General features: G+C 43.7%; 55 protein-coding genes (2 of these 55 only partly in view). 37 read left to right on the top strand and 18 right to left on the bottom strand.

The features are described from left to right. On the top strand, positions 1-473 hold the 3' portion of the coding sequence (locus BM528_RS10070) for a motility associated factor glycosyltransferase family protein (RefSeq protein ID WP_071979686.1). 2,890 nt of this gene lie to the left of the window's left edge; 473 of the gene's 3,363 nt are visible here — the last part of the coding sequence; the start codon falls outside the window, past its left edge; its stop codon occupies positions 471-473. Positions 474-797: 324 nt separating this feature from the next. On the opposite strand, the gene BM528_RS10065 is transcribed toward BM528_RS10070, so the two are convergent. From BM528_RS10065 to BM528_RS10030, 8 genes are read right to left on the bottom strand one after another with little or no spacing between them, the layout of a single operon-like run. Further along, on the bottom strand, positions 798-1,916 hold the full coding sequence (locus BM528_RS10065; RefSeq protein ID WP_071979685.1) for a radical SAM protein: 1,119 nt from the start codon (positions 1,914-1,916) through the stop codon (positions 798-800). Further along, positions 1,894-2,484: a hypothetical protein gene (locus BM528_RS10060; protein ID WP_071979684.1), complete on the bottom strand. Its 591-nt coding sequence runs from the start codon at positions 2,482-2,484 to the stop codon at positions 1,894-1,896. Before BM528_RS10060 ends, BM528_RS10065 begins: the two co-directional genes overlap by 23 nt. Positions 2,485-2,494: 10 nt before the next feature. Further along, on the bottom strand, positions 2,495-2,983 hold the full coding sequence (locus tag BM528_RS10055) for a hypothetical protein (RefSeq protein WP_071979683.1): 489 nt from the start codon (positions 2,981-2,983) through the stop codon (positions 2,495-2,497). Continuing rightward, complete coding sequence (locus BM528_RS10050; protein WP_071979682.1) at positions 2,980-3,777, bottom strand: transketolase; 798 nt, start codon at positions 3,775-3,777, stop codon at positions 2,980-2,982. The genes BM528_RS10055 and BM528_RS10050 overlap by 4 nt, the downstream gene beginning before the upstream one ends. Positions 3,778-3,781: 4 nt before the next feature. Next, positions 3,782-4,765 carry an SDR family oxidoreductase gene (locus tag BM528_RS10045; protein WP_071979681.1) on the bottom strand — a complete coding sequence of 328 codons (984 nt, stop codon included), beginning with the start codon at positions 4,763-4,765 and terminating at the stop codon, positions 3,782-3,784. 10 nt (positions 4,766-4,775) lie between these two features. Then, positions 4,776-5,885, bottom strand: coding sequence for a radical SAM protein (locus BM528_RS10040; RefSeq protein ID WP_071979680.1), 1,110 nt, complete (start codon positions 5,883-5,885; stop codon positions 4,776-4,778). Between the two features lie 2 nt (positions 5,886-5,887). Beyond that, complete coding sequence (locus tag BM528_RS10035; RefSeq protein WP_071979679.1) at positions 5,888-7,324, bottom strand: glycosyltransferase family protein; 1,437 nt, start codon at positions 7,322-7,324, stop codon at positions 5,888-5,890. Between the two features lie 8 nt (positions 7,325-7,332). Continuing rightward, the gene (locus BM528_RS10030) at positions 7,333-7,959 is read right to left on the bottom strand and encodes an SIS domain-containing protein (protein ID WP_071979678.1); all 627 of its coding nucleotides are present in this window, start codon (positions 7,957-7,959) and stop codon (positions 7,333-7,335) included. A gap of 279 nt (positions 7,960-8,238) precedes the next feature. Between BM528_RS10030 and BM528_RS10025 the strand changes: the two genes are divergently transcribed. Together BM528_RS10025 and BM528_RS10020 are read left to right on the top strand one after the other, a co-directional pair. After that, complete coding sequence (locus BM528_RS10025) at positions 8,239-9,684, top strand: PfkB family carbohydrate kinase (RefSeq protein WP_071979677.1); 1,446 nt, start codon at positions 8,239-8,241, stop codon at positions 9,682-9,684. A gap of 1 nt (position 9,685) precedes the next feature. Next, positions 9,686-10,408, top strand: a complete 723-nt coding sequence (locus BM528_RS10020; RefSeq protein ID WP_071979676.1) for a nucleotidyltransferase family protein — start codon at positions 9,686-9,688, stop codon at positions 10,406-10,408. A 69-nt stretch (positions 10,409-10,477) separates the two neighbouring features. Here BM528_RS10020 and BM528_RS10015 read toward each other — a convergent pair whose 3' ends face one another. The 10 genes from BM528_RS10015 to pseB all read right to left on the bottom strand — a co-directional run bounded on the left by BM528_RS10015 (position 10,478) and on the right by pseB (position 21,252). After that, complete coding sequence (locus tag BM528_RS10015; protein WP_071979675.1) at positions 10,478-11,530, bottom strand: putative sugar O-methyltransferase; 1,053 nt, start codon at positions 11,528-11,530, stop codon at positions 10,478-10,480. Positions 11,531-11,621: 91 nt separating this feature from the next. Next, a complete protein-coding gene (locus tag BM528_RS10010) occupies positions 11,622-12,677 on the bottom strand; it encodes an FkbM family methyltransferase (RefSeq protein ID WP_071979674.1) in 1,056 nt (351 codons plus the stop codon). Beyond that, entirely contained in the window at positions 12,674-14,197 is a 1,524-nt protein-coding gene (locus BM528_RS10005) for a class I adenylate-forming enzyme family protein (RefSeq protein ID WP_071979673.1), read from the bottom strand. The genes BM528_RS10010 and BM528_RS10005 overlap by 4 nt, the downstream gene beginning before the upstream one ends. Beyond that, the gene (locus BM528_RS10000; RefSeq protein ID WP_071979672.1) at positions 14,197-14,451 is read right to left on the bottom strand and encodes an acyl carrier protein; all 255 of its coding nucleotides are present in this window, start codon (positions 14,449-14,451) and stop codon (positions 14,197-14,199) included. The genes BM528_RS10005 and BM528_RS10000 overlap by 1 nt, the downstream gene beginning before the upstream one ends. Before the next feature lie 9 nt (positions 14,452-14,460). Then, on the bottom strand, positions 14,461-15,513 hold the full coding sequence (gene pseI / locus BM528_RS09995; protein ID WP_071979671.1) for a pseudaminic acid synthase: 1,053 nt from the start codon (positions 15,511-15,513) through the stop codon (positions 14,461-14,463). A 1-nt stretch (position 15,514) separates the two neighbouring features. Continuing rightward, positions 15,515-16,654, bottom strand: coding sequence for a Gfo/Idh/MocA family protein (locus BM528_RS09990; RefSeq protein ID WP_083595256.1), 1,140 nt, complete (start codon positions 16,652-16,654; stop codon positions 15,515-15,517). Beyond that, positions 16,651-18,213, bottom strand: coding sequence for a hypothetical protein (locus BM528_RS09985; RefSeq protein WP_071979670.1), 1,563 nt, complete (start codon positions 18,211-18,213; stop codon positions 16,651-16,653). The genes BM528_RS09990 and BM528_RS09985 overlap by 4 nt, the downstream gene beginning before the upstream one ends. A 1-nt stretch (position 18,214) precedes the next feature. Then, positions 18,215-18,904: a pseudaminic acid cytidylyltransferase gene (gene pseF, locus BM528_RS09980; RefSeq protein ID WP_332249014.1), complete on the bottom strand. Its 690-nt coding sequence runs from the start codon at positions 18,902-18,904 to the stop codon at positions 18,215-18,217. A gap of 186 nt (positions 18,905-19,090) precedes the next feature. After that, on the bottom strand, positions 19,091-20,254 hold the full coding sequence (gene pseC / locus BM528_RS09975; protein ID WP_071979668.1) for a UDP-4-amino-4,6-dideoxy-N-acetyl-beta-L-altrosamine transaminase: 1,164 nt from the start codon (positions 20,252-20,254) through the stop codon (positions 19,091-19,093). Next, positions 20,251-21,252: a UDP-N-acetylglucosamine 4,6-dehydratase (inverting) gene (gene pseB, locus BM528_RS09970; RefSeq protein WP_071979667.1), complete on the bottom strand. Its 1,002-nt coding sequence runs from the start codon at positions 21,250-21,252 to the stop codon at positions 20,251-20,253. The genes pseC and pseB overlap by 4 nt, the downstream gene beginning before the upstream one ends. Before the next feature lie 331 nt (positions 21,253-21,583). On the opposite strand from pseB, the gene BM528_RS09965 reads away from it, so the two are divergent. From BM528_RS09965 to metH, 34 genes are all read left to right on the top strand, one after another. Beyond that, positions 21,584-22,381: a flagellin gene (locus tag BM528_RS09965; protein WP_083595255.1), complete on the top strand. Its 798-nt coding sequence runs from the start codon at positions 21,584-21,586 to the stop codon at positions 22,379-22,381. Between the two features lie 196 nt (positions 22,382-22,577). Continuing rightward, positions 22,578-24,050: a sigma-54 dependent transcriptional regulator gene (locus BM528_RS09960; RefSeq protein ID WP_071979666.1), complete on the top strand. Its 1,473-nt coding sequence runs from the start codon at positions 22,578-22,580 to the stop codon at positions 24,048-24,050. Positions 24,051-24,186: 136 nt separating this feature from the next. Beyond that, on the top strand, positions 24,187-25,389 hold the full coding sequence (locus BM528_RS09955) for a sensor histidine kinase (protein ID WP_083595254.1): 1,203 nt from the start codon (positions 24,187-24,189) through the stop codon (positions 25,387-25,389). 18 nt (positions 25,390-25,407) lie between these two features. Beyond that, the gene (locus tag BM528_RS09950; protein ID WP_071979665.1) at positions 25,408-26,751 is read left to right on the top strand and encodes a sigma-54-dependent transcriptional regulator; all 1,344 of its coding nucleotides are present in this window, start codon (positions 25,408-25,410) and stop codon (positions 26,749-26,751) included. A 300-nt stretch (positions 26,752-27,051) separates the two neighbouring features. After that, positions 27,052-27,381: a flagellar hook-basal body complex protein FliE gene (gene fliE, locus BM528_RS09945; RefSeq protein ID WP_071979664.1), complete on the top strand. Its 330-nt coding sequence runs from the start codon at positions 27,052-27,054 to the stop codon at positions 27,379-27,381. Between the two features lie 12 nt (positions 27,382-27,393). After that, a complete protein-coding gene (gene fliF, locus BM528_RS09940; RefSeq protein ID WP_071979663.1) occupies positions 27,394-29,091 on the top strand; it encodes a flagellar basal-body MS-ring/collar protein FliF in 1,698 nt (565 codons plus the stop codon). Positions 29,092-29,103: 12 nt separating this feature from the next. After that, complete coding sequence (fliG, locus tag BM528_RS09935; RefSeq protein WP_071979662.1) at positions 29,104-30,144, top strand: flagellar motor switch protein FliG; 1,041 nt, start codon at positions 29,104-29,106, stop codon at positions 30,142-30,144. Positions 30,145-30,205: 61 nt separating this feature from the next. Then, the gene (fliH, locus tag BM528_RS09930) at positions 30,206-30,988 is read left to right on the top strand and encodes a flagellar assembly protein FliH (RefSeq protein ID WP_071979661.1); all 783 of its coding nucleotides are present in this window, start codon (positions 30,206-30,208) and stop codon (positions 30,986-30,988) included. After that, positions 30,981-32,318: a flagellar protein export ATPase FliI gene (gene fliI, locus BM528_RS09925; protein WP_071979660.1), complete on the top strand. Its 1,338-nt coding sequence runs from the start codon at positions 30,981-30,983 to the stop codon at positions 32,316-32,318. Before fliH ends, fliI begins: the two co-directional genes overlap by 8 nt. A 32-nt stretch (positions 32,319-32,350) precedes the next feature. Continuing rightward, positions 32,351-32,797, top strand: a complete 447-nt coding sequence (gene fliJ / locus BM528_RS09920; protein ID WP_071979659.1) for a flagellar export protein FliJ — start codon at positions 32,351-32,353, stop codon at positions 32,795-32,797. A 344-nt stretch (positions 32,798-33,141) separates the two neighbouring features. Then, the gene (locus tag BM528_RS09915) at positions 33,142-35,268 is read left to right on the top strand and encodes a flagellar hook-length control protein FliK (protein WP_071979658.1); all 2,127 of its coding nucleotides are present in this window, start codon (positions 33,142-33,144) and stop codon (positions 35,266-35,268) included. Positions 35,269-35,417: 149 nt separating this feature from the next. Beyond that, positions 35,418-35,954, top strand: coding sequence for a flagellar basal body-associated protein FliL (gene fliL / locus BM528_RS09910; protein ID WP_071979657.1), 537 nt, complete (start codon positions 35,418-35,420; stop codon positions 35,952-35,954). A gap of 75 nt (positions 35,955-36,029) precedes the next feature. Then, a complete protein-coding gene (fliM, locus tag BM528_RS09905; protein ID WP_071979656.1) occupies positions 36,030-37,094 on the top strand; it encodes a flagellar motor switch protein FliM in 1,065 nt (354 codons plus the stop codon). A 16-nt stretch (positions 37,095-37,110) separates the two neighbouring features. Next, positions 37,111-37,518: a flagellar motor switch protein FliN gene (fliN, locus tag BM528_RS09900; protein WP_071979655.1), complete on the top strand. Its 408-nt coding sequence runs from the start codon at positions 37,111-37,113 to the stop codon at positions 37,516-37,518. A 28-nt stretch (positions 37,519-37,546) separates the two neighbouring features. Then, positions 37,547-37,981, top strand: a complete 435-nt coding sequence (gene fliO / locus BM528_RS09895; protein WP_071979654.1) for a flagellar biosynthetic protein FliO — start codon at positions 37,547-37,549, stop codon at positions 37,979-37,981. Next, positions 37,974-38,732: a flagellar type III secretion system pore protein FliP gene (gene fliP, locus BM528_RS09890; RefSeq protein ID WP_071979653.1), complete on the top strand. Its 759-nt coding sequence runs from the start codon at positions 37,974-37,976 to the stop codon at positions 38,730-38,732. Before fliO ends, fliP begins: the two co-directional genes overlap by 8 nt. Positions 38,733-38,740: 8 nt before the next feature. Continuing rightward, positions 38,741-39,010 (top strand): flagellar biosynthesis protein FliQ, encoded by a 270-nt coding sequence (gene fliQ / locus BM528_RS09885; protein WP_071979652.1) that lies wholly within the window; start codon positions 38,741-38,743, stop codon positions 39,008-39,010. 33 nt (positions 39,011-39,043) lie between these two features. After that, on the top strand, positions 39,044-39,823 hold the full coding sequence (gene fliR, locus BM528_RS09880; protein WP_071979651.1) for a flagellar biosynthetic protein FliR: 780 nt from the start codon (positions 39,044-39,046) through the stop codon (positions 39,821-39,823). Positions 39,824-39,886: 63 nt separating this feature from the next. Beyond that, entirely contained in the window at positions 39,887-41,011 is a 1,125-nt protein-coding gene (gene flhB / locus BM528_RS09875) for a flagellar biosynthesis protein FlhB (protein WP_071979650.1), read from the top strand. A 222-nt stretch (positions 41,012-41,233) separates the two neighbouring features. Next, positions 41,234-43,333: a flagellar biosynthesis protein FlhA gene (gene flhA, locus BM528_RS09870; RefSeq protein WP_071979649.1), complete on the top strand. Its 2,100-nt coding sequence runs from the start codon at positions 41,234-41,236 to the stop codon at positions 43,331-43,333. A gap of 30 nt (positions 43,334-43,363) precedes the next feature. Continuing rightward, a complete protein-coding gene (gene flhF, locus BM528_RS09865; RefSeq protein ID WP_071979648.1) occupies positions 43,364-44,869 on the top strand; it encodes a flagellar biosynthesis protein FlhF in 1,506 nt (501 codons plus the stop codon). 5 nt (positions 44,870-44,874) lie between these two features. Further along, entirely contained in the window at positions 44,875-45,741 is an 867-nt protein-coding gene (locus BM528_RS09860) for a MinD/ParA family protein (RefSeq protein ID WP_071979647.1), read from the top strand. Continuing rightward, entirely contained in the window at positions 45,738-46,469 is a 732-nt protein-coding gene (locus tag BM528_RS09855; RefSeq protein WP_071979646.1) for an RNA polymerase sigma factor FliA, read from the top strand. The genes BM528_RS09860 and BM528_RS09855 overlap by 4 nt, the downstream gene beginning before the upstream one ends. A 35-nt stretch (positions 46,470-46,504) precedes the next feature. Further along, positions 46,505-46,888 carry a chemotaxis response regulator CheY gene (gene cheY, locus BM528_RS09850; RefSeq protein WP_025254383.1) on the top strand — a complete coding sequence of 128 codons (384 nt, stop codon included), beginning with the start codon at positions 46,505-46,507 and terminating at the stop codon, positions 46,886-46,888. 34 nt (positions 46,889-46,922) lie between these two features. Beyond that, the gene (locus tag BM528_RS09845; protein WP_071979645.1) at positions 46,923-47,678 is read left to right on the top strand and encodes a protein phosphatase CheZ; all 756 of its coding nucleotides are present in this window, start codon (positions 46,923-46,925) and stop codon (positions 47,676-47,678) included. Positions 47,679-47,690: 12 nt separating this feature from the next. Next, positions 47,691-49,934, top strand: a complete 2,244-nt coding sequence (locus BM528_RS09840) for a chemotaxis protein CheA (protein WP_071979644.1) — start codon at positions 47,691-47,693, stop codon at positions 49,932-49,934. Between the two features lie 47 nt (positions 49,935-49,981). Further along, positions 49,982-51,112 carry a protein-glutamate methylesterase/protein-glutamine glutaminase gene (locus BM528_RS09835; protein WP_071979643.1) on the top strand — a complete coding sequence of 377 codons (1,131 nt, stop codon included), beginning with the start codon at positions 49,982-49,984 and terminating at the stop codon, positions 51,110-51,112. Positions 51,113-51,141: 29 nt separating this feature from the next. Beyond that, complete coding sequence (locus tag BM528_RS09830) at positions 51,142-51,906, top strand: ParA family protein (RefSeq protein WP_071979642.1); 765 nt, start codon at positions 51,142-51,144, stop codon at positions 51,904-51,906. Positions 51,907-51,912: 6 nt separating this feature from the next. Further along, positions 51,913-52,758: a chemotaxis protein CheW gene (locus tag BM528_RS09825; RefSeq protein WP_071979641.1), complete on the top strand. Its 846-nt coding sequence runs from the start codon at positions 51,913-51,915 to the stop codon at positions 52,756-52,758. Between the two features lie 16 nt (positions 52,759-52,774). Next, the gene (locus tag BM528_RS09820; protein ID WP_071979640.1) at positions 52,775-53,266 is read left to right on the top strand and encodes a chemotaxis protein CheW; all 492 of its coding nucleotides are present in this window, start codon (positions 52,775-52,777) and stop codon (positions 53,264-53,266) included. 71 nt (positions 53,267-53,337) lie between these two features. Next, on the top strand, positions 53,338-53,772 hold the full coding sequence (locus BM528_RS09815; protein ID WP_071979639.1) for a DUF2802 domain-containing protein: 435 nt from the start codon (positions 53,338-53,340) through the stop codon (positions 53,770-53,772). A gap of 180 nt (positions 53,773-53,952) precedes the next feature. After that, complete coding sequence (metA, locus tag BM528_RS09810) at positions 53,953-54,891, top strand: homoserine O-acetyltransferase MetA (RefSeq protein WP_071979638.1); 939 nt, start codon at positions 53,953-53,955, stop codon at positions 54,889-54,891. Positions 54,892-54,894: 3 nt separating this feature from the next. After that, positions 54,895-55,962, top strand: a complete 1,068-nt coding sequence (locus tag BM528_RS18385; protein ID WP_083595253.1) for a homocysteine S-methyltransferase family protein — start codon at positions 54,895-54,897, stop codon at positions 55,960-55,962. 9 nt (positions 55,963-55,971) lie between these two features. Beyond that, positions 55,972-57,671, top strand: the 5' portion of a protein-coding gene (gene metH / locus BM528_RS09805) for a methionine synthase (protein ID WP_083595252.1). Its footprint extends 925 nt past the window's final position; only the first 1,700 of its 2,625 coding nucleotides appear in the window; it begins with the start codon at positions 55,972-55,974; the stop codon falls past the right edge of the window.

Raw genomic sequence — 57,671 nt, 5'->3', positions numbered from 1 at the left:
CCAGTAAAAAGCTTCGCATAGAATTTTATCAGGACAACCTTGCGCTTACCCCGCGAAGTGGAGAAAAGCTGTGCTTGATTGTAACGAATCAAGAGGATTTAGATAGGTTGCTAAGAGAAGACGTTGACGCCTTACTCGTTTACTTTCCTCAGTACTTCAGCAACAAGAACTATCTTTTCGAGGGTTTTGGCACTAAAGAAAACTACGCGTTTTTTATTGCATTAAATGCCGCGACATGTACTCCGTCAATCAAAGTGGTGGTGCCTAAACTCACTGAAAGAGAGTCACTTGATGTCTTGTCTGAGTACCTAGCGGAGCTTACTTTCTTGTCGCCCTTTATGTGTTATGAGTCTTATTATTATAAAGCATTCACGCGTGAGTACTTGAGTGAAGAAGAGATGGTGAGCGGGGTAGATGAACGATTTAGATTCTTACCTGCTGTTAGGGAAGAGAATCTCTTTTTAGTGCTTTGAATATACTGGGTGTTGCTCATCAGGAAACATTGGAGTATTGAAAAAAGCATTGTGTATTATTGTTTGTAAGCATCCGGTGTATTCGTCTGGTAACCCCCACATTCAACTCATAGATTAGCTACGGCATGGGGTTCTCTTTGATGAGGAGAACACCATACAGCAACATCAACGGAGAGACATACAAGACTGGCTCAATTTATTTGAACAACAAAAATGAAGCGGTCCCACTGCGTTACAGTTTTGTCGCCAGCAGCAGATTAACGTTCAGACTTACCATATCCGGCGCCGTGATTGTCGGCTTCAACTAACCGTTACTAACGCTAGTTAGATAAAGTTTAAGTGTGCTGGTGGCTGGCCAGTTGGCTTTTCTAGCTGCACTTGACCTTTAACAATTTTATCTAAATATTCGTTTGGCTTGTGTTGTAAACACAAAGAGCCGCACATGGTTTGCGCATCAAAATTCATCGAGCCAAGATGTTTCATCACTTCCCAATATTTGTCGCCTAATACTATATCTTTAAAACGTTGAGTCGTAATATTGCCGACATGAAAACGTTTGTATTTTTCATTAAACAACATGCCACAAGGAGCTACTAAGCCTGAACCTGAGATTTGTAATTGGAAAGCTGCTCCATAGCAACACTGGTAACTGCGCTTGCCCTCAGCGTTAATTTTTGACCACTTGACAGACACTTGATATTCGTCATCACTGTAGGATTCAGCCTCTTCAAGAATATGATTTAATTCTGCGTATTTTGAGTAATCAACACCAAGCTGCCCATCTTCACTGTCACTGGTGTGTTTAACAACAACGTAATCTGGACGAATTTGTTTACCAAGTTTTGCTAATGGAACGACTTGATCTGCATCTTCGGGCATTAGCACCATTTGAAGACCGATAGTAACGTCTAACCCAAGGCGCTTTTTTATCTCAACCATGTCTTTTACATTATCGACAACACGATGAAAATGTTTTTCTTTCACACCCATGATCTCGGCGTAACGTTTAGGTTCACCCGCTGAAAAGTTCAGACGTAAATACGTTAAATGAGGGAGGATTCGCTCTAACATGTCGTACTTAAAGTTGTAGCCATGTGAGGCTACTGCCATTGAAATACCCAGCTGTGAACCACGAATAATGGTGTGTTCAAAGTGGGGTGATAAAGTGCTTTCACCGTCACTGACAAGAGAAATAGCCTTAACGCCTAACTCCTGACAATCCTCAAGAAAGTTATCAATGTGCTCTCGAGTAATATCGAACCTATCATTTTCTTGTAATCGAGCGTAACAGAAGTGACAGCCGTAGTTACAGGCTCTTGTCAACGCCATATCAATTGTGATAGGTGCAATTCTATTGCCCTTACGCCAATGCTCGATTCTATCTTGGTGCCACGCTAGTTTTGTTGCGTCGAGTATAAACTTATCTTCGTTTTGTGTTGGCATCGGCTAACTCCTCGATAGTTAGAATAATTGGTGCGCCGTTTAAAGCAGTTCTAATGTGTTTTTCTATTCGAACCAAAAGTGTTTGAAACTGGTTTTTAGGTGAAATACTGGTTAAATCTAAAATAATTGTAGCGTCTTTATTTTGAACGAATACTTTTTCGAATTGGTATAAAGAGTTCCCTTCAAAAAACTCATTAAGCGACTTGTTAATGATATCTTTCTGGCTTTGTTTGTCTTTGCTTAACCATTGTTTTAACTCTTTTGGCACATAACGTCCATTGTCTGGCTCGTCTGATTCAGCAAAGATTTGTTTGATAAGCAAGTCCAGAACACTTAGGTCCTCATGATGGTGAACGAAGGCAATACCCTGTGCTGCGTTAGGTAACGACTCAATTACTTTTTTGGCGCCATAATATGCTGCATCAGCTAGTTTCATGCCTAACAGAGTTTGGCAAAAACTGGTGGCTTCCTGGCTGTCCAAATTACATTGAGCGGATAAGATTAAGCCTTCTTTTAACTCGACGACTAACGAGTAATTTTCATTTCGTGCTTCGTAAGTAGTTGTCATTGTTGTATACCTATAAAGAGCGCATGTAAGCTGGACCGTCTAGTGCCATCATATCTGCGACATCGTCAATCAGCGATTCCGCTGTAGGTGAATATATTTTTACGTTTTTTAAGATTGAGATAAGCGAAACGTCATCATCGTCCATACAATGGCTTCGACCTAATGGGGCAAAGTAATTATCTGCACCGACCCCAACTATTTTTACGTTTAAATTATGTTCATTAATGTCATAACGAAATTGTTCAAAAGCTCGCATGGTGATAAAAGGGATTTGCGAATAAATGATGGGCGACATACCTGTAATCGCCATACCAGCAGCCATGCTCATGGTCGCCTGTTCATTAATACCAGTGTTAAATGCTCGATGTGAGTGATTGTTAAAATAGTCATCTAAAACTGCAAAGCCCATATCGCCCGCTAGTAGTACTGACTTCTCATTCTTTTGGAAATAAGGATAGATGGCTTTCATCACATCTTTCTTTGATGCAACTTGGCTCATTTTGATTCTCCTGTATAAACATAGCCATCTTCAGTAGGGCAGCGGTAATGGTGTTTGACTGAAGCTTCTAACATTTCGATGCCCTTGCCCTTAACTGTTCTTGCAAAAACTACAGAAAAATTTTTATTCTCTTGATTGAAAAATTGCTGGTAGGCGTGAGTAATCTCTGGTTCTGAATGTCCATTGATATCAGCAAAAACGCCATCGGTAAACGAGCGCATGATATGTGCAAGCTTATCGTTACTTACTGTTATTTCTTCTACTTTTCCCATCGCTTGCAAGTTATTGGCGTCAACGATGATTAATAGGTTGTCTAGCTTGAAGCGGTGAGCTAGTAACATGGCCTCATAATTACTACCTTCTTGCATTTCCCCATCACCCACCATGCAAACAATCTTGTTCGACCTATTTTGTAACTTCATAGACAATGCCATGCCGACAGCGAGAGGTAACCCATGACCCAGAGAGCCAGTAGATGCTTCTATCATATAGTCTGGGTTTTCGGTTAAACAACCTTTGATAGTTGAATCGTCGGTATTGAACTTATCTAGCTCCCAGTCCGGTAAAAAGCCGAGCTCGTTTAAGATCACATAGTAAGCATAAGCGCCATGACCTTTGCTCAAAATAAAACGATCCCGGGTTTCATCTTTTGGATCGTTAGGGGTGAAAGCTAAAAAATCGTTAAACAACACCGTCAATAATTCGACAGTGGAGAGTGCAGGAGCTAAATGTCCTGCGCGCGTATTGCATGAGAATGCGATGGTCTTATCGCGAATGACGTTTGAATTCATCATAATCCTAACTTAAATACTCAAACCACTCTTTAGTAGCTTCTTTTATGCTATTTTCATTCCAAACCGGAGCTCCGCGCCATTGCTCTATGTTTTCTAGCATGATTTTTACGCCATCTTCAAAACTCACTTTGGGAGACCAGTCGAGCTTTTGCTTGACTTTGGTTATATCTGCGAAAGTACAATCCGGTTCACCTGGCCGTCTAGGGATATACTTGACATCACCGCCAAGGAGCTTTGTTAAATAATTGATACTGTATGTGCCGTCACTACCTAAATTAAATATTTCATTCTTGTATTTACTTTGGCTTGCGGTGTAACAAGCATCAACGATATCGGTTACAAAGGTGAAGTCGCGAGTTTGCTCTCCATCGCCAACGACAGTCAAAGGCTGCTTGTTAAGTAATTGAGCTAGAAATACGCCAAAAACAGCACCATAAGCACCTGATGTGCGATGGCGGGGACCAAATACATTAAAGAAACGTGTTGATAAAACGGGTAAGTCATAAACTTGGCCCCAATGCATGACGTATTGTTCACCCACTGTTTTAGTTAATGCGTATGGGTATTCTGGCTGAATTTTGCTGCTCTCTGGCGTCGGGTAAGTATCTGGAATGCCATAACACGAACTTGAAGCTGCATAGATAAACTTTTTTAAGTTTTTTGCATGTTGACTGGCTTCTAAAACTCTTAATGTACCTTCAACATTGGCTTGATGATATTTGTTTGGTTGTTTGATTGAAGGGACGATGTCGGCCAGCGCAGCGAAATGAAATACATAGTGGACATCGGTAAAGAGGGAAGACATATCAAACGATTTATCTGAAATATCAGCGCGAATGAATTCTATTTTCTCTTTGTGATGCGCTATGTTATCTAATCGACCGTTGGCTAAATTATCAATTACGACAACTTTTAAGCCTTTTTCAACAAGTAAATCAACCATATGTGAGCCGATAAAGCCAGCCCCGCCTGTTACTACTGCTTTCATAATTAATTCTCTAAATAAAGTTGTCGTGAGGTTGGGGATTGGCTAGTCGGTCTAGATAACGATTGACTTCGTCCATACGACAATTAATTCGGCAGTTTTTAATATCCAATTTTTCTTTTATAAATTGATAGGATTCTTTGCGTTTTTCGCCTTCCCAAATTTCTTCGAAACTGTTGTCGTACAAACTGCCGTAACAAAATTCTTCTTTACCTAGATAGGCACTACAGCCAAACACCTTGCCGTCCGTTGCCACATAAGCCCAAAAGAAAGGTGTAGCGTGACATTTTTTATATGACTGTTTGTTAGTCATAAACTTTTGCATGGTATTCACTCGGAATACGACATTAAAATTATCGTCGTTATATGATTCTAACTCTTTCTCTAAATCATACATTTTGGTGTAGTCAATAAATTTATAGTCGGTTGTTTCGTTTGTGTGGCTTGATAAGTGTTGAGAATAAGGTTTTATTACAAGGTAGTCTAAGCCGATGTCTTTACAAATTTTCGCTAGGGTTGTGGCTTCGTTTTGATTTTCAGGGAGTAGGACCATCTGGGCGCCTAACGTACAGCTTAAGTTTTTTTCTTTCCGGTGAGCGACAGCTATCTCTAGATTTTCAATAACGGTCTGAAAGTCTCTTTCTTTGGCTTGGTGGATTTTACTGTAACTTTCTGCTGTACCCGCATTAAAACTGACCTTTATCCAAGAGCAGTTTTCCATCAAAGTTTCAATGTTCTGTTTTTTTAGAGGAACAAAGTTAGTGGTTAATGCGGTATCTATTCCAACGTCACTCGCATGCTGACAAATCTTATCTAGGTTTTTGAATAATAACGGTTCACCTTCGCCAGCAAACATAACGCTTTTTACGCCTTTTTTAGCCATGTTTGTGAGGCTGTTTTTTAGTAAATCGTAGTCGAGGCTGATGTTTTTATAGCCCATGTAATCAAGCGCACAGAAAGTACACCGGTGATTACAGCCACCAAATGGCGAAATTTCAACATACAGAGGGTACACTTTTTTTAATTGTTCCCAATCATTTTTTTCTTCTCCTTCATACCAGTTCGCAACGCGGGTGGGGTGAAGAATAAGTTTATGGGAGTCGATTGAGTATTTGTCCGACATATTCACATAACCTTTAGTTTGTTTATATTGTTGTTTAGACCATCGTTTACGTGCTCTTGGATACTTCTAATGAGTTGCTCATAAGAGTTATCCCTAGCAATTTGTTGAACGTCTAATCTGGGCTGTTTATCTTGGATGTTGTTCAACTCAGCTTGATTTGTAAATGTCAGTATGTTGTCTAGGTGATCGCATTGTTCTAAATTAGTCACGTCTTTATAAACAACCGGAACAGCCCCGCAAGCGGATGCTTCCATCAAACGTTGTTGATAGAAATATTGAGGGTGTGCAAGAAGGCAATATTTAGATGCATTGTATGCCCTTCTGACATCGTCATCTGTTTCTAAAATACCCTTATAAAATGGTACAAATTCTTGGTAGTTTTCCCACCCTTCACCATATATTTCTAATTCGATATTACTGTTAACTGCCCACTTCAGAACTTCTAACCTGACAATCGCTGTGAAAATGAACATTTCAACATGCTCTTGACTTCTTATCGTCCCTTTTTCTTTATACTTCCGAGCTAAGTTATTGATGGTGACCAAGTCTAATTTTTGTTCATTAAACAATGCAGACAGTTCATCTATCATCTCAGCTTGATGGCGGTATTCACTTGTTGGGTCACCAACGTGAAAGTAATCATTACCAATAAAAACCATTTTATTTTTCCGCTCTTGCTCCTTATTTTCGAGATAGAACGAATCTGAATTGGTTGCGAATTTTTGTTTTGTCATCCTGTCGCGAGTCACGCCTTTCGCGAGAAGTGGTGATATGAAATTGTCTATCAAATAGAAATAGTGGTCTCTTTCTCGATACTCAAATTTTGAATTGTCGTAAAGGCAAAGCGTCGGGTCCATGAACCAAATAAAATTGAATGTGGAATCATTAATTAAGTCATTTCGAATACGATTAATGTTTATCGTTATATGCGGTTGGAACTCCGCTATTGACTGAAGCCGTCTTAAATCATTCATATCGGAGAATTTATCATTAATATCGAACTTAACTTTGTAACCAGCTTTTATGAAGGCTTCTTTTAGGAGTTCTGTTATCTTTAAAACGACTCGCCCCATGTATTCCCCATTTAAATATACCCGATGGGGCTTATGAAAGTTGATGGCTTGAGATCGAATTAGCTTTTTAAGAGCCTCACTTTTTGCGGCTATTCTTTGATGTAACAGGCTTAATTTGTCTTTAACAAACTGAGCTTGTTGATGAACTATGAATGTAGGTTGTCGAGTTTGCAGCGTTAAAAGAGTTTCTTCAAAGTTTTCTAAGGGAAGATTGATTAGATTTGGAAGAGAGCTAGTTTGCGCTTTTCCATCGTAGTAACATAGTTGAAGCTTACTTTTGGATCGGTTTAGGTAAACAGATTTCTCGGCTTGCTTCAATGCATCACTGTAAGACTCAAAATAACAATCTTCGGTTTGTAAACTCATGGGCTATCTCACAAATCTGCTACATTAGTACGTTTTGCTCGTAGCAAATATTCCTTTAAGCCTTTCATTAGGATGTGTCCTATGATGACCTGAGTGTCTTCGGCAATTTGCATATCGTCAATCTCAAAGTGAAAACTCAAATCAACTAAAGATTTTGCTGAACCACCTTGATATCCAAGAATACCGACTGTTGTCATACCCAGCATTTGTGCTTGGTTAACCGCGTTGATTATATTTTTGGAATTGCCACTACCAGATAGGATTAAAAGAACATCATTTCGGTGAGCTTTAACTTTCAGCTGATGAGAAAAAATGTTTTCGTAGCCTATATCGTTACCCAAGCAAGTTAACACTGAACTGTTTGCGGAAAGCGCCTCAACCTTGATGGCATCGCCTGCTGGGCTAATACCAAATGTGAAATCGTTGGCTAGGTGGATGGCGTTGGCAGCACTGCCACCATTGCCACAGATATAAAGTGTTCCACTCTGCTCTTTCATACTTAACAGAATATCGATAAAACGCTCTATTTTTTCTGACTCTAAATCATTTAAAACTTCTGTTAACCGTGTTGTATAACTGGCAACTAGTTGTTCAACAGGTTTTAATTTTTTCGCCCTAGCTAGTTTAATTGACATACTATGTGTACCTTAGATCCAATAAGGAAATTCTTTGATTAAGTGACGTTAGAAATTTGAGTTGATAATAATTGATTAGAGTAGCAATATTAATGCCATATGCATTACGAATCCAAAGCCTCCTCCCACTACCAGGACGCGTTAATAGACAATAAATTAAGTCAGGTAAGGTAATCAAGGTTTAGTGTGTAGTTGAAAAACTTGTATGGCTTCAACGTTAGCACATTTGAATATGTCGTGGACGACTATTTATTAATGACAATTTTCATAGGTAATTAAATGGCAAAGAACATTCTCGTGACGGGAAACTTTGATCTATTACACCCAGGCCATATTCGCCTTTTAAAGTTCGCAAAAGAGTGCGGTGACCATTTGCTCGTTGCTGTAAATAGTGACAAAGCAATGGCGGTTGAAAGTAAAATTGATGAGCAGCATCGATTGGAAATGGTACGTTCTATACAGTATGTTGACGAAGCTTTTTTAACTGACTTGTCGCCCGCTGATCTCATTTCTCTTCATCGACCGTTCGCGGTTGTTAAAGGTAAAGAGTTTGAAGACAAAGAGAATCCAGAACGCCAGGCATTGCGTGCATATGGTGGCAAGCTAATTTTTGGCTCTGGTGAATTTGATTTCAGCTCTGAGCATTTCATCAAGCCCATTCAAAATATTGGCTCTAACTTTGATTTTTCAGAGTTAAAGCGGTATGCAAAGCGTCACCAAATAAAACTCCATGACCTATTAACAACATTTAAGAAGATGGATAAATTAAATGTCGCCGTAGTGGGTGAAGTGATCGTAGATGAATACGTGCAGGGTAAGGCAGTGGGGCTATCACAAGAAGACCCGACCATTGTAATGACGCCTAATCAAACCGACACATTTTTAGGTGGTGCTGCTATAACTGCTGGACATATAAAATCCATCGGCGCTAATAGGGTCACCCTTTTTTCTGTATTGGGCGCCGATACTAAATCGGAATACGTCAAATCGAGAGTCCACGATTATGATATTTCTTCATTTTTAATTGAGGATTCTAGTCGCCCAACACCGCTTAAAACTCGTTATAGAGCAGACACGAAAACGCTGCTTAGAGTCAATCAAGTGCGGCATCACAAAATATCGGAAGAGTTACAAGCTTCATTGTTAGCGGGAATAATGGGCATTTTAGATGATATCAACGTACTTGTTTTTTCGGATTTCAACTATGGTCTTCTCCCTCAAAGCTTAGTCAATCAAATTTCAAAGGCATGTGAAGAAAAGGGAGTAAGGTATGTTGCTGATAGCCAAACATCTTCTCAAGTTGGCGATATTTCACGCTACCGCGACACGTTCTTGATGACGCCAACGGAAAAAGAAGTAAGGGTCGCACTGAATAACGCAGATGATGGTTTGGTTATTTTAGCCAAAAAGCTTTGCGAAAAATCTAATCCTCAAAATCTTGTGATTACTCTTGCTGCTGATGGAGTCCTTATTCATATTCCTGGAATTGGTCCAAATGAATGGCAAAACGACAGAATTCCTGCAATAAACAAAAATGCAGCAGACCCAGCTGGCGCAGGTGACTGCTTCTTAGCGGCCAGTTCGTTGGCGATGATTGCAGGGGCTTCAGCATGGGAGGCGTTTTACATCGCAAGTATCGCATCTGCCTGCCAGGTTGGGACCATTGGAAATAAGCCACTTCAACAGTCTTTGTTACTACGCTTACTAAGGGAGTCATTCGAATAATATGAAGGCAATTCTATTGGCTGCGGGAATGGGGTCAAGACTTAAGCCCATCACCGAGCATGTACCCAAATGTCTGGTCCCCATTTGCGGCATTCCATTGCTTGAGCTCTGGTTAGAAAAGCTCATTAACTTGGAGGTCGAAGAAATATTGATTAATACGCATTACCTTGCTGAACAAGTCGAACGCTTCGTCAACCAGTGTGATTATAAAACCAACATTACTCTGGTTAACGAGCCTAAACTCTTAGGTACGGCCGGAACATTAATCGCACAGAAAGATTTTTGGCAAGGGCATGAAACCATCGTGATCCATGCCGATAATTTCTGCTGTAGCGATTTACATGGATTGGTAAAGCAACACCACAAGCGTCCCGACGATACAAACATCACCGCATTGTTGTTCGAAACAGATTCACCACAGTCATGCGGCATTGTTGAACTGGATGAACAGAATGTCATAACGAATTTTCACGAGAAGGTTTCTAATCCACCAGGAAACCTTGCAAGCGGTGCGCTGTTTGTTTTTAATGAAAATGTATTCGATAAGTACTTCTCTACGCTTCCTGCTAATACATCTATGGATCTTAGCAAAGATGTTATTGCCGGACTGAGAAGTAAGATCTTTGGTTGGAAAACTGACGCTCCTTACATCGATATTGGAACCGTTCCAGCCTATCTAAAGGCACAATACGTAGCGAGGCAATACCTGCGTGAAATGGCCTAGTGATGACCGGCTTGTCACGCTCAATACCTTGTTGCAAGCCGACTACTAACCGCAATTTGACGGCGCTACCTAGCACTTCCTTTTAAACAAAAGCAGCTCTGAATGAAAACCATCTAAGGTTTTTAATCCAAAGGGCCTGACATTGCTTGAAACGGATTCATAATTGGGCAACATTTTTTTGTAGTCTTCGGTGTAAATGGGTTCGTTAACGCCAAACCCATGCTCTTTAATGGTTTGTTTACCCTCGCGTATATTGCGCAGCAATACCCATTTTGTTTTAACTCTATCTACATGATTTAGATAATTTTGTACAACCTCAGGCTCCATTTCTTGAAATGAAATGAAGTTGACGAATAAGTCGACGGGGTCGTCGAGCGCCTCTATCTGCCAGGCGCCAAAGACATTCAGTGGGCGAGTAGTTTCACCTACATCCACAGGTGTTTCCTGTTGAAAGTAGCCACCGACTTTGTCTCGGCCAAACACGTTCGATAAATAGTAGTCTGCGACGTTGAGCGTTGGCGCGATATCGAAGTTCATGTACTTCACGTTGTTATTCGTTTTAGCCAAGATTTCTCCAAGCGTGCCAAACCCACCACCAATTTCTACAACGGTACGCAGGTTTTTAAGCGGAGTAAACTGATTTAAAAAGGCGAGTCCAAGCAGGTAGTTAAGCGCTGAGCGGCTGAATTTTTTTCCATCAAATTCAAAGTGCTCTATGGGATTTCCCACTTCACTTTCGGAAAAGTTAAGCAGGCTTGTGTCGGCTTTAGACAAAACACTGGCCACTAAAACGCGATAATCAGCCTCTGCTTGCTGTCTACCAATGAACATAGCGTTCAGCGTTTGCTTTTGTTTTTCAGATAGATGGATGTGTTTTGTCAGTAACTGTATTAACGCTTCACTGGTTTGACCCAAACCATTGCCAGGCTGGCCATAGGTAGGAACGAAAAAGGAAAGCGGCAGTGAAGCGCGGCGAAAGTTAGCAATACCCTCGCTGTCTAAATTTTTAAAAATTTTTTCTGACGCTTCGGCCCAAAACTCTGTGGGTTGATATAATGCTGACTGTGCTTTCATGTCGTCGAAAGCTCGTTCACATGCTTGTTTGAAAATATCCGGACTCATAATTTTCTTCTATAAATTCTTGTTAGTGAAGCGCTTAGTTTGTTAGCAACTGTTCATCGCTGTCTTCAAACCTCTTTGAACGCCTATGTCCTCATTTTTTTGGAATACAGTACAACACGGTTTCAAGCAACATATCACCATATACTCTGATGTACATATCATAGTTATCGCAATACTCCCTAATGAGTAATGGAATTTCCCAAAGGTCTTGGGGTTTATGGTAAAGACTAATTGCCAGTACCGGCGTGAAGTCCTTGATTATCCTTTTAGCCCCTTTGAGCGCATTACACTCGGAGCCCTCAATGTCCATCTTAACGAAATTGGGTGCCATGTGGTAAACACTATCATCAAGGCTCACTACCGGTATGGTTGTATTTCCACCCGACTCTGTTATTGCGCTAGACGAGCCTACGCAGCTATCGAACGATAACAACGCCATCGTTGACCACAATCCAGCAGGATAGATGTAAAGATTGCGCGAGATGTCGAGTCTTTTAGCCGCCTCTTGCAGTTTTTTTATATTGTGAATATCCGGTTCGAAACACGCAATGCCGCTAACACACCTGTTCTTTTTTTTGTTCCAAAGAGCTTTGAGTGTATCGCCCGTGAAGGCCCCTGCATCTACAAAGCGGATGTCGTCTAGCGCACTAAAGACATCGACATCAGATGGAAAATACTGAGTTTCTTCAAGTTGAGGTATCACATAATCTTCGGGTTTGAATGCGGTGCGAAAGCGAACTATCTGTTCTAATAACTCAATGCTTTTCGTGTCAGACAACAATGATTTAAATTTACTTATCCGTTTCAGATTTAAACGTTCTTCAACATTATCATGCCACCACATACTTTTTGTTTTGAGTTCATGAATAATGCCTGGATAGGCCAATACACTTTGCGTGAAGTCTAGGCATCGCGTAAACCCTTCGCTCATCATCCTTTTTTTAATCACATGGCTTATAAGGCCTACTGAAATAAGGATCTCGAAGTGCTTATCGCTGAGCTCTTCAGGCTTTACAATGGGAAGTCCAAGGCAAGTGCTAGCGCTTGAAAAATTATCTACAAACCCGTCAACGTTGACATCACTTTTTGATAAAGCACTTAAAAAGGCCTTTCCTTGGATCCCTGCACCAAATATATATCGTTTCATTTCTTGCTCTCTGCGTACATTAACGCTCTTAGAGGGAGGGTCCAATCTGTATTCAGCGGCGCGTATTCTTCTCTAAGTACGTTTTTCTGTATTTTTCCAGTGGGCCCAAGAGGAAGAGAGGAAACAAAGAAGTACTTCAACGGCCTTTGAAATGGTGCAAGCTGACTATTGGCTATTTTTCTTAATGCACGTTCAGCGGAATTACTTGCCACACAAACCGCCACGACGACTTCACCTAAAAAGTCATCTGGGACACCAATAACGCTGACTTCGTCAATCGCATCACAGGTGGCCAATATGTCTTCAATGTCCTTTGGATAAATATTAATACCGCCCGAAATGATAATATCTTTCTTCCTCGATACGTAACTTAAAAAGCCTTCGTCATCCACTTTTCCAACGTCGCCAGTTCGAAAGAAACCGTCTACAAGATTTTGTGAATAAACATCGTCTTTGCCATAGTATCCATTGAATGAAAGTGGTGTTTTGACCATGATTTCGCCAATCTCTCCTTGAGCGCAATCGCTTAAATCATCGCGAAGAATTTTGACCTCGACACCTTCACAAATAGTGCCCACGGTTGCAGTTTTCTTATCAGCATCTGAAGGATAGAGGTTCGATACTATAGCCACTTCCGTTGTACCGTAAATCTCATGGAAGTTGCAGCCAAGATACTTAAACAAATCACTTTTCAACTCATTGGAAATGGGCGCTGAAGACGTAACAATGGTGTTTAGAGACTGAAGTTTATCTGAATAAGACACCAAATCATCCTTAAGCGCTTGAAGGTGAGACGACACGGCAATCACGAAACTAACTTGGTATTTGTGCACGGCCGCGAGCCAGTCTGCAGGTGTAAAACGTCGCATATAAACGAGCGTTGCACCCGCCGCCAATGCAACAAAAACGTGCCGTTGTCCTAATGAGTGGAAAAAAGGCGATGCACACAAAACGACATCGTCAGCCGTTAAACCGTACAGTTGTATCGTCTGCTGTGCGCGTGCGAGTTTTGTGGCTTGATCCACCATAATGGGTTTCGGATCACCCGTAGATCCAGATGAAAACGTGATTAAAAAATCATCGATATCAGCGCCGCTCATGTCGACATAGGCTTCTGTGGTGGTTGAGCGCTCGGCGTCAAGTTCGTCGCTCGTCAACAGCACTTTTGCATCTATCGTTCGGCAAGTTTTGACGAACTTTTCATCGCAAAAAACAGCATTCGCGTCGGCTGCGTTTATCACGGTTTTCAACTGTTCGCGCGTTAACTGGCAGTTGACCGGTATGAGTGTACTGTTGGTCTTGGCAAGACAAAGGGCCCACGCGATAAGGCAGGGAGCACTTTCTGACATCACCACCATACGGACGGGGTGTGAAATGTTAGCTTGTAGGAGTAATGATTCACATTTTAAGGTCAGTTCAAAAAGCTTGTGATAGGTGTAACTTCGTCCATCAAAATAAAGCGCTACCTTATTTGGTTGGAGATTTTTTATTGACTGTATATGTGAATATAACGCCCTCATTAGCTATCACCCCGTTTCGCATGGACTAACTTAGCTAATGGCCCGACAGTGCGAATTGACTCATCTGAAAGCTCATCGATAGAAAACTTGATTTCAAACTCACTTTCTAACGTGATAATGAGGTTTAATATAGCGAAAGAATCTAAAATGCCGCTCGTTGCGAACTCAGTAGTAGCGTCAATTGATGGCGCAGCCTCGCTCGTGTTCTCTTCTATGTATTCAACAATAAACTGAGTAATGTGACTTAGTGACATAACCTTTCCTTAATCAATGACATCCCAGTTAAGGCGGTCGCCTACCGTGAGCTTTGTCTTTGCTCTCCTTCCTAAGACTTGATTTTTGAACTTAGGATCAAGGCCAAAGCCTGGTCGCACTGATTTGATGTTTTTTTCTGTAAACACCTCACCTTTTTCCATGTCGCCGGAGACGTAGAGAGAGCGTTTACCGTTTTTGTTTTTGAGTGCTTCAGGTGTCAAATCGTAGTTAACGGCTCCGATAGCTTTCTCTGCGGCTCTTATTTCATTGACCATTTGTTGAAACTCAGAAATGGTTAACGAGAAGAAGCTGTCTACGGTTTCTTCTGAATTGTCGAGCTTGATGTGTTTTTCGATTACACACGCCCCTAACGCAACGCCAGCAATGCTTACCCCAATGCCTACCGTATGGTCAGAAAGTCCAGCAAGGCAGCTAAAGGTGTCCTTTAAATTAGGTATAGTTTTTAAATTCACTTCCTCTGGAGGGGTAGGGTAAGCGGTAGTGCACTTGAGTAAAACGATATCGTCACAACCGTGCAGTCTTAAATGGCTTACCGCGTTAGCGACCTCACTTAAATTGGCCAGCCCAGTCGAGACAATGACGGGCTTACCCGTTTTCGCAACCTTTTCAAGAAGAGCAAGGTCGACGATTTCAGGTGATGCAATTTTATAGACCTTACAGGGGTACTGCTCAAGTTCATCGACTGAACTTTCATCGAAAACTGAACCGAATAATTCCACACCCAATTTTTGCGCTTCTTCAAACAGCGTGGGGAGCCATTCCCACGGCGTATGGGCGTACTCGTAAAGTTCGTATAACGAATTGTACTTTTCCCACGCATTGGCACTAGGAATAAGAAAGTCCTCTTTTGAAGACTTAAGCGTTATTGTATCCGGCCGATAAACTTGAATTTTTATCGCGTCGGCGCCTGCGCTGTGCGCCGCTTTTAAAAGCTTGATGGCGTTGCTAATATCGCCACCATGATTTCCTGAAAGTTCAGCGATGATATAGGCCTGCTGCCCTTCTCCAATGTGTCTGTCTCCAATAGCTATGTGTTGCATTTTACTGTTCTGCCTCTAGTGATACCCACTGCTTGCTCTCATTAGCCTTACTTGCTGCATCTAATACTGCTAACCCTTCATGAGCATGCGTCCAGCCAAAAACATAGGGTGATGAAAAGACGTTAGTTTCTTTGAATTGCGTTAAACAATCGGCGAGGTCGTTGTATAGGTTGGCAAACGCTTCGATAAAGCCAGAAGGGTGACCCGGTTTAAATCGTTCTCTAATCTCTTCTTTGTGCTCGCAGTTTCCTCTGTCGACAATGACGCGACGGCTGTCAGAGTGCGCAATATGAAGGTGTTCGGGATCTTCCTGAACCCAAGTTGCGCTTGCTTTGTCACCGTACAAGGTAAACTTTAAACCATTGCGATGCCCTAGCGCCGTCTTACTTACCCAATAGTCTGCTTTAAGTCCTTCTTTATACTCCACCCAAAAATGTGCGTCATCGACGATGCTGTCAAAGATAGAGAAGTTATTAAAATCGCCTAAAACAGAAGCGGGGGTTTGCCCGGTAAGAAAGCCGCAAAGGTGATGGACGTGGACACCGAGATCGAGTAAAAGCGTTGGGATCTCACCATCTTGCAGACGCCAAGGCTGTGGATGCATTTTTTCAGGTGGTTGAATAAAGCCATCCGACGGCATTTCGATGCGCATTTTTAATAGCTTTCCAAGATCACCATCGTCGATCATTTTCTTTAGCACTCGGACCATGGGATAACCACTGTAATTAAACGTGACCCCTAAGAAGCCACCATGTTTCTCTAAAGCCTGTTTTATTTTTAGTGACTGAGACAGGCTAGCAGCCATGGCTTTTTCGCAAATTACCGGGATATTATTCTCAAGCAAGCGGCAAACGATATCCACATGGTCTGGTGTAGGCGTTAGTACGCACATGGCATCGACTTCGCGTTTTTTTTCATCGATGTAGCGTTGCCAGTCACTGTAACATGCGCTTTGTTTTAATCCCCAAACGCTTCCTGTTTCTACGGAACGGTCGAGATCCCGGCTAAAACAACCCGATGTAACTTGCCAGCGATTATCGAGTTGGCTGGCGCACCAGTGTGTGTAGCCCACCGCTGAAGTGTGTGCGCCGCCAATAAAACCTAGTTTCAACGGTTTGTAATTCATACTATTTGTTGTCATGACGATTGAACCTTTTTCGTGCAAGGCACTTTCATTACGCGCTGAAATTCATCACTATTCGCGTGGGGGAATAAGCTTTGACAAACACTATCATAAGCATGTGTCGCGGGTATTTCTTCAAACCCAAGATACTTGTTGAGCAATTGTACAAATTTATTGTCTTTGTGAATGACTGCAATCCACGGGGTGTCGGCAAGATGTTCTTCACAGTGTTTTAACTGCCATTGCAGCGCGACCAACGCACTTTGGAAGTTGGTTTCCTTTTCTACGACAAACCACCCCCCAACAAGAAACGTTTTGTCGTCAACCACTACGCTCTCATGCCAGATATAAAGCTGTGGCACTTTGCTTTCGTACAGTAAATACGAGTGGCGCTTCGTGTTAAACCACCACGTGTAATGGTCAAGCTTTGAAATTTCGCTGTGATCAATCATGCGGATTTGATTTTTGGGGTGGTTTCTCGCCGCCAAATAGCAGTTGATGTGAGTGTCGTCAACCGGTTCGAGTTCATACCCATTGCACAATGGAATAAAGGTTTTACTTGTGACGTTGGTGGTAGCTTTGTCAATCTTATTATTATAAATAGCATTGTAAATTCTTTCACAGCCTAAGGTATCTACGTTTACCACGGCATTGTCGCCAAGCGCTTTAACTCTTTTATGCTGTTGCATAAATACGCGCACGCAATCTGCTAATTTTGGTAGCATTTCATTATTAAAACTCGGCAAATGAAAATAGTGACCAATATCCTCAAGATCGGGTATGTCTGAATTTTGGTTCTCTGCTGTAGAAAAGGACAACATGGGTATGCTGAGGGCGCGAAGTTGATAAAGAATACCGCCGGCTGCACCTATATACAATCTGACGTCTTTAAGCTGTGAGAAAAGTTCAGTTTTCCCTTGAAGCACTTCTACGTTAGCGCACGACTGCAGTTTCGGAATAGATATGTTGTCGTGAGGCCCTACCACTAACGTCAGCATGACGTTGTCTGGCAACTGTCCAGCTAAAGTAATCACCTGCGATGTGGTTAGAAAGTGCTGACCTACCATGATACGGCTATGCTTCTGGAGGGAAGGTGCAACTTTTGTTCGACAAGGTAGGTGTTCTGTCCGTGCAGGCATTAATGCAAACGACGGTCCTAACAAATGAACGGCATTTCGGTTCGTGAGCCCTTTGTATGCCAAAGCAGTATTACTACCCCGCCATTTAAAATCAATTAAAACGTCGCAATAGTGCCGGCGCCTTAGATCATCAATGACCACAAGCTTTGTAACGAACTCTGATACCAGCTTCTCCCACGCTTCACCAACGCCGTAATGATCAACGAATAGTGTAGAAATGTTTTCTGCTCGGATTAACGAAATGATATCAACGGGCGCTATCGTCGTGGCTAAACACTGAAAATCGTCTAAGAAAGAAGCGATGTTTTGCGAGTACCAGTCAACTGCGAACAAACATTCAATGTTTTTGTCGGCCAGAAAACGCGCTAGATCTCTGCAACGCACGAGATGACCTAACCCTTTCTCAGGTAACGTTGAAACCACAAAAAGGCATCGCATATCAAGTGGCTCCTTTTATGCTGTTATTAGCGTTAAACATCGCTTCTGCTCTAATCCAGTCGGCTAACGTATCGATGTCTTGCACCAAGTGTTGTGGTAAGACAATGGGCAAACTGTGACTTTCAAACATTTTAAGGCCATGTGAAAAGGCATCAGCTTTACCCCAATAAAACTGACCTGCGTCGAAAAATGCCTCTTCTAGATCTTGAGAGCGAGTATTGAAATACTCCGGGTTAAACATTTCAACGCCTTGGTTTTCTGTTTTTTTAAACGCTCGTTGAATTGATGAAGGGAAGGCGCAAACACCAAACGCATACTCTTTTTGGGGTAGTCCGACAAGTTGTTTATATGCTGAGGTAAGGATCTGTGAGGTCACGAAGGGAGCGGTGGCATAAAGCGTACATACATAGTCTAGGTTTCCCAAACTTTCTCGTGCCCAATCGATGGCGTGTTGGATGACAGGCAAAGTGGCGCAATGATCATCTGACAATGAAGCTGGTCGAATAAAAGGCGTTTGTGCGCCCATTGCACATGCTACTTCTGCAATCTCATCATCATCAGTTGATACCAGCACGTGTTCAAACAAGTTACTTTCTAACGCAGCTTTTATTGAATATCCAATAATAGGGGTACCGCAAAAAGTCTTTATATTCTTTTTCGGTATACGTTTGCTTCCACCGCGTGCCGGTATAATACAAATGTTAATAGGGTCACCTTAAACTTAATTTCAATATCGTTTGTCTATAGCTCTTGCGTAGACCATCGGCTTTCTCACACCGCCAACTACCACCGCCAAAGTTTGTATCGGTATGTTCTTACAAAACTTTATAGAGGAGTCGAGTTGAAAGCATAAAGAAATGTACATTGATATATACACTTACACGTCGCAAAGCACCTCTTTAACGGTGTGAATGATGAATTGTACTTCGTTATCAGTGATTGATGGAAACAGCGGCAACGTAATTACTTGGCGATAATAGTCTTCTGCCTGTGGGAAGTCGCCTTTTTTGAAGCCTAAGTCGGTATAAAAGGGTTGAAGATGGATCGGAATGTAGTGGACATGTGCAAAAACTCCGTGCGAGCGTAATTTCTCTATAACCTGTCGATGCGTAATTTCAGTAAGGCGTGTTGCCAATATGCAAAACAAATGGTAACTACTATAGCAATATTCGCTTACCACAAGCGGTTGAATGAAATCTTCGTTGGCAAAGCCCGCAGCGTATTGCTTTGCTATTGCATTTCGACGTGCAACATAGTCGTCTAATTTCTTTAGCTGGCTGAGACCAAGTGCTGCTTCTACATCATTCATGCGGTAGTTGTAACCAAGTGTTATTTGTTGGTAATACCAAGGGCCATGAGATGACTCGGTCATTTGATTTTGATCAGATGTCACACCATGACTGCGTGCCAGGCGCATTTTTTCAGCGAATGCGCCATTGTTGGTGAGCGCCGCCCCCCCTTCGACTGTTGTTATTATTTTGACGGGATGGAAACTGAATACACAGATGTCTGAATAGGCACAACAACCAACGGGCTTGTCCCTATATGATGCTCCCACAGCGTGTGACGCATCCTCAATGACATAAAAATCGTATTCCTTGGCTAACCTTGATATGGCTTCCATATCGCAAGACTGACCTGCAAAATGAACAGGTATGACTGCTTTCGGTAAGCAGTGTTGTTTTTTGGCAAGAGCAAGTTTCTGTTCCAGTTTTTGCATGCACATGTTGCCAGTGAGGAGATCTATATCCACAAAGTCTACGGTAGCACGGCAGTAAATTGCGCAATTAGCAGAAGCGACGAAGGAGTTAGGTGACGTCCAAACAGTATCACCTTGCTCTACTCCAAGCGCTAGACACGCTATATGTAACGCAGAGGTGGCGCTGTTAACGGCAACAGTATGTTCGACACCACAGTAGTCTGCGAGTGCTTTTTCGAACTTGGGAATAGTTGGCCCTTGAGTAAGCCAACCAGATTTTAATGTAGATATTACTGCCTCAATATCTTTTTCATCTATGTCTTGACGACCATAAGGAATCATTGGAGGGATGCTCCGTTAAACTGAACGATTTCATTTACCGAAAGGAAGTGAGGGTTAGTATCTGACACATATTCAAATCCCTCTGAGACTGGTTTTCCACTCTCATTTAAGGCGTTTGCTGTGAAATTATTACTTCGATGAAAGAATCGAATTGCTGGAGCGATGACGAAATGATCTTCGTATTCAAATGTATGAAAGGCCATATCACCAGGGCACATCATTTCGTGTAATTTTTCACCGGGACGAATGCCTACTATTTTAATCGGTATATCTGGTGCCATTGCTTTTGCAAGGTCGACAATTTTGATCGATGGAATTTTTGGAACAAATATTTCTCCACCCAGCATTCGTTCAAAATTCTTAAGTACAAAATCAACACCCTGTTGGAGAGTAATCCAAAAGCGCGTCATCTCTTGGTGTGTAACAGGGATATGGTCTGTACCATCTTTAATAAGCTTCTTGAAAAAGGGGACAACCGAACCTCGAGATCCGACAACGTTTCCATATCGCACCACAGAGAATCGAGGTTTCTCAGTACCCACCATGTTGTTTGCCGCAACAAATAGCTTGTCTGATGCAAGCTTTGTTGCACCATATAAATTCACCGGGTTTGCCGCTTTGTCTGTTGAAAGTGCTATGACTTTTTCTACGCCATTGTCAATTGCTGCGTTAATTACATTTTCGGCACCATCAATATTGGTACGTATACACTCAGTCGGATTATATTCTGCTGCGGGAACTTGTTTCATGGCTGCAGCGTGAATGACAAAGTCCACGCCCTGCATTGCGCGCGTTAGTCTGTCTTTGTCACGAACATCGCCGATGAAATAACGCATGCAGTTAGCATTAAACTTTTGCTGCATTTCGAACTGTTTTAGTTCGTCACGAGAATATATAATTAAACGCTTTGGTGTGTATTTAGCTAACAGAATCTCTGTATATTTGTGGCCAAAAGACCCCGTCCCACCAGTTATCAGTATTGATTTCCCATCAAACATAAATCTGCCGCTACTTTATGATTATGAAATAAATATATCATGTGTCGGCGGTAATGCCATAAACCATTAGTTTTTATGTGAAATTCACACGTATTTTTATACTTTAGCTAGCTCACATGTTCGTAAAAAGACTATCCAAAGTAGGGCAGAGCCTACCCCTTAGCTTTGTTTATGATTTTCGTTTCTCACCAAGATTACATTCTTTAGTATAACGCTACATATAATGCACTGAATTTTAATACCAATTGGTAATGCTTATAAGACGTGGTTGGTTAGATGTTGAGCAGTATTGTGCTATACTCAAACTAAGATTTTTCTGATAGGCAGAATTATGCAAATAGATAACAGCGGCCCATCATCGCTAATTGGGCAAATTCAAGAAAAGCAAAACAACCTTTTCGAGAAGCTCGCCTCTGGTAAAAAAGTCAACAATGCGCTGGATGACGCGTCTGCACAGCAAATCATCGACCGCTTAACCTCGGAAGTTGAAGGCAATCGCCAAGCTGTCAATAACGTGTACGACGGTATCTCAGTTGCACAGGTAGCAGAGGGCGGGCTAGGTAGCATTAATTCCGACGTTGATAGAATTCGTGAGCTTACTATTCAGTCAGGTAATGGCATTTTAAGCTCAGGCGATCGCCGCGCAATTCAGTCTGAAATTACTCAGCTTCAAGAAAATATCTCGCAAACTATCGAGCAAACCAATTTTGCTGGTAAGCCTCTTTTGTCAGACAACGGCTCGCTAAATTTTCAGGCTGGTGCAAGCTCCGAACAATCTATCAGTGTGCAAACGCAAGATATAGCGGCTCAGTTAGGTGGTGTGCTCAATATCGATATTACATCGGGCACGAGCGTAAATGATGCTTTATCGGCAGCCGATTCTGCGCTTGAAATAATTGGTGGCGCAAGAGGGGAGCTCGGTGCTACGCAAAATCGTTTTGAAAGTGCAGCGAGAACGCTAACACAAGCTAATGTTAACACCGCTGAAGCGCGCAGCAGAATACAAGATCTTGATTTTGCACAGGCTTCCTCGCAGCGTGCATCGAACGATGTGCAGTCGCAAGCTGCCCTAGCTGTTCAAGCCCAAGCTAATCAGCAGGAAGGTCAGGTACTGGCGTTACTTAATTAATCAACGTAGCATTTTGATGCTGCATTTTAAGTATCGCCAATAGCGTTATTCTCTACAAATTAACCAAAAGAAGCAGGGTAACCTGCTTTTTTTATTGCTATATTTCCGCAAACATTGGTTGCAGAGTTATCTTTTACCGTTACAATTTGCTTATGCGCTACACTATAAAAAATAACAAAGCGTCATTGGGGAATAGATGAAGGACATATTGCTGGTTAGTGATAATCAGGAACTTATTCAAAATTTAGAAACTATAGTGACCTTCATGGGAGAATCGTGTTTATCACGAGGACTCAGTGATTGTCATGAGTATCTTTCTAAATCCGGCGCAGACGCTGTACTCATCGAGTATGCGTGTGAAACCACTGTCTCACAATTAGTTGAAAATTTTCCTCATATACCTTTTGTTGCGCTTGTTCAAAATGAAGGGCAGGCCAACGTTAACTGCAATATGGTGAGCGTGTTAAGTACGCCACTCACCTATCCCGTTCTTACTCAAGCTATCCACCGCTGCCAAGAGTATTCAAGCCGTAAACCTAACTTATCGAGAACAGCAGGTACAAAAACACGCTTGTTTAGAAGTCTTGTGGGTAAAAGCGACCAAATACAAATTGTGCGCCGTCTGGTGGAGCAGGTTGCACCCACCGACGCTACGGTGTTAATCCTTGGTGAGTCAGGCACTGGTAAAGAAGTGGTTGCGCGAAACGTTCATTTTTTCTCTGAACGTAAAGACGGCCCGTTTATACCCGTTAACTGTGGTGCTATTCCGGGAGAGCTTTTAGAAAGTGAATTGTTCGGTCATGAAAAAGGCGCTTTCACTGGAGCCATCAGCGCTCGGAAAGGGCGCTTTGAATTAGCCGAAGGCGGCACCCTGTTTCTTGATGAAATAGGCGACATGCCGCTTCAAATGCAGGTAAAGTTACTTCGGGTTCTGCAGGAGAAAACCTTTGAGCGAGTGGGCGGGAACAAGCCTATCAAGTGTAATGTTCGTATCGTTGCTGCTACACACCGCAATTTAGAAACGATGATCAGCGAAGACAAATTTCGTGAAGATTTATATTATCGCCTTAATGTTTTTCCAATAGACAGCCCAGCTCTTCGCCAGCGAAAAGACGATATTCCGCTTTTGCTGCAAGAGATCAACAGTCGAATAAAGGGCGATGGAGTTGATGGGGTTCGCTTCACAGAAAGAGCTATATCGTCTCTGATGGAACACGAGTGGGCGGGTAATGTGCGTGAGTTATCTAACTTGGTTGAACGCCTTACTATTTTGTACCCTGGTCAGATTGTGGATGTCAGCGACCTTCCGCCGAAATATCAATATGGTGATACGGCAGCCTACGAACCGGATTATCCGGAGGAAATTCTTGAGCGAGAAGCATTTAATGATTTATTTGCCGAGTCTGCTGCACAGGAAAGATTAGAGGAAGAAGCGTCTCAAACAGCGTCTGAAGAGACACCTTCAGAGAGTGTGGTGTCGTCTACATTGCCTGAAGAAGGTGTTAACCTAAAAGAGTATTTGTCTGAGCTTGAGGTAACGCTGATAAAACAAGCGTTAGAAAGTCAAGATTGGGTTGTCGCAAGGGCTGCAGATAAATTAGGGATGCGCAGAACCACACTAGTAGAAAAAATGCGGAAATACGATATCCAGCGTACGGAAGAAGCGTAACGTCATCTATTTGACGTTTCTCAAACTCCCGCTTTTCTCTCTTATCATTTTGAAATTTATAGAAAAATAAAACTGGCACATCTTCTGCTTTAGTAAGTTCATATTTCGTTAACGTCTGCATTTTGACGAGGGTAATATGGCTTACGACAGCTCACAATCAATATCCGAATACGCGGCCTCAAGCTTTGTTTTTCACGGTGTGAAAGACAAACGAGAGCATACATTCACATCAACTGATTACAGCGCATCCAATAATAAGCTCTCTTCTTCAGAAGAGTTAACCTCTTTACGATTGCAAGCTAGCCGTCTAGAGCATCTTTTACAGGTGATGCCAGCAGGCGTTATCGTTCTAGACGGTAAAGGTATTGTCCGCCAAGCTAACGATCAGGCAAAAGCGTTACTTGGTGAGCCTCTCGAGGAAGAGGTGTGGCGGAGTATTATTACGCGCTCTTTCAAGCCTCGAGCAGATGATGGCCATGAAGTATCACTTGCTGATGGGCGAAGGGTAAAGCTATCTATTACTCCACTTGAGAACGAGCCGGGCCAGCTAATTGTTATCACCGATCTTACTGAGACGCGTGAACTTCAAGCGCGTGTAAGTCATATGCAGCGACTATCCTCATTAGGCAAAATGGTAGCCTCTTTAGCGCATCAAATACGCACACCTTTGTCGGCTGCGGTTCTGTATGCATCTAATCTCAAGAGAAAAAACTTACCAGAGAGTGCTTCTCAGCAATTTGCCCATAAACTTACCGACCGCCTTAAAGATCTTGAAAGCCAAGTGAACGATATGCTGCTTTTTGCTAAATCAGGCGAGCAGCAAGTAGTTAGTCAAATTTCTCTTTCTGAGTTATTTAACGCCATTGAGCCAAGTGCCACAGCCATGGCGACACAAGAACAGCAAGCATTGTCATTTAAAGGTTTCGACACTCCATTAACCTTAACTGGAAACTTAACGGCTCTCCAAGGTGCAATATTGAACCTTATCCACAACGCCAGCCAGGTAACACCGAAAGGGTTTGAGATTATTGTTCAAGCGAATCAAATTAATGATGCTTTGGTGATAGAGGTCATCGATAGAGGGGAAGGCGTGCCCAATGCGATAAAGTCGAAAATATTTGAGCCGTTTTTTACAACCAAGACTCACGGAACAGGTCTGGGGCTAGCTGTTGTTAAGTCAGTGGTAAATGCACACGATGGCTCAATACACATTTGCGATGCGGAAAATGGGGGCGCATGTTTCAGCATCAGTTTGCCCTGCCAGCCTTCATCGGGCGGTAAGTTATCAGAAAATGCTGAGCTTGGAAGAAAAAGTACTGTGATGACGAATGTCGCGTAATAAAACGGGAGAACTCCAATGTCTAAAACTACTATTTTAATTGTTGAAGATGACGCAGGTCTTCGCGAAGCGCTCCTCGATACGCTATTGCTTGGCGATTACGACGTCATAGATGCCGATTGTGCGGAGTCTGCACTTATGATCCTTTCCGCTAGAAATGTAGACTTGGTGGTGAGTGATATTCAAATGGGTGAAATGAGCGGTCTTACTCTGCTAAAGAGCATTAAGGCAAAGTATCCAAGTATGCCAGTGCTACTAATGACAGCGTACGCCACAATCGATGATGCGGTGCAGGCCATGAGAGATGGCGCTACAGATTACCTATCGAAACCTTTTGCACCGGAAGTGTTGCTGAATTTAGTGGGGCGTTATGCACCTGCACAAAAAATAGAGTCGCGCACACCAATTGTTGCAGATCCCTCTAGTATCAAGCTTCTTGAGCTATCTCGTAAGGTAGCAAAATCAGAGGCCACCGTTATGGTACTTGGGCCTAGTGGCTCAGGAAAAGAGGTGATATCACGCTACATACACGATCAGTCAAATCGCAGTGAGTCGCCTTTTGTCGCTATTAACTGTGCCGCTATCCCTGAAAATATGCTTGAAGCAACCTTGTTCGGTTATGAAAAAGGTGCATTTACCGGCGCTGTACAAGCCTGTCCTGGAAAATTCGAACAAGCGCAAGACGGCACATTACTTCTCGATGAAATCACAGAAATGGATTTAGCTCTGCAGGCCAAGCTGCTACGGGTATTGCAAGAGCGAGAGGTAGAGCGATTGGGCGGTCGAAAAACAGTAAAACTGAATGTGCGAGTTATTGCAACGAGTAACCGAGATTTACGTAAAGCGGTTGATAATGGTGAATTCAGAGAAGATTTATACTATCGACTTAACGTGTTTCCTATTGAATGGCGTCCGCTAGCGCAGCGTCCAGGCGATATCGTGCCACTTGCTGAGCACCTCATTCAGCGCCATGCAAGTCAGCAAGGACTGGGTAACATAAGGTTGAGTGCAGCAGGGCGAAGCAAGTTGTCTCAATATCAATGGCCTGGAAACGTACGTGAGCTTGAAAATGTTGTACAACGAGCGCTTATTTTGTGCGAGAACGGTGAAATTGATTCAAGTGATTTGATGATTGATGAAAGCGAAGCACTGTCAACAGACACGAATAGTGCTATTGAGCAAAATGAGGATAGCCACCTCGGCTCAGAGTTGCGCTATCAAGAGCACCAGATAATTTTGGATACGCTAGCGTCCTGCAACGGCAAACGAAAAGATGTAGCAGAAAAGTTAGGAATTAGCCCAAGGACACTTCGTTATAAGCTTGCTCGTATGCGCGACGACGGCATCGAGGTCCCAGCATAACATTAGGGTGCCAGCCTAACGTTAGAAAGATTATTTACTCAAAAGCCACCGTCATATCGGCTTAACAATTTAGGTACACTAACCGTCATCAACATAACTTTTTGATGACGGTTTTTTTGTTGTCTTCAGTAACTGCACATATCACTCTCAGCCGCCATTATTTTGGCTCTCTGCTCTTATTCTTTGCAACTATCTGATTTTATTTGTTTTTACAAGTTGGCAAGCCCTTTGCAAAACCTTCTTTATATAATGAACATGTGACCAAAAGTTGTCGCAACGCACTGATTCTTAGGAGTGGTTATGGACGTTAAAGCCAACAGTTTGTATCAAGAAATGCAAAATATGATTGGGCAAACTCGTCTTCCAGTAAACGAGCTGCAACCAACTAACGAAGTCAATACATCGGCAAGCGAATTTTCTACCTTGCTAAAAAATGCAGTAGATGGCGTAAATAGCATGCAGCTGGAATCAAAAAATATGACGCAAAGGTTCGAAATGGGCGATCCTAACCTGAGTCTTGCAGATGTTATGCTGGCGAAAGAGAAATCAGGTATTGCCTTTGAGGCAACGGTTCAGGTGCGCAATAAAGTGCTTGAAGCATACAAAACAATAATGAATATGCCGGTTTAGGTGGAGTAGGTTATGGCTGAGGCTACAGGCACAAATTTATCTGTTCCAGATCAAGGCATTGGAATGGACAGCGAGCCGGAAAATAAATCTGGCTTTATGGATACACTAGGTAGCGCAGACATGATGCGCCAGATGGCGCTGGTTGTTGTGTTAGTTATCTGTGTGGCCATTGCTATCTTTATTCTAATCTGGTCACAAGAAGCGGATTATCGTCCTCTTGCAAAAATGGAAACTCAGGAGCTGATTGAAACTCTTGATTATATGGATGCAAATCAAATTGAATACAAGCTCGAAGGTAACACCATTTACGTGAGAGCCGACGAATTTCAAAACATCAAACTTGGAATGACACGTCAAGGCTTAAATAACCCTACCGAAACTGGTACCGACATTATCATGCAAGATATGGGGTTTGGTGTCAGTCAGCGGGTTGAAATGGAAAGACTAAAACATGCCCGCGAACAGCAAATAGCATCCACAATTCAAGATATGGCAAGCATTCAAAAAGTACGTGTATTACTTGCGATGCCTAAAGAAAATGTTTTTGCTCGCAGAGAGAAAAAAGCCTCTGCAACCGTGGTTCTTACTGCGAAACGGGGCTCTGTGATAACCGGCGAAGAAGTGGATGCCGTTGTTGATATTGTTGCGTCTGCGGTACAAAATTTAGATCCATCAAAAGTCACAGTTACAGACAGCAATGGTCGTTTACTTAACTCGGGCTCACAAGATTCATTAAGTGCAAGAGCGCGTAAAGAATACGAAATTGAACGCCAACGAGAGCAAGAGTATTTAGAAAAGATTGATGCCATTCTTATTCCTGTACTAGGAATTGGTAATTACACTGCCCAAGCAGATGTTTCAATGGATTTCACTGCTATGGAGCAAACACAGCGCAGCTACAATCCAGACTTGCCAGCAGTTCGCAGTGAAATGATTGTAGAAGAAAACAGCGTTGGCGGCGGTGTTGGTGGTATTCCAGGCGCACTGTCAAATCAGCCACCGTTAGACTCAAATATTCCTGAGAACGCTACAGGCGGCGCAGCTCAGCAAACAATGCCGGGCAGAACGGCAAAAGAGTCAACACGAAACTATGAACTTGATACCACAATCAGCCACACTAAAAAGCAGTCTGGCGTTATTCGTAGGTTAAGCGTCTCTGTTGCTGTCGATTACACGCAAGTAGCAGGCGAGGACGGCACTATGGTTCCTGCGCCACGTAAGCAGGAAGAAATTTTGAATATTCGCCGCCTCTTGCAAGGTGGTGTGGGCTTTGATGTCACTCGCGGAGACTCTCTAGAAGTTGTTAGCGTGCCCTTTATGCGCATGGACACCGGGGAAGTTGAAGATGTGCCATTATGGGAGCAGCCAGGCTTTTTACCTATTCTTAAGCTTGTAGTCGGTGGGTTGGTTATAATTGTATTAATTATCTTTGTCATTCGCCCCATGTTGCGCCGTCTAATTAATCCAGACGAGACCAAAGAAGTTGAAGATTTTGATGCGGACGAAGGCTTAGATTTAGGTGACGATACCATTAGTATGTTATCTACCGACTTTGATGAGGGTCAAGTTGGGTTTGCCGCCGATGGCTCGTTAATGTTACCTGACTTACACAAAGATGAAGATGTATTAAAAGCCGTGCGTGCCCTAGTTGCGAACGAACCAGAATTGTCAGCCCAAGTTGTAAAGGGCTGGTTGATGCAAGACGAGTAGTGAGAAATTATTATGGCTGAAGAACTTGCCAATGTTGAAGAACAATCTTACGACGTTAGTAAACTAGAAGGCGTTGAAAAAGCTGCAATATTGCTTTTGAGCTTGTCGGAAGAGGACGCTGCGCAAATACTTAAGCACTTAGAGCCGAAGCAAGTGCAAAAGTTAGGCACCGAAATGGCTAAAGTCGATGACATGACGCAAACCAAGATCACAGCGGTGCACAAGCATTTCATCGAAGAAATTCAGAACTACAGTACCATTGGTTTTCAAAGCCAAGATTTCGTTAAGCGAGCACTTACTGCCGCTCTTGGCGAGGATAAAGCCGCCAATCTTATCGATCAAATCCTTATGGGAAGCGGAGCGAAAGGTCTCGACTCGCTCAAGTGGATGGACTCCAAACAGGTTGCTAGTATTATCAGAAACGAGCATCCACAGATACAGACAATTGTACTGTCTTACCTAGAGCCAGAGCAAAGTGCAGAAATACTCGCTCAGTTCCCAGAAAAAGTACGCTTAGACTTACTCATGCGCATAGCAAACCTTGAAGAAGTGCAGCCAGCAGCATTGCAAGAGCTTAACGAAATCATGGAGAAACAGTTCGCGGGACAAGCCGGAACGCAAGCAGCGAAAATGGGCGGCCTGAAGTCTGCAGCGAACATCATGAACTACTTAGATACCTCTATTGAAGGTCAGTTGATGGATGCAATTCGCGAACAAGATGAAGAAATGAGTCAGCAAATTCAAGATCTTATGTTCGTGTTTGACAATCTTATTGATGTGGATGATAAAGGTATTCAAGCTATTCTTCGTGAAGTTCAACAAGATGCGCTTCTTAAGTCAATTAAAGGTGCTGATGAAGAGCTTAAAGAGAAAATTATGCGCAATATGTCCAAGCGTGCTGCCGAAATGCTCAACGACGACCTTGAAGCTCTCGGGCCTGTGCGGATATCAGAAGTGGAAGTGGCACAAAAAGAAATACTTTCTGTGGCCCGCCGACTTTCTGATTCTGGTGAAATTATGCTTGGTGGCGGAGGTGGCGAAGAGTTCTTGTAAGCTCAACGCCCTAACTTAACTTTAAAGCCTACGCCTAATATTTTTAAATTTGAGAACAGTAATGTCTACAAACAAAAGTTTCAGTGAAAGCGAAGCAAACGATGCTAAAACATGGGACTTACCTTTTGTTGAAGATGCAAACGCTCGAAAAAAAGATGCGACCACCAACGCACTAAACCGGCGTTCTGATTGGAAATATGAACCGCCTGAAGAAGTTGAAGAAATTTCTCCTCCTACCGCTGACGAAATAGAAGCCATTCGACAAGCGGCCTTTGACGAAGGACACAGCGAAGGCAAAGCAACAGGTTATGAAGAGGGTAAAGCTCAAGGGTTAGAAGAAGGGCTTGAAGAGGGGCGCGAAAAAGGACATGAAGAGGGTCTTGCAAAGGGCTTAGAAGAAGGACAGTCTCAAATCGCGAAGCAGACCGAGCAGTGGCAAATGTTGGTGGAAAAACTTCACGATCCGCTGTCTCAGGCTAACGACGATACTCGCGATCAACTGGTAAAGTTAGCAGTCACGCTTGCTAAAGCCGTTATCAAAACTGAAATAAGTACCAATAATGACGTCATTGTTCAGGCACTGAGCGAAGGCATTAAAGCGCTTCCTATTAATCAAAACGAATACCAGATACACCTGAATCCAGATGACATATCGATTATTCAAGAGCATTTTTCTGAAGAAGAAATGACAAAAAAAGGTTGGAATTTGGTAGCGTCTCCTAACATGGAACGTGGCGGTTGCGACATTGTTACTACGCAAAATGCGGTGGATGTTTCTGTGGAGCGGCGTTGTCGTGAAGTGATTGAGCGCTTTTTATTAAATCAAGGGCTAAACGATGACTAGCCCTTGGCACACGCATTTTGAATCTTTAACCAAACAAGTCACTACGGTGCCAATTGTTGCAGCGGGAAAGCTAGTGCGTGGAATTGGCCTTACATTAGAAGCCGTAGGGTGTCAGCTTCCAGTAGGCAGTCAATGCTTAGTACAAACGATTGAAGGCGAAATTGAAGCAGAGGTAGTTGGTTTTGGTGAAGATATTACCTATTTAATGCCTACTGAAGCTGTAAGGGGCATTGTGCCTGGTAGTAGGGTTATGCCACTAAATCGCCAGAGTGGATTGCCTGTTGGCATGTCGCTATTAGGGCGCGTGGTTGACGGGAATGGGCAGCCTCTTGATGGATTGGGAGAAATAGAAGCAGAGCACCGCGCACCTACCACCCGACCACCCATGAATCCATTAATAAGACGACCAATCATAGCCGCTATGGATGTTGGTGTAAGAGCGATAAATGCACTTAACACTGTGGGTGTCGGCCAACGGATGGGACTATTTGCAGGCAGTGGCGTTGGTAAAAGTGTTCTTTTAGGCATGATGACACGGGGCTGTGAAGCCGACGTGGTTGTTGTTGGGCTAGTTGGTGAACGTGGTCGCGAAGTAAAAGAGTTTATTCACGATATCCTTACAGAAGAAGAGCGCAAGCGAGCTGTTGTGGTTGCCGCTCCGGCAGATACGTCGCCGTTAATGCGTTTAAAAGGATGCGAAACCGCAATGACAATAGCAGAGTACTTCCGTGATAAAGGGTTGAAAGTGTTGCTACTTATCGACTCTCTCACTCGTTATGCCATGGCTCAGCGGGAAATAGCGCTGGCGGTAGGAGAGCCGCCTGCAACGAGAGGTTACCCGCCATCAGTGTTTGCGCGCCTTCCAGTTCTTGTAGAGCGAGCGGGAAACGGGAGTGAAAAGCAGGGTTCCATTACCGCCTTTTTTACAGTGCTTACAGAAGGTGACGATTTACAAGACCCGGTTGCCGATGCTGCTCGCGCAATACTGGACGGTCACGTAGTGCTTTCTCGTTCTTTGGCAGATAGTGGCCACTACCCAGCTATTGATATTGAGTCGTCGATAAGTCGAGTAATGCCGCAAGTGGTCAGTGAAGAACACCAGCTCATGGCTAGACGAATTCGCCAGGTATATTCTCATTACAAGCAAAACCAAGATCTTATATCTATTGGCGCATATGCAAAGGGGTCAGATCCACGTATCGATCTTGCAATAAGAGCAGAGCCTGCCATTAATGCATTCCTACAGCAGGGGATGAAACAGGTACTACCCTATGATGAAAGCTTAGAGGGTATGGCTGCGTTGGCAAAAGGCTTAGGGCAGGGCCAGTGAATATGAACCAAGCATTGAAAGGCGATTAGATAATGTCTAAACAACTAGAACGTTTAGCTGAATTCGAAAAAGAGAAAGAACAACGTGAGTCGCGCTTTTATCAACAGGCGCAGCTTAACGTGAATCAGCATAAACAAAAGCTAGCGAGTTTAGAGCAATATCGCGTTGATTATATAAAAGGTATTCAGCAAACCGGACAGTCGGGTGTAACAGCTACTTATTACCAACAACACCTTTCTTTCGTGGGTAAGCTCGACAAGGCGTGCGAACAACAAATGCAAGTCATTGCTCAAGCAAAGATGGCAGCAGATCAGCGCAAGCAAATGTGGCTTAAACAACAACAAAAGGTTAAGGCCGTTACGCTTCTTCTCGACAAAAAGCGTTTAGCGAAAGAGAAAAAAGAGGCAAAAGCTGAACAAGCCATGCTCGATGAGTTCGCTACGCAACGTTTCATAAGATCTAAAAGCTCCTCTTTTTAGCACGTCTTAATTCCGTGCTTCCCCATTAAAATTACGAAGTTCATGTAAATTTAGTACTCGCTAACAAGTCTTCTTTTTAAATAATTGGCGCGGCCTTTGCAAAGTTCTCACTGTCTTTGAATGACGTTTAACAAAGCGGTTGGTTTTGACGGCGTTTTTCAGAAATTGCGACACGCTTTTTAAACCGTTGTAGATGCAAAAAAGATACTAAAAACACAGTAGTAATATAAATATAGATTAAAAAGTATTACTAATCAGTTGGTTAAAGTTTGCCTTGCATAATTACAGCGATACAACAAATTTATCACCCATTTAATGGTGGAAGTGTAGGACGGTAGAGAATTATGCAACAAGTTGCCGTAAATAAAACAGACATTGCCGCATTGCCCTTTTCGGCGACATCTACGGCGAAAGCCGTGGGTAACGGTTTAGATAGTCACTCGCAAGGACAAAATAGCGAAGCATTTAGCAGCCTTTATCAAGAAGCAAAATCCGGTGGGCGTGATTTTACAGTAAACGAAGAAGCCAAACGCAAAGTTAAAGACAGTGATAGATATCACACGGATCTCCCGCGAAATGATGACAAGCAAAATAAAGTTGACCAAGCTCCTTCTCAAGAGGCCACTGAGGTAGAAAGCTCCTCATTTAAAACAAAAGACATCAATAAAGAGAAAGATGTCATTTCACAAAACAATGAAGCTAGCAAGTCGGGTAATGATTTGAAGCCGCAGCAAGGAAATTCTCCTTCGATAAAAAAGACAACTGAAAAAGAGCTCTCGATAGGTACTGATGGCAAAAGAGAAAAGAGTGCTCCAATAGTCGGAGAGCCTGTTTCTCCAATTGTTATGCCAATGGAAGATGTAGTGGATGGAACAGATTGGATTGCATTTGTGGAGGGAATTACCAAAGGTGGAGTAGGAAAAGCTGCTGGAGAACTTGAGGCCCTAACTAATGGAAAGATGCCCGCTGAGCTTAATGCAATGGATAACAGCGAAATTACTGACGTTTTATCTGATCTAATAACCCAGTTGAAATCTCTAGAAGATGAAAATGTTAAAGTCAATCCAGCGATCACAGACAAGTTAAGCACTCTAAGCAACCTGTTAAATAAACAGGTTGAGAGTGCTGAAGCAAAAGGCGGAGTGAGTAATGAAAGTGAAGATAACCTCAGTGTACTTCTAGCACAACTCACGAATTCAGAGTCCTTAGCTGAACAGAAAGGCAATGAACGCTCAAGCCTCGAACAAGGAAGCGAAGAAGCACAAAATCTGCCATTGTCCGACCTAAGTGATGAAGAAAGTACGCAGAACGAGCTTCTACTAAGCTTAATAAACGATGCTCTAAAAGAAAATGGGGATGACAGACTCAGTCAAGCATTGTCGGCAGCCAACGCGGGTGAAAAAGCAACAGTGCAACATGGCGCTAATTTTGACAAGCTTCATGAGGGAGAGGCTATTGCCGCCGATTTGACCGGTGTTACTGCAAAGATAAATTCATCATCTGCAGCCGTTGATGGAGAAAATATCACAGCATCAGGTATGAAGCCTTCAACTGAAAAAGCATTAGAAGGTCAGCAAATTGACATGGGAGCACTCGAAACACAAGACGATTCTCTTTTAATGGCTATCAGCAAGCTAAGCCCTGAAAGTGCTCAGAAGGCAACGGAAGCCCTTGCCGAACGTATGGTTGCGCTCGTGCCTAATAGTCAACAGCAGCAGGCTGTGAAATCGAACATAATTGCTGGTATCAACGAGTTTCAAAAGCAGGTAGAGCAGGGGCATCAGCCGGGCATTGAACTCTCGGCCATTGTTGCAGATGCAGCAAAAGACGCTTCGCTGTCTGCTGAAGTGTCAAGCGCCCTTAATGCAAGAGTAGAGACTCAGGCTGGTCAGTTTATGCAGTTGATGACCAATGCACAAAATAGTATTCAGCAAATGGTTCAACAGCAGTTTACGCAAGCAGATGCCGCCATTAATGAAAATAACCAAATTCGTTCAGAATCGTCAAAATCTCAACAGCAATTCGATGGGTTCGATAAAGCTGTCAATATTCATAAGCCAGAGGGGCAGCAGCAACTAGGCGAAAAAATTCGTTGGATGGTGAATGCCAGAAACACGATGGCAGAAATTCGACTCGACCCGCCTGAATTAGGCAGTATGCAGGTGAGGGTTAATGTACAGGGCGAAGCGGCCAGCGTGAGTTTTGTTGTACAGTCTCAACAAGCTAAAGATGCGCTTGCTGAATCTATGCCTAAGCTTAGAGATATGCTGTCTGAGCAAGGAATTGAATTAGGCGATGCGCAGGTGAGAAAAGATAACTCATCAAATAGCGAAAGTGGTCAGCAACTTGCTGGGCAAAACGGAAATAGTGGTAGTCATCGTTCAGAAAATGACGCTGAGCTAGATAATGGACATGTAATAGAGCAGGCCGTTACTCGAGAAGCGAAAGGCGGTATAGATTTTTACGCCTAGGCTTCACCTAGGTAAATATAGACTTTTTGGCCAACCAATCACTGAAAAGTGAAAAAACAAAAATATGTCAAAATATGACTAAGGCAGCATTGCGATTTTGACATGAAGCTTGATAATACAAGTTTTAACGTATTTAAGAAGAGATACACATGGCTGATGAAGAATTACAAGTAGAAGAAGGCGGCAAGAAGAAAGGTAAAATGATGCTTATCATCATTATCGCGCTTGTACTTGTTGGCGGTGGAGCAGGTGCTTACTTTTTCCTTTTTGCCGGTGGCGATGAGCCTGCGGCAGAGCAACTGCCTGAGGCTGCAGAGACAGCATCAGCACCTGCAACACCTGGCGCAAATGCTGAAATTGGAACCGCATTGTATGTCGCTATGCCGAGGCCTTTTGTATTTAATGTACCTGGCAGCAGCGGGCGAGATAGATTAGTGCAAATTAAAGTCCAGCTTCTCGTGCGTGGGTCAGACAACGAAGAGCTAGTAAAAACACACATCCCTTTAATTGAGGGAACCTTGTTACAAACCTTTAGTATGTCTAACGCAGATGACTTAGTAACGGAAGCCGGCAAAATTGAGCTACGTGAGCTGGCGGTCACCGAGGTTAAAAAGGCACTTCAGGAAAATGACATTGGTAGCAACGTGGTGGAGCGAGTGTTATTCACTGGCTTTGTAATGCAGTAGTTGCATGTGTAATTTTCATGCAGCAGTTTATGCAATAATTTACGCAGCAATTTATGCAAATATGGGTAGAGCACTGTGAGCGATTTATTATCTCAAGATGAAATCGACGCCCTTTTACACGGGGTGGACGATGTAGAGGAAGAAGAGGTTAGTGCGGGTGGTGCTGACTCTGACGCCTCAACGCTCGAGTACGATTTTTCCTCGCAGGATAGAATTGTTCGTGGGCGTATGCCTACCCTTGAAATCGTTAATGAACGGTTCGCTCGTCATATGCGCGTTAGTCTATTTAACATGATGCGCCGTTCTGCTGAAGTGTCTATTAACGGCATTCAAATGATTAAATTCGGCGAATACATTCACACCTTGTTTGTTCCAACCAGTCTGAATATGGTGCGCTTTCGTCCTTTAAAAGGCACTGGCCTTATTACAATGGAAGCGCGTTTAGTATTCATTCTCGTTGATAACTTCTTCGGGGGAGACGGTCGCTATCATGCAAAGATAGAAGGTAGAGAATTTACTCCCACAGAGCGTCGTATTATTCAAATGCTTCTCAAAATTATCTTTGAAGATTACAAAGAAGCATGGGCGCCTGTAATGGACGTTTCTTTTGAGTATTTAGACTCGGAAGTAAACCCCGCTATGGCGAATATTGTAAGCCCCACAGAGGTGGTAGTAATAAGCTCGTTTCATATAGAGCTCGACGGCGGCGGTGGCGATTTCCATGTGTCCTTGCCATACTCAATGTTAGAGCCAATTCGCGAGTTACTCGACGCGGGTGTACAAAGCGACAAAGAAGACACCGACCTGCGCTGGAGTAAAGCGCTTCGCGATGAAATCATGGACGTTAAGGTGGCGTTAACCACGCACATGCTAGATGTAGACGTTCCGCTAAGAGAAGTTATGGAGTTTAAGGCGGGCGATATTATTCCCGTTGAAATGCCAGAAACTATCACAGTGCTAATAGAAGATTTACCCACCTTTAGGGCTAAGCTTGGTCGCTCAAGAGACAACTTAGCGTTAAAGATTGTAGAAAAAATCGCAAGGCCGACTTCAGTGAAGTCTGAGCTGCAATTATTAACCCGTGGCGGGCGCATTATCGATAATGATGCTGAGCTACAAGTACTCGAAGAAGACCTGTAAGGTAAGGGGAGTTCCCATGAGTGAAGACGGTATGGACGATTGGGCTGCGGCCATGGCTGAGCAGGCTGATGCTGAGGCAGAGCAAGAAGAAGGTGAGAACGATGATGTTCAAGTTGCCGAACTAGATGAACTGACCGATGATGCGCCGATAACCCAGGAAGAGAAAAAGAAGCTAGATACTATTCTCGATATTCCGGTTACTATCTCCATGGAAGTAGGCCGTAGTCAAATTAGTATTCGAAATCTGCTACAGTTGAACCAGGGTTCTGTGGTGGAACTGGATCGCGTAGCCGGTGAGCCACTAGATGTATTAGTTAATGGCACGTTGATTGCTCATGGTGAAGTAGTAGTAGTCAACGACAAGTTCGGTATTCGATTAACGGATGTTATTAGTCAAATTGAGAGAATCAAGAAGCTCAGATAAAACTTCTTACAAAGTAAGGGGTTGCGCAATGCTGCCCCTTTTTATCAGCCAAATTGCTGGCGCACAAACTACCCAATCTATTACCAATCCCACATCGGTACTGTCAATTTTCCTCTCTTTGTTGGTGGTGGTTGGCGTTATTTTCGCGCTTGCTTACGTTATGCGTCGATTTAATGTCACTGCAATGGGAAGCAATCACATGAAGGTGGTGGCGAGCATGGTGGCGGGCACTAAAGAAAAAATCATGGTGATACAGGTAGGCGATGAACAGCATCTCATTGGTGTAACCAGTCACAATATTTCCCACCTTAGCAAGCTAGACAAAAATCTAGAGGTTCCCCTTAAAGGCACAACAACTAACGGCCATGACGCCTTTAAACAAAAGTTAGTGGCGGCTATGTCAGGAAAGTTAAATCCACAGACTAATGATAACAAGCAAAAGGAAGACTCAAATAATGCGTAATATCGTTCTTTTACTGCTTGCTCTTGGCTCACTAGTCTTGTTTGCAGAGCCAGTACAGGCGCAACAGGGGATATCGGCGGTTACCGTAACCACTAACGAAGATGGCACCCAAGATTACACCATGACATTGCAGGCGTTGTTTATCATGACGGCGCTCAGTCTAATCCCTGCATTTATCATGATGATGACATCGTTCACACGCATCATAGTTGTACTTTCTATCCTTCGCCAAGCTATTGGTTTACAGCAGTCTCCTTCCAACCAAATTCTCATAGGGGTAAGCTTGTTTCTCTCTATGTTCATTATGGCGCCAGTGTTCGACGAAATTAATGAGCGAGCGTTGCAACCTTATTTGAACGAGGAAATGCCAAGTATAGACGCCCTTGAGCAAGCCAAGGGACCAATGCGGGCTTTTATGCTGTCTCAAACCAGAGTGAAAGACTTAGAAACATTCGTGCGAATTGCCGGTGATGAGGGTAAGTATGCCGATACTGATGAAGTTCCGCTTACAATTCTCATACCCGCGTTTGTTACTAGTGAGCTTAAAACTGCCTTTCAAATAGGCTTTATGCTGTTTATTCCATTCTTGATTATTGACCTGGTAGTCGCTTCTATTTTGATGGCAATGGGGATGATGATGCTTTCGCCTATGATAGTGTCGCTGCCATTTAAGCTAATGCTCTTTGTTTTGGTTGATGGATGGAATCTTATTTTTGGTACCTTAGCCACTAGCTTCGGTATGGGCGTTTAGGGGAGCGTATGTCACCAGAAGTCTTTGTCGAAATACTCAAAGAAGCCATGTTTATGGTTATTATGTTAGTGTCTGCGGTTATCGTACCTAGCTTAGTTGTGGGCTTAGTCGTTGCGGTTTTTCAAGCGGCTACCTCTATCAACGAGCAAACCATGAGTTTCTTACCCCGTTTATTGGTCACGCTTTTAGCGCTGAGTTGGGGCGGTAATTGGCTAGTACAGCAACTGATGGATTTCACGTTTCACATGGTTGAAATGATCCCTCAAGTTGTTGGGTAGCGATATTGTTGCCATGGTTATTCGAGGTTTTTAGTGGAAGTTGAGTTAGCCACAATCAATCAGTTTTTAGCCGACTTGATCCTGCCATTCATGCGAATAAGCGGGCTGTTTGTTGCTATGATTGGTTTAAGTGCAAAGTCTATCCCGCCTCAGGTTAGAGCACTATTAGGAATAATGCTCACATTAATTATAATGCCTGTAGTACCTCCTTCGCCTATCGATAATTTAGTCAGCCTCGGTACTTTCCTTATCATAATTCAACAGTTGCTTATTGGAATAGCAATTGGCTTTATATCCATGATGGTGCTGAATACCTTTGTTTTAGCAGGGCAGATAATTGCTATGCAAACGGGTTTAGGGTTCGCGTCAATTGTCGATCCTGTCAACGGTATAAATGTACCCGCGGTTGGGCAGTTCTATCTCATTTTAGCAACGCTGCTGTTTTGGACGCTAGACGGTCACTTGTCTATGATTCAAATGATAGTGATGAGTTTTGAAGCCTTTCCTATTGGAGAAGCCTGGTGGACAGGAGAGCAGTTTAAGGGAATTGCCCACTGGGGCGGCTGGATGTTTATTTCCGCGGTTACTCTCTCCTTAGCGCCTATCGTATCTTTACTCGTGGTTAATTTAGCCTTTGGCGTAATGACAAAGGCGGCGCCGCAACTGAATATTTTCAGTATTGGTTTTTCTATTGCACAGGTTATGGGGCTGCTAATTATATGGATAACACTCAGTAATTTTACGGCGCACTTTGAAACCCAGTGGATGCGAGCACAACAATATATGTGTGAATTATTGAGAATTTGCCCATGAATACTTTTTGTTAATGAAGACTATCTGTTTATGAAGAGCATCAAAAATAGGCGAAGACGTTAAATGGCAGATTCAGCTGAAAAAACAGAAGACCCCACGGGGAAAAAAATTGAGGATGCCCGAAAAAAAGGGCAGCTTGCCCGATCCCGAGAATTGTCTACCACGTTAGTTCTTATCGTCAGCGCGGTTATGTTTTTGTTTGTCAGTGGGTGGATTGCTGAGTCAGTGTTTTCTCTTACCCAGCGCATGTTTATTCTCTCTCGTGATGAGACATACGACACCACACATATGTTTGCAGCGTGGGGTGAAGCATTCACCACAATAAGTGCCCCCGTTCTGCTTTATATGATAGTGGCTATGATCGCTGGAATTTACGGGTCTATTGCGTTAGGTGGCTATAACTTTACATGGGATGGCGCGAAACCCAAAGGTTCAAAAATGAGCCCAATTCAGGGTTTCACGCGTATGTTTGGAACCAACGGCCTGGTAGAGCTATTAAAATCTATCGCAAAGGTAATCACCATTATTGGTATGGCTATCGCGGCGTTACTCTTCTTTCAAGACGAAGCTCTTCACCTTGATATGGAGCTTTATCCAGGCAATATATTTCACGCCCTAGATATGCTCAAGTGGGCGTTTCTTCTCCTTGTGTGCGGCATGATACCCATTGCGCTTATTGATGTTCCTTATCAGATGTATAAGCACAATGAAGAAATGAAAATGACTAAGCAAGAGGTGAAAGACGAACGCAAGAACGCCGAAGGCGACCCCATGGTTAAAGGTCGTATTCGCCGTTTGCAATATCAAGCTGCCACCAAAAGAATGATGCAAGAAGTACCTAATGCTGATGTGGTGGTGACCAACCCAACCCACTTCTCTGTGGCGATAAAATATGACGATAATGGAAACAGAGCGCCGGTGGTTGTAGCAAAAGGTGCTGACGAGTTAGCCATGCATATTCGAAAAATTGCTACGGCCAATGACGTACCCCTTATTCCTTCACCTATGCTAGCTCGCGCTATTTTCTATTCCACAGAAGTCGACGACGAAGTGCCTAACGCATTGTTTATGGCTGTGGCACAAGTACTGGCCCACGTTTATCAGCTTAAAGCTCACAGAGCCGGAAAGGGCAAACGCCCTAAACCGTTAAAACGGGACCTTCTTATACCACCAGAATACCGACGATAACGAAACGCTTAAACTTAAAAGTTGTAGGCTATAACCTTCATTGTGCCCAGATGTTTTGGATATAAGCTTCTGTTTAATAGTGGTTAAAAAACTACTCTGGCACGTTTTCTTCAAAAAGCTCTCTCTAAGCAATAAGTAAATTACTAAAGCTGGCACGTTAGTTGTAATGCAACTATTAGATTAACGTTAAGCGTCAATTTTCTGATAGAGAGACACCCAACGATGCAGTTATCCGGTTATCTTCAGCGGTTCGATAAGAATCAGTTACAAAATTTCACCGCTGGCTTAGGTGCACCTGTAGTTTTACTCGCTATTATGGGGATGGTTATTCTCCCCATGCCGCCTTTTCTCCTCGACGTGCTGTTTAGTTTTAATATCGCACTGTCGTTAGTGATTATTCTTGTAGCAGTATTAACACAAAAGCCTGTAGATTTTGGTATTTTTCCTCTGGTCTTGCTTATCGCAACCGTTTTAAGACTGGCACTAAACGTCGCCTCTACGCGAGTTGTTTTATTGTATGGTCATGAGGGTGGTGATGCGGCGGGTAAAGTCATCGAGGCCTTTGGTGCTGTGGTAATTGGTGGTAATTATGCCGTGGGTATCGTTGTATTTGCCATTTTGCTAATTATTAACTTTAAGGTTGTTACTGCTGGTGCAGGGCGTATATCTGAAGTAAATGCTCGCTTTACCCTTGACGCCATGCCGGGTAAGCAAATGGCAATAGATGCCGACTTAAATGCGGGTTACATCGACCAAGACCAGGCGCGGGAGCGCCGAGAAGAGATAACAGCAGAAGCAGACTTTTACGGCTCAATGGACGGTGCGTCAAAATTTGTAAAAGGTGACGCCGTTGCCGGTCTATTTATCATGCTCATCAATATCGTGGGCGGATTATTTATTGGCATGATTCAATACGATCTCTCGTTTGGCGATGCCATTGAAATTTATACGTTGCTCACCATCGGTGATGGGTTAGTGGCACAAATACCCTCTCTTTTACTCTCCGTTGCAACCGCAATTATAGTTACTCGCGAGAATGAAACCCAAGAAATGGGTAAGGAAATTCGTGGGCAGCTTGGAAACAATCAAGCTTTATACATAGCGTCAGGGGTTTTATTTGTGATGGGTATTATTCCAGGTATGCCCCATGTTGCATTTTTAGGGTTCTCTGCTCTTACCGCTGGAGTAGCCTTTCTTCAGACCCACAATGCCAAGAAGAAAGCTGCTGAACCACAGGTGCCAGATACACTCTCTAGAGATGAAACCGTGGCACCAGAAGTCAAAGAACTTGGCTGGGATGATGTTCAGCAGGTCGACACCATTGGGCTTGAGGTGGGTTATAGGCTGATTCCGCTAGTTGATAAATCCCAGGGTGGTGAGCTGTTAACCCGCATTAAAGGCGTACGTAAAAAACTATCTCAAGAACTCGGGTTTCTTATCCCACCAGTACACATTCGCGATAATTTAGATTTAGAACCCAATACTTACACTATCGCTATGCTGGGAGTGACTATTGGAGACTCGGTGATAAGTCACGATGAAGAACTCGCCATTAACCCTGGCCAAGTTTTTGGGAAGCTTGAGGGGAGAGCGACAAAAGATCCGGCGTTTGGCCTAGATGCCGTTTGGATTAAGCCCAATAAACGTGAGCATGCTCAAACTCTTGGGTACACGGTGGTAGACGCGGCCACAGTGGTTGCTACTCATTTAAGTCAACTACTTACCAATAATGCCTATCAACTGCTTGGACACGAAGAGGCCCAACAACTACTCGACATGTTAGCAAAGCAGCATCCTAAATTGGTTGAAGGTTTGGTGCCCGATATATTGCCGTTAAGCACGGTAGTAAAAATACTGCAAACATTACTGTTTGAAGGTGTTCCTATTCGCGACATGCGTACGATAGTGCAAACATTAAGTGAATATGGCACTCGTAGCCAAGACTCAGATGTGTTGGTGTCAGCGGTACGTATTGCGCTTAAACGGCTTATTGTTCAGGAAATCACGCAGGGTGCCAAAGAGATACCTGTCATAACCTTGGCGCCAGAGTTGGAACAGATGTTGCACCAGTCACTTCAAGCAGGTGGTGAAGATGGTGCAGGTATTGAACCTGGTCTTGCAGACAAGTTACAAAAGTCCTTGCAGCAAGCCAGTCAGCAGCAAGAACTAGAGGGAGAGCCCGCAGTGTTACTTACTTCTGGAATGCTAAGGCCGGTGCTATCTCGCTTCTTAAAATATTCTGTTGTTGGGTTACATGTTCTTTCCTATCAAGAAGTACCTGATGACAAACAAATAAAAATAGTCAGTTCGGTCGGTCAATAATCTGACACTGGGGCGAGTGGAGAAGTTGCAATGAAAATAAGACGTTTTTTTGGCAAAGACATGCGCGAGGCGCTAAGCCAAGTTAAGGCTGAGTTAGGTAGCGACGCGGTTATTATGTCCAATCGCAAAGTGGCAGACGGTATTGAACTGGTTGCCGCTTATGACAAAGAGCCAGAAGCAAAGCTTAACATATCCAAAACGCCGTCAAAAGGGGCAGCTAAAAGTGCTACACCGAGTTTGAGCGAAATCATTGGCGATGATGGCCCAGACAGCTTAAAAGCATTACTGGAAAAACAGCATAGCGGTGCAGCACCTTATAACCAAACTGCAGCGCCAGGTGACTCGTCTGCGCACCTTGGCTCGGCCTCGTTAAATAAAAATTCAGAAGCGAATGTTAACCAGCCGGCTTCAGTAAATGCCCAGCACGCCAATAATATTGCATCACATCTCGACTTCTCAGATGCGTTTATTGACGAAGTGGAAGCGCAGCAACCTGCAAATGGCTATTTTAACAGCCGCGACGCTAATGCCCGAGAATTTAATGCTTCAAAAACGAATGAAGACGATGCGTTCCCCACGCATCAGGCTTCAAGCATAGAAAATGATGTGCCAACTCAGTCTGCAGAACTCGCTCAAATAAAAGAAGAACTCGCGTCTTTACGAGGTGTTCTTCAACACCAAGTTGCAGACTTAATGGAAGCAAAACAGAGCCGTCAAAAACCCGTCCATCAATATCTTATTGCTCGTTTAACTGAAATGGGGCTTAGCAAAGCATTATCTAAGCAGTTAATCAGCTATACTCCAGGGCATTACAATGAACGAGACGCATGGGTTTATCTTCTTAACCTATTGGCTAATCGCATAAATGTAACAGGAAACGATATACTCACTGCACAAGGTGCGGTGGCATTAGTCGGGCCAACAGGAACGGGTAAAACAACTACTGTGGCGAAACTGGCCGCACGCTATGCGCAGAAGTATGGCGCCGACTCTGTTGCTATGATTACCATAGACACATACAGAATTGCTGCATTTGAACAGCTGGCAACCTACGGTAAAATTATTGGTTGTACGGTGAGAAAAGCGCAGTCGAGTGAAGAACTTGCAGATTTATTGTTTCAACTTCGCCATAAGCGACTAGTATTGATTGATACGGCTGGTTTTAGTCAACGAGATAGCCGACTAATTAAACAAATTAAGCATTTTGACAATGGTCAGATGCCGCCAGTGAAAAAATATTTGGTAGCGCAAGCAAATACACAATATCCTGCGTTACAGAGGATCATTAAGGCCTATGATGACATCGAGCTAAGTGGTTGTATTTTCACTAAGTTAGATGAGTGCTATTCTTTAGGCGAAGTGCTTAGCGCGGCAGTTGAGTACCAGTTACCGGTTAGTTATGTCACCGACGGTCAAAAAGTACCGGAAGACATTAAGATTGCAGAAGCGAAATCTTTAGTTTCCGCTGCTGCAAAGCTTTATAAAAAATATGGTTTGGATCATACTAGTAATAACAACGATATTAAAACAGCATAAGTAGTATGATTGACGACCAAGCGAGTAGCTTAAGAAAAATGAAGCAATCACGGTTAATCAAAGTTATCGCCGTCACCGGAGGTAAAGGTGGCGTTGGTAAGACAAATATCACGCTTAACACGGCAATTGCTATGGCTAAGCAGGGCAAACGTGTGATGGTGCTCGATGCCGATTTAGGATTGGCCAACGTAGATGTCATGTTAGGGCTTCGCGTTGAAAAAAACCTTTCTCACGTTTTATCTGGTGAATGCACCTTAGACGATGTACTTGTCACTGGGCCTCACGGTATAAAGATTGCGCCTGCTACATCGGGCACTCAGTCGATGGCAGAGTTGTCTACAACACAGCACGCGGGTCTTATTCGTGCATTCAGCGAACTACGCTCGCCGATAGACGTATTGCTTGTTGATACCGCGGCCGGTATTTCAGATATGGTGCTAAGCTTTGCAAAAGCCTCTCAGGACATCATGGTAGTGGTGTGTGATGAGCCTACATCACTTACCGATGCTTATGCGCTGATAAAACTACTTAACCGCGAACACGGTGTTTTTCGGTTTAAAGTTGTCGCCAATATGGTTAGAGATGTGCGCGAAGGCCAAGAGCTTTTCAGCAAGCTGAGTAAAGTTACCGGGCGCTTCTTAGATGTTGCGCTAGAATTAGTGGCAACCATACCATTTGATGAAAATATTCGTCGTGCGGTGAGAAAACAAACAGCTATTGTCGATGCTTACCCAGGTTCACCAGCATCAGTAGCAATTAGTCAGCTAGCAAATAGGGCGGCATCTTGGCCAATCCCGACTCAGCCTGGCGGACACCTAGAATTTTTTATTGAGCAGTTAATCGCAGAAAAAGCAGTAGGGAATCAACGTTGAATAGTAAGGCGGCCGCTTATCAACAACAAACTGATAAGTCGCAGTTAGTCGAGCGACATGCGCCCCTAGTAAAGCGCATAGCACACCACTTAATGGCAAGATTGCCAGCAAGTGTGCTTGTTGACGATCTTATTCAGTCTGGAATGATTGGCCTTTTAGAAGCTGCGCGGAATTTTGACGGTTCGAAGGGAGCGAGTTTTGAGACCTTCGCAGGCATTCGTATCCGCGGCGCGATGCTAGATGAAATTCGCAAAGGAGATTGGACTCCACGCTCTGTTCATCGAAATGGACGGGCGATTACAGAAGCGATTTCGCAGGTTGAAAGTGAAACGGGCAGAGATGCAAGAGATGTTGATATTGCCACTAAACTAAACGTTAGCTTGCAAGATTATCATCAGATGCTCAATGAGGTAAACGCAGGGAAGTTAGTTGGAATTGAAGATTTAGGTGTCTCTGAGGACGTCATCACCACCGAGCAAAGTCGAGGAAGCGATGCTCCCCTTGAAGACCTGATGCAAGGCGCGTTTCAAAAATCATTGGCCCAAGCAATCACTACTTTACCCGAACGAGAAGCGATAGTGCTTTCCTTGTACTATGATGAAGAACTGAATCTTAGAGAAATTGGTGAAGTTCTTGATGTAAGTGAATCGAGAGTGAGTCAAATTCATAGTCAGGCCATGTTAAAACTCAAATCACGAATGAAGTCGTGGCGAGCTGACGAAGAATAGAAATTAAAACAATTAACCCCTCAATGGAGGCTATTTTGGATAAGAGCATGAAGATTCTTGTGGTAGACGATTTCTCTACCATGAGACGTATCATTAAAAACCTATTAAAAGATTTGGGTTTCGCAAACATCCAGGAAGCGGACGACGGAAGTACGGCGTTACCCATGCTACAACAGGGTGATTTCGATTTTGTTGTGACCGACTGGAATATGCCGGGTATGCAGGGTATCGATTTGCTTCGTGCAATTCGTGCCGACGATAAACTTAAGCATCTGCCGGTACTGATGGTAACGGCGGAAGCGAAGAAAGAGCAGATTGTTGCCGCAGCGCAAGCTGGGGTTAATGGCTACGTAGTTAAGCCTTTCACAGCCGCTACGTTAAAAGAAAAGTTAGATAAAATATTCGAACGTTTAGGTTGATCCAGACGCTCACCAGAGAAACGAGGTTTACTGGATGACAACGAATGCAAACGTTCCATTATCACTAGAAGAAGCTAAACAGCTTGTTGTTTATCTTGAAGCTGGGGATAACGCTTCAGCCAATGCGCTCTTTGAAGCAGCGTCGATGAAAGAAAACGTAGAGCTTTTTGCCGAGGTTGGAAAGCTTACCCGTCAACTTCACGACGCGTTAAACAACTTTCAAATAGATGATCGCATCAAGAACTTAGCCACAGATGATATCCCTGACGCACAGACCCGCCTAACTTACGTTATTGAAGAAACTGAAAAAGCTGCTAATACTACAATGGATGCCGTTGAAGCCAGCATGCCAATTGCCGAGTTGCTTTCATCTCGTATAGAGAATGTGATGCCAGAGTGGAAAAAGCTCATGACAAGGCAAATTGAAGTGGGCGAATTCAAAGCCTTGTGCAAAGATTTAGACGAATTGCTAGAGGAGGGAGCTTCTCAGTCAGCTAAACTTACGCAGTTGTTGACAGAAGTGCTGATGGCACAAGGTTATCAAGACCTTACCGGTCAGGTAATCCGCCGTGTTATCGACTTAGTAAAAGAAGTCGAAGAAAGCTTAGTTAACATGCTCACCATGTTTGGTGAGCGGGACGGTTTAGAACAAACTAAACCATTACCTAGCGAAGCCGATAAGGTTGATGGTGTACAAGCAGAAGGGCCAATTATTGACGCTGAGTCTCGCGATGATGTTGTATCTGGCCAAGATGATGTTGATGATCTTCTGTCTAGCTTAGGTTTTTAGGGGAGCGGGCGCATGTCGTTTGATGTTGACGAGGAAATACTACAGGACTTTTTGGTTGAGGCCGGAGAGATACTTGAACAATTACAAGAACAGCTCGTTGATCTTGAGAACAATCCTGAAGATGCGAATTTGCTAAATGCAATTTTTCGCGGATATCACACGGTAAAAGGCGGTGCGGGCTTTTTGTCCCTCACTGAGCTTGTTGAAATTTGTCATGGCGCTGAAAACGTTTTTGACGTAATGAGAAACGGACAGCGCACACTGACACCAGAGCTAATGGATATTATTCTGCAGGCTACTGATGTCGTTGTTGACATGTTTGAGAAAGTTAAAGCGCAGGAGCCGCTTGAGCCGGCTGATGCACAGCTTGTAGACAAATTGCACAAGTTAAGTCGCCCAGAAACACCAGACGAGAACATTTTTGATAATGCTCCCGCTCCACAAGCTGCTGAACCTGATTTCAGTTCGGAGCCTGAACTGGAGTTGGTTGAAGCGACGCCATCTTCATCAAGTGACAATACCTCAAAAGGCGACGGTGAAATTGACGAAATCACCGAAGACGAGTTTGAAGCTTTACTCGATGAGCTACACGGCTCATCTGCGCCAGGTAAGAGTACTTCGCCTAAGCAAGAAGCTGCACCAACTCCCAGCGCGGGCAGTACTTCAGCTTCAGACAGCAACGCAGAAGATATTACCGACGACGAATTTGAAGCTCTCCTTGACGACCTTCACGGCAAAGGCAAATTTAGCGCAGCAGAAGAACCTGCAGCGCCAGCCGCACCACCAGCCCAAAATGCTTCATCAAGCGACGATGAAATCACCGATGACGAGTTTGAGGCTCTTTTAGATCAGCTTCATGGTTCAGGACAAGGCCCCACAAACCAAGCATCAAGTGCACCAGAAGCGGCACCGGCGAAAGCACCAGAGCCTGCTGTGGACAAAGCAGCGACTGATGCGATTCAAAAGGCCAAGCAGGCGTCACCCACTCCAGCGAGCACACCTGCACCAGCTGCTGCCAAAGCAGAGCCAAAAGCGCCAAGCCGTGAAGCTGCGAAAAAAGATGATAAGAAAGCACCTTCTGCTCCACCTGCTGAAACGACGGTTCGTGTTGATACTAAGCGTCTCGATCAAATTATGAATATGGTGGGCGAGCTGGTATTAGTGCGAAATCGCTTAATTAGCCTCGGCATCAATACAAACGACGAAAGTATGTCTAAGGCGATAGCAAACTTAGATGTAGTCACCGGCGACCTTCAAGGTGCGGTAATGAAAACCCGAATGCAGCCTATCAAGAAAGTATTCGGTCGTTTTCCTAGGGTTGTTCGAGATTTAGCGCGAAGCCTTAAAAAAGAAATTACGCTAGAACTTGTAGGTGAAGAAACGGATTTAGATAAAAATCTGGTAGAAGCATTGGCCGATCCACTTGTTCACTTGGTGAGAAACTCCGTGGATCACGGCGTTGAAATGCCGGATGAACGTGCTGCGGCTGGCAAACCACGAATGGGGACGGTTAAGCTTTCTGCTTCACAAGAGGGTGACCACATACTGCTTACTATCGAAGATGATGGTAAGGGGATGGACCCAGAGAAGCTAAAAGAGATTGCGATCAATCGCGGCGTACTAGACGCAGACGCGGCAGCACGTATGTCAGATGTGGAAGCTTTTAACCTTATCTTCGCACCAGGTTTTTCTACAAAGACAGAGATAAGTGACATATCGGGTCGTGGCGTTGGTATGGATGTGGTGAAAACCAAAATCAATCAACTCAACGGTACGGTTAATATCGACTCACAGCTTGGTAAAGGTACCCGTTTAGAAATAAAAGTACCGCTGACGCTGGCAATATTGCCAACGCTTATGATCATCGTGGGTAAACAAACCTTCGCTTTGCCCCTGGGCTCAGTAAGCGAAATTATTAATATGGACATCAAAAAGACCAACACAGTTGATGGCCAGCTAACCATGATTGTTCGCTCAAAAGCTATACCGCTCTTCTTCCTTGGCGATTGGCTGATTCGAGGCCAAAAATCAATAGATAGAGAAAAAGGCCACGTGGTTGTGGTTCAGGTGGGCACTCGCCAAGTGGGTTTTGTGGTTGATGCGCTAATAGGTCAAGAAGAGGTAGTCATTAAACCGCTTGATGCGTTATTGCAAGGAACACCTGGTATGGCAGGCGCAACAATTACGTCAGATGGCGGTATTGCGCTTATTTTAGATATTCCGAGCCTTCTAAAACGGTATGCTCGTAAGCCTTAACAGAAATCTTAATAGCAAAGGCTTACAAACAATAGGAACAGTAATCCATGGTCTTTAAAGTCCTGGTCGTGGACGACTCTACATTTTATCGTCGTCGAGTGAGAGAAATTTTAGACGAAGACAGAGAGTTAGAGGTTGTAGGTGAAGCGAGAAATGGTAGAGACGCACTAGATAAAATTGACGCGTTGGCTCCCGATGTAATTACAATGGATGTTGAGATGCCCGTTATGGATGGTATCTCTGCTGTAAAGGCGATTATGGAAAAAAAGCCTATTCCTATTCTCATGTTTTCATCATTAACACATCATGGGGCACAAGCAACGCTTGATGCCCTTGAAGCCGGTGCACTCGATTTTCTTCCTAAAAAGTTTGAAGATATATCGCAAGACCGCAAAGATGCGACACGTTTGTTGTGTACCAAAGTGAGGCTCATTGCGCGTAGAGGAATTGGGTTAAAGCGTCCAACATTTCGCTCACAGGAAACTCGTAGATTACCGCCTAACGCACCTAAGCAGGCGTTTTTTAAAACGTCAGGTTTACTTTCTGGGCACAAAGACGCGGCAAAGCAGCCAACTGTTTCTTCGGTCAGGGCGACAGGGAAGCGGTATAAATGTTTAGCTATTGGTGCCTCAACGGGCGGTCCAGTAGCGCTGCAGAAGGTGCTTATGCCTTTACCAGCAGACTTCCCATATCCAATTCTGTTGGTTCAGCACATGCCCGGAACCTTTACCACAGCATTTGCCCAGCGCCTAGACGCGAATTGTGATATCAGCGTAAAAGAGGCTGAGCACGGTGACATTCTCATGCCCGGTCAAGCTTATTTAGCGCCCGGCGGTAAGCAAATGCTAATAGAGACTGTTGGCGCCCAGAAAAAGATTTCAATTGTAGATGCAAGCATTGCAGATAAAGTAAATTACAAGCCTAGTGTCGATTTGACATTCAGTTCGTTAGAGAGAGCTTTCTCTGGAGATGTTTTAGGCATTATCTTAACGGGAATGGGCGCAGACGGTCGAGAGGGTTGCAGAAAGCTTAAAGAAAAGGGCGCTACAATTTGGGCCCAAGATCAAGACTCTTGCGTGGTGTACGGAATGCCCCAAGCGGTTGCTGTGGCAAATATCTCGACTCAAAATATAAATGTTGATGATATGAGCAGCTGTATTCTTACTGAAATGATGTAGTGAATGGATAGCCTAGTGGGTTTGTTGTCATGAAAGTGTGGACAGTCGCGAATCAAAAGGGTGGAGTAGGAAAAACAACCACCACGGTAAGCTTGGGCGGCTTGCTAGCGCAGCAAGGAAAGCGGGTACTGTTGATTGATACCGACCCCCACTCTTCGCTCAGTTATTATTTTGGCATAGATGCTGAGGCGCTAAGTCAATCTGTTTACGATATTTTTATCAAGTCCGGTAGTCTTACTGCCGATAACGTAATGGATTGCTTGTGCCCAACAAAGCTAGATAATCTTTATGTTTTACCGGCAACTATGGCCCTTGCCACTCTCGATAGAACCATGGGAAGCGAACAGGGTATGGGGTTGGTGCTGAAAAAAGCACTCGCCAAGGTCCATCATGAATTCGACGTTGCCATTATTGATTGCCCGCCCGTACTCGGTGTTCTAATGGTGAATGCTCTGGCTGCATGCGATAAGGTGATTGTACCCACGCAAACAGAATATTTAGCGCTAAAGGGGTTGGATAGGATGATCCGCACAATGGAAATAATGGGGCGTTCCCTAGGTAAATCCTTCGATACGTGCATTATTCCAACCATGTTCGATAAAAGAACAAATGCCGCTTTAGCATCGCGAAAGCGATTGATGAACGACTACGGTGAACGAGTTTGGCATGGTGTTATTCCGGTAGACACGCATTTTCGAGATGCGAGTTTGGTTCAATTACCAATATCAGCGGCGTATCCCAAAACCAGAGGCGTCGCAGCTTATGGAAAACTGCTCGAAGAGTTGGAGAAATAAATAGCAATGAGTAAGCAATCTCCATTTGCCCGTGAAGACGTTATGGAAGACTACCTAGATAGCCTGCTGAAAGAGCCCGCTGTATCCGTAGATATCAGTGCAAATCAGGTGGTGTCCGATAATGTGGAAGTGGATGATGCAACGGTAAGAGCTGCTAAACTTTTAGAGCAGGCATCACAGCATATCGCTGATGAACCTGTGGTCAAATGCGATGTGCCACTTTCGCAGAATGTTGAAATAATTGAGCCTGCGGTAGCGTCAGAAAAAAGCACTGCTGTAGAAGATGAGCTGAATATTGAAGAAGTGCAAATACGAGAAACTCGTGTTGAAGACGATATCACTCCAGCAGATGAAAACGCCGCACATGCGCAAACAAAAATTGCATTAAAGGATAGTCTAGATTTTCGCTTTCAAGCATTATTCTTTGAGGTGGCGGGTTTAACGCTTGCGGTTCCATTAACTACGCTTGGTGGTATCCACCAAATTGATAAAATTGCACCACTTTTTGGAAAACCAGACTGGTTTATGGGTGTAATGTTACACAGAGAGTCTAAACTGAATGTAGTAGACTCAGCGAAGTGGGTGATGCCAGAGAAATATAACGAGGCACTTGCTGAATCTCTCGACTATCGTTACCTAATCATGTTGGGAGAAAGTGCATGGGGGTTGGCTAGCGAAAAGCTGGTAAACACCGTTAATTTAACAAAAGATGATGTCAAATGGCGCGAATCTACAGGTAAACGTCCTTGGTTAGCAGGGATGGTTAAAGAAAAGATGTGTGCATTAATTGACGTTGAAGAATTAATATCTATGCTTAACAAAGGCTTAGGCAGCAACGACCAGACGCCATAGTACGGGAGCCAGGTTCATGAGCGATGAAAAAATGAAAAATAACGGTACGGACACCAACGATGAAGTCCTTCAATGGGTGACGTATCGCCTAGGTGATGAGACATACGGTATTAATGTTATGCAGGTACAAGAAGTCCTGCGTTATACCGAGATAGCACCGGTTCCGGGCGCGCCTGACTATGTCTTGGGTATTATCAATCTGCGTGGTAACGTGGTTACCGTTATTGATACGCGAGCGCGCTTTGGTTTACCGCCTACGGAAGTTACCGATAACACCAGAATTGTTATTATCGAGTCAGACGAGCAGGTGGTCGGCATACTGGTGGACAGCGTAGCAGAAGTGGTTTACTTGAAATCTTCTGAAATCGACAGTGCGCCTAACGTGGGCACTGAAGAAAGTGCTAAGTTCATTCAAGGTGTTAGTAATCGCGATGGCGAGCTTCTTATTCTTGTTGACTTGAACAAGTTACTAAGCGACGAAGAATGGGATGAACTAAGTAGTATTTAATTTAAAGCGAAGCTGACGCTGATTGCGTCAGCTTTTTCTTTGTATCTCTTCCTCAGTTAGGTGTGTAGCACATGGATTTGCAGCTTGCTGCTCCTTCTCTTGTCGAAATTATCATTGCTGTTGTCCTTCTTGGGCTTATTGCGGTTACTTGCGTGTTATATGCAAACTTACGCCGCACGGCTGGGTTGTTAAAAGAATTGCAGGGTAGCATGACAAGCGAACTTGCAGTGATGTCAACAAAAGTAACTGATGCGAATAACCAACAAACAGAAGCGCAGGCGAGAAGTTTGGTAATAAGCAAGCATTTACAACGCGTTGAAGAAAAGCAACAAGAGCTGGAAAGTCAGGTTCGCGACCTCAAATTTCAAGATCCTTCTTTAAAGTTATATCAGCGTGCTGCAGATTTAGTTAAAAAAGGTGCGAGTATAGAAGAAATCATAGAGTCTTGTGATATACCTCGTGCTGAAGCCGAAATGTTGGTAATGGTTCACAAGTCGCAAAAATAGTGAATATCACGAATATATGAGCCGTTAATTGCTCACCTTCAGTGCGCTAGCGGATAACTAATTTTTGTAGCACTCTCGGCAGGCACTCACTTTCTGTTTAGACGTCTAGACGTAAAGATGTTGACATATTCATAGTATTCGCCACAATACAGTCATCGCAATCTTCGACTGGAGTTAATTATGCCAATCCGTATTCCTGTGCAACTTCCTGCTCAGAATGTTTTACTGGGTGAAAATATATTCACCATGGATATGGATAGAGCATCAAGTCAGGAAATTCGCCCTCTTGAAGTTGGCATTCTTAATTTAATGCCAAACAAAATTGAGACTGAAGTGCAGCTGCTGCGCTTGCTGTCGAATACTCCCCTTCAAATCAATGTAGATTTTATTCGTATTGACAATCAGGCGCCCAAAAATACGCCGCAGTCGCACATGGATGCGTTTTATCACGAGTTTTCCAGTGTGGCGAACAAAAAATACGATGGTTTAATTGTAACTGGTGCCCCCCTTGCGCTACTCGACTATGAAGACGTGAAATACTGGGATAATATGACAACAATCCTAGAGTGGGCTCAGCGTCACGTTAATTCTACGCTTTACTTGTGCTGGGCTGCACATGCAGCAATGTATCATTTTTACGGTGTAACGCGGCAGCTGCGAGAAGAAAAGTTCTCAGGTGTTTATCAGCATAACGTCAACGACCCGAACAACGAATTACTCAGAGGGTTCGACCCAACATTTTCAGCGCCACATTCTCGCTATGGCCATATCGATACCTCACTGTATAACGGTGTAGAGGGGCTTAACGTTGTAGCCGAGTCGGATGAAGTTGGAGCCTATATTGTAGCGTCTGAAGACAAGCGAATGGTGTTTGTCACCGGACACCCTGAGTACGAAGCAGAGACGTTGAAAGATGAATATTTACGGGATCTGAACTCGGGTCAAAACCCGGCGATACCTAAAAATTATTTCACTGACAACGACCCAACCAAGTCGCCAATAGTTCAGTGGCGCTCTCATGGAAGTTTGTTATTTACAAATTGGTTAAACTATTACGTTTACCAAACTACACCTTACGATCTGAGTCAGTTAGCTGAAAAATCACAGCCAAAGAGGTAATGAGTGAAAAACGTTTTTGATTCAAATGCACAGGCAAGTTTAGCCGGTGCAGCAAAGGAAAGAATTTTAGTGCTTGATGGTGCTATGGGCACGATGATCCAACAGCATAAACTAGAAGAGGCTGATTACCGCGGTGAACAGTTTGCTAACTGGCATTGCGATGTTCAAGGTAATAACGATCTTCTTGTCCTCACTCAGCCTGATATTATTTATCAAATTCATTGTGATTATTTAGATGCAGGCGCTGACATTATCGAAACAAACACGTTTAACGCCACCACTATCGCTATGGCCGACTATGATATGCAGGCTACTTCTCGCGACATAAACGTGTCGGCAGCAAAGCTAGCTAAAAAGGCGGCAGCAGAATATACCGCTAAAACACCAAATAAACCTCGTTTTGTTGCTGGCGTGCTAGGGCCCACTAATCGCACGGCATCGATTTCTCCTGATGTTAATGACCCCGGGAAACGCAATGTTACCTTCGATGAATTGGTGGAGGCTTACAGTGAATCAACAGAAGCGCTAATTGAGGGCGGAGCCGACCTCATTATGCTGGAAACTATTTTCGATACATTAAATGCAAAAGCAGCGGCGTTTGCGGTTGAGCAAACATTTGAAAAAGTAGGCGTTACCTTACCAGTCATGGTATCGGGCACAATTACCGATGCCTCCGGTCGCACGCTTTCTGGCCAAACAGCGGAAGCGTTTTATTATTCGATGCGTCATGTTAACCCGTTTTCTTTCGGCCTTAATTGCGCACTGGGTCCAGACTTGCTCCGTCAGTATGTTGACGAAGTAGCGGCTATCGCCGAATGCTTTATTTCTGCCCACCCTAATGCAGGGTTACCAAACGAGTTCGGAGAATATGATATGGAAGGGCCTGAAATGGCCACACATATCAAAGAATGGGCTGAGTCAGGGCTGGTTAATATTGTGGGGGGGTGCTGTGGTAGCACGCCCGATCATATTCGGGATATTGCAGAGGCAGTAGCAGACATTAAACCTCGAGTAGTACCAGCTTTTGAACCAAAAATGCGTCTGTCAGGCCTAGAGCCGTTTGTACACTAGGAGGGCAATATGAGCGCAGGATTTTCTACATTTATTAATATTGGTGAGCGAACGAACGTTACCGGTTCAGCTCGCTTTAAACGGCTTATATTAGAAGGCGATTATGAAGCTGCCTTAGACGTTGCACGCCAGCAAGTCGAGAGCGGGGCACAAATAATAGATATCAACATGGACGAGGCCATGCTTGATTCTAAGCAGGCAATGGTGACGTTTTTAAATCTTATTGCGTCTGAGCCTGATATTAGTCGTGTACCTATTATGATTGACTCTTCAAAATGGGACGTGATTGAAGCTGGACTGAAATGTGTCCAAGGCAAAGCTATCGTTAACTCTATCAGCTTAAAAGAAGGTGAAGAGGTATTTCTCGCCCAGGCAAAGAAAATTAAACGCTATGGCGCTGCAACGGTAGTAATGGCCTTCGACGAAAAGGGGCAGGCAGATACGCAAGCGCGTAAAGTAGAAATTTGTCAGCGAAGCTATAAGGTTCTAACAGAAGAAATTGGTTTCCCTCCAGAAGATATTATCTTCGATCCCAACATTTTTGCTGTAGCAACGGGTATTGAAGAACACGACAATTACGCTGTAGATTTTATTGAAGCCACTCGCGTTATTCGCCAAACTTGCCCTTATTCCCATATATCAGGCGGTTTATCGAATATCTCGTTCTCTTTTCGCGGCAACAACCCGGTTCGCGAGGCCATGCACTCTGTATTCTTGTACCACGCTATTAGAGCCGGTATGGATATGGCAATAGTTAACGCGGGTCAGCTTGAAGTTTATGACGAAATTCCACAAGCGCTTCGCGAAGCTGTAGAAGACGTTATTTTAAATAGACGCAGCGATGGTACAGAGCGCTTGTTAGATATTGCGCCACAGTTTCAGGGCGACGGCAAAGCCGCTGCAAAAGAAGATCTCTCATGGCGAGAGCAGAGTGTAAACAAGCGTTTAGAACACGCTCTCATAAAGGGTATTACCGACTATATTATTGACGATACTGAAGAGGCTCGACAGCAAGCAGAACGCCCTCTTCATGTTATTGAAGGGCCATTGATGGATGGCATGAATGTAGTAGGGGACTTGTTTGGTGAAGGCAAAATGTTTTTGCCACAGGTTGTGAAGTCTGCGCGAGTTATGAAAAAAGCGGTTGCTCACTTGCAGCCCTACATCGAAGCAGAAAAGTCAGATGACAATAAGAGTAATGGAAAGATATTGCTCGCAACGGTAAAAGGTGATGTACACGACATTGGTAAGAATATCGTAGGTGTTGTACTGCAATGTAATAACTTTGAAGTCATCGATATGGGTGTGATGGTACCCGCTGCAAATATTCTTCAAAAAGCCAAAGAAGAGAATGTGGACATGATAGGTTTATCGGGCCTCATTACACCGTCTCTCGATGAAATGGTACATGTGGCAAAAGAAATGGAGCGACAGGGCTTTGATATGCCGCTGTTAATTGGCGGAGCTACTACGTCTAAAGCTCATACCGCGGTGAAAATCGAGCAAAATTATCACGCCCCAGTTGCTTATGTACCTAATGCAAGCCGCGCCGTGGGAGTGTGTCAGAAGCTACTCAATAAAGGCTCTAGAGATATCTATGCGACAGAGCTAGCTAAAGAGTACGATACCGTGCGCGACCAACACGCGCGCAAGAAGCCGCGCAGTAAACCCGTCACGTTAGAAAAAGCGCGGGAGAACAGCTGTCAGGT

The organism is Alteromonas sp. RW2A1 (assembly GCF_001886475.1).
GTDB lineage: Bacteria > Pseudomonadota > Gammaproteobacteria > Enterobacterales > Alteromonadaceae > Alteromonas > Alteromonas hispanica.
The sequence above is the reverse complement of the archived record's forward strand: the minus strand, read 5'-3'. Positions and strand labels throughout refer to the sequence as shown.

What these genes read in the sequence shown, in the direction of transcription:
- BM528_RS10065 (WP_071979685.1), bottom strand. Translation starts at nt 1,916, where the DNA reads ATGCCAACACAAAACGAAGATAAGTTTATACTCGACGCAACAAAACTA.
- BM528_RS10060 (WP_071979684.1), bottom strand. Translation starts at nt 2,484, where the DNA reads ATGACAACTACTTACGAAGCACGAAATGAAAATTACTCGTTAGTCGTC.
- BM528_RS10055 (WP_071979683.1), bottom strand. Translation starts at nt 2,983, where the DNA reads ATGAGCCAAGTTGCATCAAAGAAAGATGTGATGAAAGCCATCTATCCT.
- BM528_RS10050 (WP_071979682.1), bottom strand. Translation starts at nt 3,777, where the DNA reads ATGATGAATTCAAACGTCATTCGCGATAAGACCATCGCATTCTCATGC.
- BM528_RS10045 (WP_071979681.1), bottom strand. Translation starts at nt 4,765, where the DNA reads ATGAAAGCAGTAGTAACAGGCGGGGCTGGCTTTATCGGCTCACATATG.
- BM528_RS10040 (WP_071979680.1), bottom strand. Translation starts at nt 5,885, where the DNA reads ATGTCGGACAAATACTCAATCGACTCCCATAAACTTATTCTTCACCCC.
- BM528_RS10035 (WP_071979679.1), bottom strand. Translation starts at nt 7,324, where the DNA reads ATGAGTTTACAAACCGAAGATTGTTATTTTGAGTCTTACAGTGATGCA.
- BM528_RS10030 (WP_071979678.1), bottom strand. Translation starts at nt 7,959, where the DNA reads ATGTCAATTAAACTAGCTAGGGCGAAAAAATTAAAACCTGTTGAACAA.
- BM528_RS10025 (WP_071979677.1), top strand. Translation starts at nt 8,239, where the DNA reads ATGGCAAAGAACATTCTCGTGACGGGAAACTTTGATCTATTACACCCA.
- BM528_RS10020 (WP_071979676.1), top strand. Translation starts at nt 9,686, where the DNA reads ATGAAGGCAATTCTATTGGCTGCGGGAATGGGGTCAAGACTTAAGCCC.
- BM528_RS10015 (WP_071979675.1), bottom strand. Translation starts at nt 11,530, where the DNA reads ATGAGTCCGGATATTTTCAAACAAGCATGTGAACGAGCTTTCGACGAC.
- BM528_RS10010 (WP_071979674.1), bottom strand. Translation starts at nt 12,677, where the DNA reads ATGAAACGATATATATTTGGTGCAGGGATCCAAGGAAAGGCCTTTTTA.
- BM528_RS10005 (WP_071979673.1), bottom strand. Translation starts at nt 14,197, where the DNA reads ATGAGGGCGTTATATTCACATATACAGTCAATAAAAAATCTCCAACCA.
- BM528_RS10000 (WP_071979672.1), bottom strand. Translation starts at nt 14,451, where the DNA reads ATGTCACTAAGTCACATTACTCAGTTTATTGTTGAATACATAGAAGAG.
- pseI (WP_071979671.1), bottom strand. Translation starts at nt 15,513, where the DNA reads ATGCAACACATAGCTATTGGAGACAGACACATTGGAGAAGGGCAGCAG.
- BM528_RS09990 (WP_083595256.1), bottom strand. Translation starts at nt 16,654, where the DNA reads ATGACAACAAATAGTATGAATTACAAACCGTTGAAACTAGGTTTTATT.
- BM528_RS09985 (WP_071979670.1), bottom strand. Translation starts at nt 18,213, where the DNA reads ATGCGATGCCTTTTTGTGGTTTCAACGTTACCTGAGAAAGGGTTAGGT.
- pseC (WP_071979668.1), bottom strand. Translation starts at nt 20,254, where the DNA reads ATGATTCCTTATGGTCGTCAAGACATAGATGAAAAAGATATTGAGGCA.
- pseB (WP_071979667.1), bottom strand. Translation starts at nt 21,252, where the DNA reads ATGTTTGATGGGAAATCAATACTGATAACTGGTGGGACGGGGTCTTTT.
- BM528_RS09965 (WP_083595255.1), top strand. Translation starts at nt 21,584, where the DNA reads ATGCAAATAGATAACAGCGGCCCATCATCGCTAATTGGGCAAATTCAA.
- BM528_RS09960 (WP_071979666.1), top strand. Translation starts at nt 22,578, where the DNA reads ATGAAGGACATATTGCTGGTTAGTGATAATCAGGAACTTATTCAAAAT.
- BM528_RS09955 (WP_083595254.1), top strand. Translation starts at nt 24,187, where the DNA reads ATGGCTTACGACAGCTCACAATCAATATCCGAATACGCGGCCTCAAGC.
- BM528_RS09950 (WP_071979665.1), top strand. Translation starts at nt 25,408, where the DNA reads ATGTCTAAAACTACTATTTTAATTGTTGAAGATGACGCAGGTCTTCGC.
- fliE (WP_071979664.1), top strand. Translation starts at nt 27,052, where the DNA reads ATGGACGTTAAAGCCAACAGTTTGTATCAAGAAATGCAAAATATGATT.
- fliF (WP_071979663.1), top strand. Translation starts at nt 27,394, where the DNA reads ATGGCTGAGGCTACAGGCACAAATTTATCTGTTCCAGATCAAGGCATT.
- fliG (WP_071979662.1), top strand. Translation starts at nt 29,104, where the DNA reads ATGGCTGAAGAACTTGCCAATGTTGAAGAACAATCTTACGACGTTAGT.
- fliH (WP_071979661.1), top strand. Translation starts at nt 30,206, where the DNA reads ATGTCTACAAACAAAAGTTTCAGTGAAAGCGAAGCAAACGATGCTAAA.
- fliI (WP_071979660.1), top strand. Translation starts at nt 30,981, where the DNA reads ATGACTAGCCCTTGGCACACGCATTTTGAATCTTTAACCAAACAAGTC.
- fliJ (WP_071979659.1), top strand. Translation starts at nt 32,351, where the DNA reads ATGTCTAAACAACTAGAACGTTTAGCTGAATTCGAAAAAGAGAAAGAA.
- BM528_RS09915 (WP_071979658.1), top strand. Translation starts at nt 33,142, where the DNA reads ATGCAACAAGTTGCCGTAAATAAAACAGACATTGCCGCATTGCCCTTT.
- fliL (WP_071979657.1), top strand. Translation starts at nt 35,418, where the DNA reads ATGGCTGATGAAGAATTACAAGTAGAAGAAGGCGGCAAGAAGAAAGGT.
- fliN (WP_071979655.1), top strand. Translation starts at nt 37,111, where the DNA reads ATGAGTGAAGACGGTATGGACGATTGGGCTGCGGCCATGGCTGAGCAG.
- fliO (WP_071979654.1), top strand. Translation starts at nt 37,547, where the DNA reads ATGCTGCCCCTTTTTATCAGCCAAATTGCTGGCGCACAAACTACCCAA.
- fliP (WP_071979653.1), top strand. Translation starts at nt 37,974, where the DNA reads ATGCGTAATATCGTTCTTTTACTGCTTGCTCTTGGCTCACTAGTCTTG.
- fliQ (WP_071979652.1), top strand. Translation starts at nt 38,741, where the DNA reads ATGTCACCAGAAGTCTTTGTCGAAATACTCAAAGAAGCCATGTTTATG.
- flhB (WP_071979650.1), top strand. Translation starts at nt 39,887, where the DNA reads ATGGCAGATTCAGCTGAAAAAACAGAAGACCCCACGGGGAAAAAAATT.
- flhA (WP_071979649.1), top strand. Translation starts at nt 41,234, where the DNA reads ATGCAGTTATCCGGTTATCTTCAGCGGTTCGATAAGAATCAGTTACAA.
- flhF (WP_071979648.1), top strand. Translation starts at nt 43,364, where the DNA reads ATGAAAATAAGACGTTTTTTTGGCAAAGACATGCGCGAGGCGCTAAGC.
- BM528_RS09860 (WP_071979647.1), top strand. Translation starts at nt 44,875, where the DNA reads ATGATTGACGACCAAGCGAGTAGCTTAAGAAAAATGAAGCAATCACGG.
- BM528_RS09845 (WP_071979645.1), top strand. Translation starts at nt 46,923, where the DNA reads ATGACAACGAATGCAAACGTTCCATTATCACTAGAAGAAGCTAAACAG.
- BM528_RS09840 (WP_071979644.1), top strand. Translation starts at nt 47,691, where the DNA reads ATGTCGTTTGATGTTGACGAGGAAATACTACAGGACTTTTTGGTTGAG.
- BM528_RS09835 (WP_071979643.1), top strand. Translation starts at nt 49,982, where the DNA reads ATGGTCTTTAAAGTCCTGGTCGTGGACGACTCTACATTTTATCGTCGT.
- BM528_RS09830 (WP_071979642.1), top strand. Translation starts at nt 51,142, where the DNA reads ATGAAAGTGTGGACAGTCGCGAATCAAAAGGGTGGAGTAGGAAAAACA.
- BM528_RS09825 (WP_071979641.1), top strand. Translation starts at nt 51,913, where the DNA reads ATGAGTAAGCAATCTCCATTTGCCCGTGAAGACGTTATGGAAGACTAC.
- BM528_RS09820 (WP_071979640.1), top strand. Translation starts at nt 52,775, where the DNA reads ATGAGCGATGAAAAAATGAAAAATAACGGTACGGACACCAACGATGAA.
- BM528_RS09815 (WP_071979639.1), top strand. Translation starts at nt 53,338, where the DNA reads ATGGATTTGCAGCTTGCTGCTCCTTCTCTTGTCGAAATTATCATTGCT.
- metA (WP_071979638.1), top strand. Translation starts at nt 53,953, where the DNA reads ATGCCAATCCGTATTCCTGTGCAACTTCCTGCTCAGAATGTTTTACTG.